The sequence below is a fragment of the Pseudomonas sp. TNT3 genome, from assembly GCF_010095445.2.
GTDB lineage: Bacteria > Pseudomonadota > Gammaproteobacteria > Pseudomonadales > Pseudomonadaceae > Aquipseudomonas.
Map to the genome: position 1 here is coordinate 57672 of NZ_WFGV02000012.1, position 57671 is coordinate 115342.

General features: G+C 58.8%; 50 protein-coding genes and 2 pseudogenes (2 of these 52 cut by a window edge). 27 read left to right on the plus strand and 25 right to left on the minus strand.

Going from position 1 to position 57671, the window contains the following annotated elements; translation table 11 throughout:
• The 11 genes from algK to GBC55_RS10125 all read left to right on the plus strand — a co-directional run.
• Positions 1 to 223, plus strand: the final stretch of a protein-coding gene (gene algK, locus GBC55_RS10075) for an alginate biosynthesis TPR repeat lipoprotein AlgK (RefSeq protein WP_162437321.1). 1280 nt of this gene lie to the left of the window's left edge; only the last 223 of its 1503 coding nucleotides appear in the window; its start codon lies off the left edge, out of view; the stop codon is at positions 221 to 223.
• Complete coding sequence (locus GBC55_RS10080) at positions 220 to 1707, plus strand: alginate export family protein (protein WP_162437320.1); 1488 nt, start codon at positions 220 to 222, stop codon at positions 1705 to 1707. The genes algK and GBC55_RS10080 overlap by 4 nt, the downstream gene beginning before the upstream one ends.
• A gap of 26 nt (positions 1708 to 1733) precedes the next feature.
• Positions 1734 to 3308, plus strand: coding sequence for a mannuronan 5-epimerase AlgG (algG, locus tag GBC55_RS10085; RefSeq protein ID WP_162437319.1), 1575 nt, complete (start codon positions 1734 to 1736; stop codon positions 3306 to 3308).
• Between the two features lie 10 nt (positions 3309 to 3318).
• Complete coding sequence (locus GBC55_RS10090; RefSeq protein WP_162437318.1) at positions 3319 to 4767, plus strand: alginate O-acetyltransferase; 1449 nt, start codon at positions 3319 to 3321, stop codon at positions 4765 to 4767.
• Between the two features lie 8 nt (positions 4768 to 4775).
• Entirely contained in the window at positions 4776 to 5897 is a 1122-nt protein-coding gene (locus GBC55_RS10095; protein ID WP_162437317.1) for a mannuronate-specific alginate lyase, read from the plus strand.
• Positions 5898 to 6104: 207 nt separating this feature from the next.
• Positions 6105 to 7670 (plus strand): MBOAT family protein, encoded by a 1566-nt coding sequence (locus GBC55_RS10100; RefSeq protein WP_162437316.1) that lies wholly within the window; start codon positions 6105 to 6107, stop codon positions 7668 to 7670.
• A gap of 11 nt (positions 7671 to 7681) precedes the next feature.
• The gene (locus GBC55_RS10105) at positions 7682 to 8857 is read left to right on the plus strand and encodes an alginate O-acetyltransferase (RefSeq protein WP_162437315.1); all 1176 of its coding nucleotides are present in this window, start codon (positions 7682 to 7684) and stop codon (positions 8855 to 8857) included.
• A 14-nt stretch (positions 8858 to 8871) separates the two neighbouring features.
• On the plus strand, positions 8872 to 9528 hold the full coding sequence (locus tag GBC55_RS10110; RefSeq protein WP_162437314.1) for an alginate O-acetyltransferase AlgF: 657 nt from the start codon (positions 8872 to 8874) through the stop codon (positions 9526 to 9528).
• Between the two features lie 224 nt (positions 9529 to 9752).
• Positions 9753 to 11204, plus strand: a complete 1452-nt coding sequence (locus GBC55_RS10115) for a mannose-1-phosphate guanylyltransferase/mannose-6-phosphate isomerase (protein ID WP_162437313.1) — start codon at positions 9753 to 9755, stop codon at positions 11202 to 11204.
• A gap of 244 nt (positions 11205 to 11448) precedes the next feature.
• A complete protein-coding gene (locus GBC55_RS10120) occupies positions 11449 to 11913 on the plus strand; it encodes a multidrug transporter (RefSeq protein WP_162437312.1) in 465 nt (154 codons plus the stop codon).
• Positions 11914 to 11948: 35 nt separating this feature from the next.
• A complete protein-coding gene (locus GBC55_RS10125; protein ID WP_162437311.1) occupies positions 11949 to 12773 on the plus strand; it encodes an SDR family oxidoreductase in 825 nt (274 codons plus the stop codon).
• 146 nt (positions 12774 to 12919) lie between these two features.
• On the opposite strand, the gene GBC55_RS10130 is transcribed toward GBC55_RS10125, so the two are convergent.
• On the minus strand, positions 12920 to 13801 hold the full coding sequence (locus tag GBC55_RS10130; protein WP_162437310.1) for a LysR family transcriptional regulator: 882 nt from the start codon (positions 13799 to 13801) through the stop codon (positions 12920 to 12922).
• Positions 13802 to 13911: 110 nt separating this feature from the next.
• Here GBC55_RS10130 and GBC55_RS10135 point away from each other — a divergent pair, with 110 nt between their 5' ends.
• Together GBC55_RS10135 and GBC55_RS10140 are read left to right on the plus strand one after the other, a co-directional pair.
• Positions 13912 to 15291, plus strand: a complete 1380-nt coding sequence (locus tag GBC55_RS10135; protein WP_162437309.1) for an MFS transporter — start codon at positions 13912 to 13914, stop codon at positions 15289 to 15291.
• Positions 15288 to 15692, plus strand: a complete 405-nt coding sequence (locus GBC55_RS10140) for a DUF4440 domain-containing protein (RefSeq protein WP_162437308.1) — start codon at positions 15288 to 15290, stop codon at positions 15690 to 15692. The genes GBC55_RS10135 and GBC55_RS10140 overlap by 4 nt, the downstream gene beginning before the upstream one ends.
• A gap of 76 nt (positions 15693 to 15768) precedes the next feature.
• Here the strand turns inward: GBC55_RS10140 and GBC55_RS10145 are convergent, their stop codons facing one another.
• From GBC55_RS10145 to GBC55_RS10160, 4 genes are all read right to left on the minus strand, one after another.
• Positions 15769 to 16626 carry an HlyD family secretion protein gene (locus GBC55_RS10145; RefSeq protein WP_162437307.1) on the minus strand — a complete coding sequence of 286 codons (858 nt, stop codon included), beginning with the start codon at positions 16624 to 16626 and terminating at the stop codon, positions 15769 to 15771.
• A 23-nt stretch (positions 16627 to 16649) separates the two neighbouring features.
• A complete protein-coding gene (locus GBC55_RS10150; protein ID WP_162437306.1) occupies positions 16650 to 16850 on the minus strand; it encodes a DUF1656 domain-containing protein in 201 nt (66 codons plus the stop codon).
• A complete protein-coding gene (locus GBC55_RS10155) occupies positions 16840 to 19032 on the minus strand; it encodes an FUSC family protein (RefSeq protein WP_162437305.1) in 2193 nt (730 codons plus the stop codon). Before GBC55_RS10155 ends, GBC55_RS10150 begins: the two co-directional genes overlap by 11 nt.
• A gap of 328 nt (positions 19033 to 19360) precedes the next feature.
• Positions 19361 to 20872: an efflux transporter outer membrane subunit gene (locus GBC55_RS10160; protein WP_162437304.1), complete on the minus strand. Its 1512-nt coding sequence runs from the start codon at positions 20870 to 20872 to the stop codon at positions 19361 to 19363.
• Positions 20873 to 21090: 218 nt separating this feature from the next.
• On the opposite strand from GBC55_RS10160, the gene GBC55_RS10165 reads away from it, so the two are divergent.
• The 3 genes from GBC55_RS10165 (at position 21091) to GBC55_RS10175 (ending at position 23853) form a co-directional block, all read left to right on the plus strand.
• Positions 21091 to 22059 (plus strand): LysR family transcriptional regulator, encoded by a 969-nt coding sequence (locus GBC55_RS10165; RefSeq protein ID WP_162437303.1) that lies wholly within the window; start codon positions 21091 to 21093, stop codon positions 22057 to 22059.
• A 137-nt stretch (positions 22060 to 22196) separates the two neighbouring features.
• Positions 22197 to 23171, plus strand: coding sequence for a D-glycerate dehydrogenase (locus GBC55_RS10170; RefSeq protein ID WP_162437302.1), 975 nt, complete (start codon positions 22197 to 22199; stop codon positions 23169 to 23171).
• Positions 23172 to 23343: 172 nt separating this feature from the next.
• Positions 23344 to 23853: a DUF2165 family protein gene (locus tag GBC55_RS10175; RefSeq protein WP_162437301.1), complete on the plus strand. Its 510-nt coding sequence runs from the start codon at positions 23344 to 23346 to the stop codon at positions 23851 to 23853.
• An 11-nt stretch (positions 23854 to 23864) separates the two neighbouring features.
• On the opposite strand, the gene GBC55_RS10180 is transcribed toward GBC55_RS10175, so the two are convergent.
• Complete coding sequence (locus GBC55_RS10180) at positions 23865 to 24767, minus strand: DMT family transporter (protein WP_162437300.1); 903 nt, start codon at positions 24765 to 24767, stop codon at positions 23865 to 23867.
• A gap of 138 nt (positions 24768 to 24905) precedes the next feature.
• On the opposite strand from GBC55_RS10180, the gene GBC55_RS10185 reads away from it, so the two are divergent.
• Positions 24906 to 25781, plus strand: a complete 876-nt coding sequence (locus GBC55_RS10185) for an AraC family transcriptional regulator (RefSeq protein WP_162437299.1) — start codon at positions 24906 to 24908, stop codon at positions 25779 to 25781.
• Between the two features lie 196 nt (positions 25782 to 25977).
• Here the strand turns inward: GBC55_RS10185 and GBC55_RS10190 are convergent, their stop codons facing one another.
• On the minus strand, positions 25978 to 28407 hold the full coding sequence (locus GBC55_RS10190) for a TonB-dependent receptor (protein WP_162437298.1): 2430 nt from the start codon (positions 28405 to 28407) through the stop codon (positions 25978 to 25980).
• On the opposite strand from GBC55_RS10190, the gene GBC55_RS10195 reads away from it, so the two are divergent.
• A complete protein-coding gene (locus GBC55_RS10195; RefSeq protein ID WP_162437272.1) occupies positions 28316 to 28600 on the plus strand; it encodes a hypothetical protein in 285 nt (94 codons plus the stop codon). The two genes, GBC55_RS10190 and GBC55_RS10195, sit on opposite strands and share 92 nt — an antisense overlap.
• Before the next feature lie 7 nt (positions 28601 to 28607).
• Here the strand turns inward: GBC55_RS10195 and GBC55_RS10200 are convergent, their stop codons facing one another.
• From GBC55_RS10200 to GBC55_RS10230, 7 genes are all read right to left on the minus strand, one after another.
• Positions 28608 to 29597 (minus strand): FecR family protein, encoded by a 990-nt coding sequence (locus GBC55_RS10200; RefSeq protein ID WP_162437297.1) that lies wholly within the window; start codon positions 29595 to 29597, stop codon positions 28608 to 28610.
• Positions 29594 to 30157 (minus strand): RNA polymerase sigma factor, encoded by a 564-nt coding sequence (locus tag GBC55_RS10205; protein WP_162437296.1) that lies wholly within the window; start codon positions 30155 to 30157, stop codon positions 29594 to 29596. Before GBC55_RS10205 ends, GBC55_RS10200 begins: the two co-directional genes overlap by 4 nt.
• Before the next feature lie 4 nt (positions 30158 to 30161).
• Positions 30162 to 30488, minus strand: a complete 327-nt coding sequence (locus GBC55_RS10210; RefSeq protein ID WP_162437295.1) for a DUF3325 domain-containing protein — start codon at positions 30486 to 30488, stop codon at positions 30162 to 30164.
• On the minus strand, positions 30489 to 32069 hold the full coding sequence (locus GBC55_RS10215; RefSeq protein WP_162437294.1) for a PepSY-associated TM helix domain-containing protein: 1581 nt from the start codon (positions 32067 to 32069) through the stop codon (positions 30489 to 30491).
• Complete coding sequence (locus GBC55_RS10220; protein WP_162437293.1) at positions 32066 to 32371, minus strand: DUF3649 domain-containing protein; 306 nt, start codon at positions 32369 to 32371, stop codon at positions 32066 to 32068. The genes GBC55_RS10215 and GBC55_RS10220 overlap by 4 nt, the downstream gene beginning before the upstream one ends.
• Before the next feature lie 266 nt (positions 32372 to 32637).
• Positions 32638 to 33045, minus strand: a complete 408-nt coding sequence (locus GBC55_RS10225) for an HPF/RaiA family ribosome-associated protein (protein WP_149657528.1) — start codon at positions 33043 to 33045, stop codon at positions 32638 to 32640.
• A gap of 213 nt (positions 33046 to 33258) precedes the next feature.
• Positions 33259 to 34206, minus strand: coding sequence for a LysR substrate-binding domain-containing protein (locus GBC55_RS10230; protein WP_162437292.1), 948 nt, complete (start codon positions 34204 to 34206; stop codon positions 33259 to 33261).
• Positions 34207 to 34341: 135 nt separating this feature from the next.
• Here GBC55_RS10230 and GBC55_RS10235 point away from each other — a divergent pair, with 135 nt between their 5' ends.
• The 3 genes from GBC55_RS10235 (at position 34342) to GBC55_RS10245 (ending at position 37747) form a co-directional block, all read left to right on the plus strand.
• Positions 34342 to 35718, plus strand: a complete 1377-nt coding sequence (locus GBC55_RS10235) for an L-serine ammonia-lyase (RefSeq protein ID WP_162437291.1) — start codon at positions 34342 to 34344, stop codon at positions 35716 to 35718.
• A gap of 63 nt (positions 35719 to 35781) precedes the next feature.
• Positions 35782 to 37083, plus strand: a complete 1302-nt coding sequence (locus tag GBC55_RS10240) for a serine/threonine transporter (protein WP_162437290.1) — start codon at positions 35782 to 35784, stop codon at positions 37081 to 37083.
• 346 nt (positions 37084 to 37429) lie between these two features.
• Positions 37430 to 37747, plus strand: a complete 318-nt coding sequence (locus GBC55_RS10245; protein ID WP_162437289.1) for a DUF3509 domain-containing protein — start codon at positions 37430 to 37432, stop codon at positions 37745 to 37747.
• Here GBC55_RS10245 and GBC55_RS10250 read toward each other — a convergent pair.
• Positions 37744 to 38244 (minus strand): phosphate-starvation-inducible PsiE family protein, encoded by a 501-nt coding sequence (locus GBC55_RS10250; protein WP_162437288.1) that lies wholly within the window; start codon positions 38242 to 38244, stop codon positions 37744 to 37746. The two genes, GBC55_RS10245 and GBC55_RS10250, sit on opposite strands and share 4 nt — an antisense overlap.
• Positions 38245 to 38551: 307 nt before the next feature.
• Between GBC55_RS10250 and GBC55_RS10255 the strand changes: the two are divergent.
• Positions 38552 to 38791 (plus strand): annotated as a pseudogene (locus GBC55_RS10255) (YebG family protein); the annotation flags it as partial.
• Between the two features lie 176 nt (positions 38792 to 38967).
• Here the strand turns inward: GBC55_RS10255 and GBC55_RS10260 are convergent.
• Positions 38968 to 39987, minus strand: a complete 1020-nt coding sequence (locus GBC55_RS10260) for a Glu/Leu/Phe/Val dehydrogenase (protein WP_162437286.1) — start codon at positions 39985 to 39987, stop codon at positions 38968 to 38970.
• 174 nt (positions 39988 to 40161) lie between these two features.
• Here GBC55_RS10260 and GBC55_RS10265 point away from each other — a divergent pair, with 174 nt between their 5' ends.
• Positions 40162 to 40965: a transglutaminase family protein gene (locus GBC55_RS10265; RefSeq protein WP_162437285.1), complete on the plus strand. Its 804-nt coding sequence runs from the start codon at positions 40162 to 40164 to the stop codon at positions 40963 to 40965.
• A 142-nt stretch (positions 40966 to 41107) separates the two neighbouring features.
• Here GBC55_RS10265 and maiA read toward each other — a convergent pair whose 3' ends face one another.
• From maiA to hmgA, 3 genes are read right to left on the minus strand one after another with little or no spacing between them, the layout of a single operon-like run.
• Positions 41108 to 41743 carry a maleylacetoacetate isomerase gene (gene maiA / locus GBC55_RS10270; RefSeq protein WP_162437284.1) on the minus strand — a complete coding sequence of 212 codons (636 nt, stop codon included), beginning with the start codon at positions 41741 to 41743 and terminating at the stop codon, positions 41108 to 41110.
• Positions 41744 to 41755: 12 nt separating this feature from the next.
• The gene (gene fahA, locus GBC55_RS10275) at positions 41756 to 43060 is read right to left on the minus strand and encodes a fumarylacetoacetase (RefSeq protein WP_162437283.1); all 1305 of its coding nucleotides are present in this window, start codon (positions 43058 to 43060) and stop codon (positions 41756 to 41758) included.
• A gap of 3 nt (positions 43061 to 43063) precedes the next feature.
• Entirely contained in the window at positions 43064 to 44368 is a 1305-nt protein-coding gene (gene hmgA / locus GBC55_RS10280) for a homogentisate 1,2-dioxygenase (RefSeq protein ID WP_162437282.1), read from the minus strand.
• A 167-nt stretch (positions 44369 to 44535) separates the two neighbouring features.
• Between hmgA and GBC55_RS10285 the strand changes: the two genes are divergently transcribed.
• Entirely contained in the window at positions 44536 to 45327 is a 792-nt protein-coding gene (locus GBC55_RS10285; protein ID WP_162437281.1) for an IclR family transcriptional regulator, read from the plus strand.
• Between the two features lie 12 nt (positions 45328 to 45339).
• On the opposite strand, the gene GBC55_RS10290 is transcribed toward GBC55_RS10285, so the two are convergent.
• The 5 genes from GBC55_RS10290 to GBC55_RS10310 form a co-directional block, all read right to left on the minus strand.
• Positions 45340 to 45963: a hypothetical protein gene (locus GBC55_RS10290; RefSeq protein ID WP_247266888.1), complete on the minus strand. Its 624-nt coding sequence runs from the start codon at positions 45961 to 45963 to the stop codon at positions 45340 to 45342.
• A complete protein-coding gene (locus tag GBC55_RS10295; protein WP_247266889.1) occupies positions 45963 to 47783 on the minus strand; it encodes a DUF6543 domain-containing protein in 1821 nt (606 codons plus the stop codon). Before GBC55_RS10295 ends, GBC55_RS10290 begins: the two co-directional genes overlap by 1 nt.
• A gap of 196 nt (positions 47784 to 47979) precedes the next feature.
• Positions 47980 to 50532, minus strand: a complete 2553-nt coding sequence (locus tag GBC55_RS10300) for a LuxR C-terminal-related transcriptional regulator (RefSeq protein WP_162437280.1) — start codon at positions 50530 to 50532, stop codon at positions 47980 to 47982.
• Positions 50533 to 50673: 141 nt separating this feature from the next.
• Complete coding sequence (locus tag GBC55_RS10305) at positions 50674 to 52041, minus strand: DUF1329 domain-containing protein (protein ID WP_162437279.1); 1368 nt, start codon at positions 52039 to 52041, stop codon at positions 50674 to 50676.
• A 22-nt stretch (positions 52042 to 52063) separates the two neighbouring features.
• On the minus strand, positions 52064 to 53857 hold the full coding sequence (locus tag GBC55_RS10310) for a DUF1302 domain-containing protein (protein WP_162437278.1): 1794 nt from the start codon (positions 53855 to 53857) through the stop codon (positions 52064 to 52066).
• Between the two features lie 890 nt (positions 53858 to 54747).
• Here GBC55_RS10310 and GBC55_RS10315 point away from each other — a divergent pair.
• Both GBC55_RS10315 and GBC55_RS10320 read left to right on the plus strand, forming a co-directional pair.
• A complete protein-coding gene (locus GBC55_RS10315) occupies positions 54748 to 56706 on the plus strand; it encodes an S-type pyocin domain-containing protein (RefSeq protein WP_162437277.1) in 1959 nt (652 codons plus the stop codon).
• Between the two features lies 1 nt (position 56707).
• Complete coding sequence (locus tag GBC55_RS10320) at positions 56708 to 56965, plus strand: bacteriocin immunity protein (RefSeq protein ID WP_162437276.1); 258 nt, start codon at positions 56708 to 56710, stop codon at positions 56963 to 56965.
• A gap of 47 nt (positions 56966 to 57012) precedes the next feature.
• Here the strand turns inward: GBC55_RS10320 and GBC55_RS10325 are convergent.
• A pseudogene (locus GBC55_RS10325) lies at positions 57013 to 57165 on the minus strand (serine/threonine protein kinase); the annotation flags it as partial.
• A gap of 235 nt (positions 57166 to 57400) precedes the next feature.
• On the opposite strand from GBC55_RS10325, the gene GBC55_RS10330 reads away from it, so the two are divergent.
• Positions 57401 to 57671, plus strand: partial view of an S-type pyocin domain-containing protein gene (locus GBC55_RS10330; RefSeq protein WP_247266890.1) — the beginning only. The gene runs 1766 nt beyond the window's last position; only the first 271 of its 2037 coding nucleotides appear in the window; its start codon is at positions 57401 to 57403; its stop codon lies off the right edge, out of view.

The window sequence follows — 57671 nt, forward strand, 5'->3', positions numbered from 1 at the left end:
GCCCAACCCGCTCAACGCGTATGTCTTCAGCCAGCTAGCCAAGGCTCAAGACACCCCGCAAGCCACCGAGCTTGCGCAAACACTCGAAGCCCAACTGCCGCCTGCCCAGCTCGCCGAGGCCCAACGCCTGTTGAAACAAGAACAGGCCGTTCGTGGTGCCTTGAGTCAAAACACGCTGGATCTGCATGCCCTGCAAGAAGAAGACGGCGAGGAATCCCTATGAAGTTGAATCCATTCGTTAAGGCCGGTATTGGCCTGACATTCGCTTTGATGTGGTCGTGCCCGACCCTCGCGGCCCTGACTGAAAGCCAGAACTACGGCCTTGATGTAAAGGTCACCGCCCAATCCGAAGACGATACCGACCTGGGCACGCAAAAAGGCGGCGACGTCAACGGTGTCGGCCTCGACCTGCGCCCTTGGGTGTATGGCGAAAGCGGCGCGTGGAGCGCTTATGCGATGGGTCAGGCGGTGACGTCGACCGACATCATCGAGACCGACACGCTGCAGCAGTCCGACAGCGACGGCACCCAGACCACCGACAACGGTGATCGCAAGACCAAGAAAAACTACCTGGCGATGCGTGAGTTCTGGGTCGGCTACAGCGGCCTTACGCCCTACCCTGGCGAGATGCTCAAGCTCGGCCGCCAGCGCCTGCGCAACGACGACGGCCAATGGCGCGACACCAACATCGAAGCCTTGAACTGGACGTTCGACACCACCCTGTTGCGTGCCAACGCCGGTGTCGCCGAACGCTTCAGCGAATACCGCACTGACCTCAAGGAGCTGGCGCCAAAAGACAAGGATCGCCTGCATGCCTACGCCGATGCGGCGTACCAGTGGACCCCGGGCAACTGGGTCGGCATTCGCGGTCATCACACCCACGATGACGGCAAGCTCGACTACGCAGAACCGGGTGTGGCACCTGATTCCCTGGACAAGAAACAGAACGGCGACCTCAGCTGGATCGGCCTCACCGCTGACAGCGATGCCTATAACTGGCGCAACACCAACACCGTCAACTACTGGGGCAGCGTCACCGGCATGAGCGGCGACCGCGACAAGGTCAACCCGCTGAACGCTGACGGCACCGCGCCTGCGCAAGCCAAGACCAGTGGTAACGTCGATGGCTGGGCCACCGACCTGGGTGTGCGTCTGCGCCTCGATCCGCAATGGCAAGTCGGTGCGGCGTATGCCCGTGCCAGTGCCGATTACGAACAGAATGGCCTGGAAAGCAACCGTTCGAACTACACCGGTACCCGCTCGCGCGTTCACCGTTTCGGCGAGGCTTTCCGCGGCGAAATGAACAACATGCAGAGCGCTTCCCTGTTCGGTTCGTGGATGCTCAACGACGAATACGACGCCAGTGTGATCTACCACAAATTCTGGCGCGTCGACGGCAACAAGCCGGTCGGCAGCAACGGCATCAACGCCGTACAGAACGACACCGACGACGTGACCGGCGCCATCCTCTCCAGCACGTCCCTGCCGCTGGAAGACGGCAACAAGGACCTCGGCCAGGAAATGGACGTGGTGGTCACCAAGTACTTCAAGCAAGGCTTGCTGCCTGCTTCGCTGAGCCAGTCGATCGATGAGCCTTCTGCCCTGGTGCGTTTGCGTGGCGGTGTCTTCAAGCCAGGCGATGCCTACGGCAAAGGCGTTGACTCGTACATGCACCGCGCATTCATCGACGTCATCTGGCGCTTCTGATGCGAACCGCGAAGGGAGTGCCCGACATGAATAATCCGAAGCGAGGTTCGATCACCTTGCTGGCCGGCGCGATGCTGCTGGCAAGCTCGGCTGCCTTCGCCAACGTGGAGCCGGCGACCAAGCCTGTGACCCTCGGCAAAGAGCTGCAACAGGCCAAGACCTACACCGTCACCAGCGCGCCGACCGCTCCGCTGGAGCTTGCAAAGCCAACACTGCCTGATACCTCCGGCTACACCGCCGAAGCCATCGCCGCGAAAGTCGTGCGCACCAAGGCCGGCAAGATCAGTGTGCGCCGGATGATGCAGGAAAACGCCCTGAAGGACTTCATCGGCGGCGACAACAAGATGGCCGAGTGGGTGGTGCGTCAGCACGGGATCCCACAGGCAATCTTTATCGACGACGGCTACATGAACCTCAAGGACCTGGCGAAGAAAGTGCCCAAGCAGTACTTCAGCGAAACCTCGCCGGGGGTTTACCTGGCGAAGTTGCCGATCGTGGTCGGGAACAAAGGCATCCTGGAAATCGACAAGCAGACCCAGGAATTGCGCCTGTCCCAAGAGGCCGGTTCGTTCCTGGTCAACGACGGCCAGTTGTTTGTGCGCGATACCAAGATCACCGGCTGGCGCGAGAAGGACAACGGTCCGGCGACGTTCAAGTCGCCAAAGGAATTCCGTCCGTTCCTGCTGTCCTGGGGCGGCACCGAGACCTACATCGCCAACAGCAAGATCGCCAGTTTCGGCTACGCCAACAGTAAGTCGTACGGCGTGAGTATTTCTCAATACACGCCAAACATGGCCAAGGTGCTCAAGCGTCCTGAACCGACCGGCTGGATCGTCGGCTCCGAATTCTCGGACATGTGGTACGGCTTCTACTGCTACGAAACCACCGGCTTCGTGGTCAAGGGCAACACCTACAAAGACAACATCGTCTACGGCATCGACCCGCACGACCGTTCACACGGCCTGATCATTGCGGACAACACGGTGTACGGCACGAAGAAGAAGCACGGGATCATTATTTCCCGTGAGGTCAACGACAGCTTCATCTTCAACAACCGCAGCTTCGACAACAAATTGTCGGGCCTGGTGATCGACCGTAACAGCGTCAACAACCTGATCGCCTACAACGAAATCTACAAGAACCACACCGACGGCATCACCCTCTACGAGAGTGCCGACAACCTGATCTACGGCAACAAGGTCATCAGCAACCGTCGTCACGGCATCCGTATTCGTAACAGCGTGAACATTCGCCTTTACGAAAACCTGTCACTGGCCAACGGCCTGACCGGCGTCTACGGCCACATCAAGGACCTGACCGACACCGACCGGGACATCAAGCTCGACCCGTTCGACGCCCAGGTGTCGCTGATTATCGTCGGCGGTGAACTGGCCGGTAACGGCAGCGGACCGCTGTCCATCGACTCGCCGCTGAGCGTCGAGTTGTATCGCGTGTCCATGCTCGCCCCGACCAAATCCAGCGGCATCAGCTTCAACGGCATTCTCGGTGAGCGCCAGGATGAAATTCTCGACCTGCTGGTACGCCAGCAGAAAGCCGTGCTGATCGACCCTGTCGAACGCCAGACCGAAATGCAGGACTGAGGATAATTTTATGCACCCACACTTGATCAAATTACTCAGCCTGTCAGGCCTGACTCTCGGGATTCTCGCGGCCAGCAATGGCGTCCGTGCCGATGAAGTTAAAGCGCCGACATTCACCGCTGATCCGTGCTGCAACCTGTGCCCGGAAGCGCACGACGCGAAGAACTACACCACGCGTTATCAGCAGAACTTCACCACGCTGGTGCAGGCCCAGGGCGACTGGCTGTTCCGTACGCAAGAAGACTTGCGCACCGAATTCGACACCACGCCGGCCGGCTACAAACGCATGAAAGAACTGCACGATGCGTTCAAGAGCAAAGGCGTGGAACTGGTGGTGGTTTACCAGCCGACCCGTGGTCTGGTGAACCGCAACAAGCTCAATCCGGAAGAAAAAGCCAAGTTCGATTTCGACAAGGCGCTGAAGAACTACAAGACCATGCTCGGGCGTTTCGCGCAGATGGGTTACGTGGTGCCGGACCTGTCGCCGCTGACCAACGAATCGCTGCCAGACACCCTGCCCGCCCACGATTTCTACTTCCGCGGCGACCAGCACTGGACGCCATATGGCGCCCAGCGTACGGCGAAAATCGTGGCTGAAAAGGTCAAGCAGATTCCGGCCTACGCCGACATTCCGAAACGCGAATTCGAGACCCACAGGTCGGGTCGCATGGGCAAGACCGGAACATTACACAATATGGCCGGTCAACTCTGCGGCACCAGTTACGCAATCCAGTACATGGATCAATTCACCACAGAACCCAAAGGCGAAGCCGCCGATGGCGATCTGTTCAGTGACTCCGGCAATCCGGAAATCACCCTGGTCGGTACCAGTCACAGTGGCAAGAACTACAACTTCGCCGGTTTCCTCCAAGAGGCCATCGGCGCCGACATCCTCAACGTGGCGTTCCCCGGCGGTGGCCTGGAAGGTTCGATGCTGCAGTACCTGGGCAGCGAAGAATTCCAGACCAAGCCACCGAAGATTCTGATCTGGGAATTCTCGCCGCTCTACCGCCTCGACCAGGAAACCATCTACCGCCAGATGATGGCGCTGCTGGACAACGGTTGCGAAGGAAAGGATGCACAGATGACCGGCAGCACCACGTTGAAACCGGGCAAGAACGAATTGATGGTCAACAGCAAGAACCTGAACCTGCAAAACAGCAGTCACCAGGTAGACATCCGCTTCGCCGATCCATCGGTGAAAACCCTGCAAGCCACCCTCTGGTACATGAACGGTCGCCACGAGGACATCAAAATCGACAAACCGGAAACTTCCGACACCGACGGGCGTTTTGCCTTCGAGTTGCGCACGGACGAAGACTGGGCCTCGCAGAATCTGCTGGCCGTCGAAGTCCAGGGCCCTGAAGCAGGTGCCGCGCCACAGAAGGTCGAAGCGAAAATCTGCAAACGCAACGTATTCCCGAGTGCTGAGCAACGTACCGCTCAGGTCGGGCAATGAGGTCTGCCATGCGAAACCGAACGTTGAAAAATTTACTCGCGCCATCGCTGCTGACGCTGGCGATGTTCGCCGGCGCCACCCAGGCTGCCGCGCCGTTGCGCCCGCCACAGGGCTACTTCGCGCCGATTGAAAAAGTCAAAACCGGCGACAGCAGCAAAGGCTGTGATGCGATGCCGACGCCGTACACCGGTTCGCTGCAATTTCGCAGCAAGTACGAAGGTTCCGACAAGGCCCGTTCGACCCTGAACGTGCAGTCGGAAAAAGCCTTTCGCGACACCACCGCCGACATCACCAAGATGGAACGCGGCACCAGCAAGCGCGTCATGCAGTACATGCGTGACGGTCGCCCGGAACAACTGGAATGCACGCTCAACTGGCTGACGGCCTGGGCCAAGTCGGATGCGTTGATGTCCAAGGACTTCAACCACACCGGCAAGTCCATGCGCAAATGGGCACTGGGCAGCATGGCCTCTTCGTACATCCGCCTGAAGTTCTCCGACTCGCATCCGTTGGCCAACCATCAGCAAGAGTCGCAGTTGATCGAAGCCTGGTTCAGCAAAATGGCGGATCAGGTGGTCAGCGATTGGGACAACCTGCCGCTGGAAAAAACCAACAACCACTCGTACTGGGCCGCCTGGTCGGTGATGGCAACGTCCGTCGCCACCAACCGCCGTGACCTGTTCGACTGGGCCGTCAAGGAATACAAGGTTGGCGTCAATCAGGTCGACGCCGACGGCTACCTGCCGAACGAACTCAAGCGTCAGCAGCGCGCCCTCGCCTACCACAACTACGCCCTGCCACCGCTGGCAATGATCGCCAGTTTTGCCCAGATCAACGGTGTGGATCTGCGTCAGGAAAACAACGGCGCGTTGAAACGCCTGGGTGATCGGGTGCTCGCCGGGGTTAACGACCCGGACGAATTCGAAGAGAAGAACGGCAAGGAACAGGACATGACCGACCTCAAGGTCGACTCGAAATTTGCCTGGCTGGAACCGTTCTGCACGCTCTACACCTGCTCGCCGGATGTGCTTGAGAAAAAGCACGAGATGCAGCCGTTCAAGACCTTCCGCCTCGGGGGTGACCTGACCAAGGTCTACGACCCGGCCAATGAAAAAGGCAAGGGTTCTTAGACTCAACACAGCCACCCTGTAGGAGCTGCCGAAGGCTGCGATCTTTTGATCTTGCTTTTAAAGATCAGGATCAAAAGATCGCAGCCTTCGGCAGCTCCTACAGGGTCAGTGTCAGGTTTCAGTTTTGTGTGTTGCCCTCCGGTTTTCTGTGGGGGGTTTGGGGGGGCCGTTGGCCCTTGACTGTTGGTTAAACATGGAGAGATCGGGATGGTATTTTCATCCAACGTGTTCCTGTTTCTGTTCTTGCCGATCTTTCTCGGCATGTATTACCTGAGCGGAATACGCTATCGCAACCTGCTGCTTCTGATCGCCAGTTATGTGTTCTATGCCTGGTGGCGCGTGGACTTTCTGGCTTTGTTCGCGGCGGTTACGCTGTGGAATTACTGGATCGGCCTCAAAGTCGGCGCCGCAGGCGTGCGGACCAAACCGGCCCAGCGCTGGCTGCTGCTTGGCGTGGCGGTCGACCTGTGCATTCTCGGCTACTTCAAGTACGCCAACTTCGGCGTCGACAGCATCAACGCAATGATGACGTCGGTCGGCCTGTCGCCGTTCATCCTGACGCACGTGCTGTTGCCGATCGGTATCTCGTTCTACATCTTCGAGTCCATCAGCTACATCATCGACGTCTACCGTGGTGATACCCCGGCGACCCGCAACCTGATCGACTTTGCGGCGTTCGTGGCGATTTTCCCGCACCTGATCGCTGGCCCGGTATTGCGTTTTCGCGACCTGGCCGATCAGTTCAATAACCGCACACACACCCTCGACAAGTTCTCCGAGGGCTGCACGCGGTTCATGCAGGGATTCATCAAGAAGGTCTTCATCGCCGACACCCTCGCCGTCGTCGCCGATCACTGCTTCGCCTTGCAGAACCCGACCACGGGTGATGCCTGGCTCGGCGCCCTCGCCTACACCGCGCAACTGTATTTCGACTTCTCCGGCTACAGCGACATGGCCATCGGCCTGGGCTTGATGATGGGTTTCCGCTTCATGGAAAACTTCAAGCAGCCGTACATCAGCCAGTCGATTACCGAGTTCTGGCGCCGCTGGCACATCAGCCTGTCCACCTGGCTGCGCGACTACCTGTACATCACCCTGGGCGGTAATCGCAAAGGCACGTTGATGACCTATCGCAACCTGTTCCTGACCATGCTCCTCGGTGGTCTGTGGCACGGCGCGAACATCACTTACATCGTGTGGGGTGCATGGCACGGCATGTGGCTGGCGATCGAAAAAGCGCTCGGCCTGAACACTTCGCCGCGCAGCATCAATCCGGTCCGTTGGGCGCTGACGTTCCTGCTGGTGGTCATGGGCTGGGTGATCTTCCGTTCGGAAAACCTGCACGTCGCCGGCCGCATGTATGGCGCGATGTTCAGCTTCGGCGAATGGTCGCTGTCGGAACTCAACCAGGCCAGCCTCACCGGCCTGCAAGTCGCGACGCTGATTGTGGCGTACGCAACCCTGGCGTTCTTCGGCATCCGCGATTTCTACAGCAACCTGCCGCCTGAGAAGACTAAGCCGGTGGTGAACGTCGAAGCCGACGGCCCTGCCACGGCAACACCGGGAATGATCAAAGCCGTACCGGGCGATAACCCGGCCAGCATCCACGAACCGGGCTACACCGTTGGCGTTGAAGCCACCGTGCAACCGGCTTACTGGACCGCTGACTGGTCGCGCTACGTGATGCGCACGCTGGTACTGCTGCTGTTCATCGCCTCGATTTTCAAACTCTCGGCGCAAAGCTTCTCGCCGTTCCTTTACTTCCAGTTCTGAGGGATCTGACCATGACCCGCTCATTACGCATCTTCTACATCGCCCTGTTCATGGTGACGCTGGTTGTCCTGGGCCTGTGGTCCACGCGCAGCTTCATGGGCTTCAGCACCAATGCCGAAACCACGGTGCTCAACGGTCGCTGGACCAAGGCCGTCGAGACGCACTACGACGACGAATTCCCGATCAAGCGCCTGGGTACCAACCTGTGGGCTGCTCTGGATTTCAAACTGTTCAACGAAGGTCGTCCGGGCGTCGTGCTCGGTCGCGATCAGTGGCTCTACAGCGATGAAGAGTTCAACCCGATCGTCAACGAAGAGCTGAACCTGCAAGGCAACTACGCGCTGGTTGAAGGCGTACGCCAGACCCTGAAAGAGAAAGGCGTGAAACTGGTGATGGCGATCGTGCCGGCCAAGGCGCGCTTGTACCCGGAGCACTTGGGTGAAGTAAAACCTTCGAGCATCCACGGCAACCTGTACCAGGACTTCCACGCTCGTGTGGCGGCAGACAAGATCCTCGCCCCTGACCTGCTGGGCCCGTTCAATAAGGCCAAGCTGAACGGTGAGCAAGTGTTCCTGCGCACCGACACCCACTGGACCCCGGAAGGTGCGCAGGTCGCCGCCGAAACCCTGGCTAAAACCATTCAGGCCAAGTTCCCGCTCAGCGGCGAGCCGCAGCAGTTCGTCACCAAGCCTGCGGAGAAAGTTACCCACAAGGGCGACCTTCGTCTGTTCCTGCCGCTGGACCCGCTGTTCGAAAACCTGATGCCAGCACCAGAGCCGCTGCAGAAGCGCAACACCGTGGCCGTCTCTGATCAGCCTGCCGGTGATGACGCTCTGTTCGCCAACACCGAAGTGCCGGTGGCCTTGATCGGCACCAGCTACAGCGCCAACCCCAACTGGAATTTTGTGGGTGCGCTCAAACAAGCGCTGAACAGCGACGTGGTCAATTACGCCGAAGACGGCCATGGCCCGATTCTGCCGATGCTCAGCTACCTGAAAAGCGATGCTTTCAAGAACAGCCCGCCACAGGTGCTGATCTGGGAGTTTCCTGAACGTTATCTGCCTGTGAACAACGAAATCGGTGACGCCGACCCGCAGTGGGTCGCAGAGCTTAAACAAGCCGGCGCCCGCCAACAAAACGTAGCCGCAAACACTAAATCCGAGACGCCCGACCGGGCGCAAAACTGAAAGAGAGGTACACCATGACTTTCACTACTACTCCTCGCCGTCTCGCTAAGACCTTTGCTCTGGCAGCCACCTTCAGCGTTCTGTCCATGAACGCCTTCGCTGGCGGTGACTCGGCGCTCTACGGCCCGACCGCACCGAAAGGATCGAGCTTTGTACGTATCTACAACGCCGGTAACGCTGAAGTCAGCGCCACCGTCGGCACCACCAACCTGAGCGATGTCGCGCCGCTGTCCAGCAGTGACTTCAGCTTCATGCCGGGCGGTGACTACAGCGCCAAGGTCGGCAGCCAGTCCCTGCCGGTGAAACTGGCCGGTGATCACTATTACACCCTGGTCAACAACGCCAGCGGCGCGCCGCAATTGATCGAAGAGCCGCCGTTCAAGAACAAGCAGAAAGCCCTGGTTCGCGTGCAGAACCTGAGCGACAAGGCCCTGACCCTGAAGACTGCCGATGGCAAGACTGAAGTGGTCCCGTCCGTGGCCGCCAAAGGTCGTGGCGAACGTGAAATCAACCCGGTGAAAGTCAGCCTGGCCTTGTACGACGGCGCCACCAAAGTCGGCGACGTGAAGCCGGTTGCCCTGGAACGCGGTGAAGCTGCGGTGCTGTACGTCACCGGCAACGGCAGCAGCCTGTCGCCAGTCTGGGTAAAACGCCCGGTGTCGACGCGCTAAAGAATTTTCCTGACTGACCCATGCCCCCTGTAGGAGCGAGCTTGCTCGCGAAAGGCTCAAGGACAACGCGTACATCCAGGATGCACGCGTTTTCGTTGACCTCCATCGCGAGCAAGCTCGCTCCTACAAGGGACTGAGGTGTCAGTTGGGACACGAAACAAAAACAAGAGTGAAACGACACAGCGTTCGTAGCTCTAACCAAACGATTTTCAAGGAGTAACAACATGATTCCGGTGATCTTGTCAGGTGGTAGCGGCTCACGTCTTTGGCCGCTTTCGCGTAAGCAATTCCCTAAACAGTTCCTCGCCCTGACCGGCGAACACACACTGTTCCAGCAAACTCTGGAGCGTCTGGTGTTCGAAGGCATGGACACTCCGATCGTGGTCTGCAACAAGGAACACCGCTTCATCGTCAACGAGCAGTTGAGCGCGCGTAACCTCGACACCCAACGCATCCTGATGGAACCGTTCGGCCGCAACACAGCGCCAGCGGTTGCCCTGACGGCGATGATGCTGGTCAATGAAGGTCGCGATGAATTGATGCTGGTGCTGCCGGCGGATCACGTGCTCGAAGATCAGAAAGCCCTGCAACGCGCGTTGGCCCTGGCCACCGTTGCGGCTGAAAACGGCGAAATGGTGCTGTTCGGCGTCCCCGCCACCAAACCGGAAACCGGTTACGGCTACATCAAGTCGACCAATGATTCGTTGCTGCCGGAAGGCATCAGCCGCGTCTCGCAATTCGTCGAAAAACCGGACGTGAAACGCGCCACCGAGTTCGTCCAGTCCGGCGGTTACTTCTGGAACAGCGGCATGTTCCTGTTCCGCGCCAGTCGCTTCCTCGAAGAGCTGAAAAAACACGATCCGGACATCTACGACACCTGCGTCCTGACCCTGGAACGCAGCGAACAGGATGCCGACACCGTCGACATCGATTCCGCGACCTTCGCCTGCTGCCCTGACAACTCCATCGACTACTCGGTGATGGAAAAAACCCAGCGCGCCTGCGTCGTGCCGCTGACCGCTGGCTGGAGTGATGTCGGCTGCTGGTCGTCGCTGTGGGAAGTGAATGAAAAAGACGCCAACGGCAACGTCACCAAAGGCGACGTGGTCATCCAGGACAGCAAGAACTGCATGATCCACGGCAACGGCAAACTGGTGTCGGTGATCGGCCTGGAAAACATCGTGGTGGTCGAAACCAAGGACGCCATGATGATCGCGCACAAGGACAAGGTCCAAGGCGTGAAACAGATGGTCAACACCCTCAACGAACAGGGCCGCAGCGAAACCCAGACCCACTGTGAAGTCTATCGTCCGTGGGGCTCCTACGACTCGGTGGACATGGGCGGCCGCTTCCAGGTCAAGCGCATTTCGGTCAAGCCGGGGGCGTGCCTGTCGTTGCAGATGCATCACCACCGCGCCGAACACTGGATCGTGGTCAGCGGCACCGCTGAAGTGACCTGCGATGAGAACGTGTTCCTGCTCACTGAAAACCAGTCGACCTACATCCCGATCGCCTCGGTCCACCGCTTGCGCAACCCGGGCAAGATCTCGCTGGAAATCATCGAAGTGCAATCGGGCAGCTACCTGGGCGAAGACGATATCGAGCGATTTGAAGATATCTACGGTCGTTCCAACCCGATCGAGCGCGGCGTGTCGGTGAAAACCATCGCGCAGTAATTGATCGAAAAAAAAAGAAGCCCCCGTCCAGCCCGTTGCGTCCCCTATCCGCAGCGGGTTGGGCGGGGGCTTTTTTTGTCTGTTAACCAAGATCAAAAGATCGCAGCGTGCCGCAGCTCCTACAGGGGTTATGCATTTCCATGTAGGAGCTGCGGCACGCTGCGATCTTTTGACCTTCCTTTTCAATCGCCAACCTCACCTGCGCTTAGGTAGGATGTCCTTCTCTCCCCCCGAGGTTTGCGTGATGTTCATCGGCGTCCTGCTGGTCATTACCTGGTTGATCCTTTTGTTGCGCTACCCCGCCAAAGCCTTGCCTGTCTCTGTGGCCGCCGCCATCGGATTGGGGTTGGTAGCGGCGTGGGTGATCTGGCTGGACAACCGCGAGGTCAAGCAGTTGGCGCGGCTTGAGCTGCGCATTGCCTATGCGCCCGAACAGTGCCCGGCGGATCGCCCGTTGCAGCTGAAAATGAACAACGGCAACGATGTACCGTTGACGGAATTACGCTGGAAAGTCGCCGCGTACGCACCGGGAGACACGGTCAATCTGGCCGATAATCAATACGCCGCGCCCCGCTACCGTGGCCCCGGCGAACTGCAGGCCGGTGCCAGCTGGGAAGACTGTTTGCCCATGCCGCCATTGCGTCCGGGTTATCGCCCGCAAACCCTCGAGTTTCGCGCCGAGCGATTGCAAGGTAGTTTCTCCGACTGATCGTCCCATTCCTCCCGTTGCACAAGGACCGCGCCATGCCCGTTGCATTGATTACCGGATGTTCCAGCGGCATTGGCCGCGCCCTCGCCGATACGTTTAAAGCGGCCGGTTACGAAGTTTGGGCCAGCGCCCGCAAGGCGGAAGATGTTGCCCTCCTGTCCGCTGCCGGGTTCACCGCCGTGCAACTGGACGTTAATGACGGCGCGGCGCTTGAGTTGCTCAGCGCACGGATCAATCAGGAGCGTGGCGGGCTTGATGTGCTGATCAACAACGCCGGTTATGGCGCCATGGGGCCGCTGCTCGATGGCGGTGTTGCGGCGATGCAGCGTCAGTTCGAAACCAATGTATTTGCCATCGTCGGTGTCACCCGGGCGCTGTTTCCGGTGCTGCGTCGCGCCAAAGGATTAGTGGTGAACATTGGCAGCGTGTCCGGGGTACTGGTCACGCCATTTGCCGGTGCGTACTGCGCGTCCAAGGCCGCGGTGCATGCACTGAGCGATGCCTTGCGCATGGAGTTGGCGCCATTCGGTATTCGTGTGATGGAGGTCCAGCCGGGGGCCATCGAATCCAGCTTCGCCAAAAATGCCGGTCACGAAGCCGAACAGTTGATCACCGAGCAGTCGCCATGGTGGCCGTTGCGTGAAGGCATTCGGGCGCGGGCCAAGGCGTCCCAGGACAAGCCGACGCCGGCCAGTGAGTTTGCTGCCGGTTTGCTGAAGGCTGTGCAGCAGAGCAAACCGCCACGGTTGATTCGCCTGGGCAATGGGTCTCGGGCTTTGCCGCTGTTGGCGGGGTTGTTGCCAAAAGGATTGCTGGAGGCGGGGTTGATGAAGCGGTTCGGGTTGAAGGGGCAGCTTTGAGACCGAGGTGACGCTATCGCTAGCAAGCTAGCTCCCACAGGGGATTTGCGCCGTACACAGTGGATGTGTTCACCCTCGATCCTGTGGGAGCGTGGCTTGGTCTGGGCGGCATTCCGACGGTTGGGCCAGAACAGTCACCGCAACAATCAGCCCCACGCTTTCATGAAATCAATAAACGCCCGCACCTTCAGCGGCAAGTGCCGGGTGTCCGGGTACAGCGCATACACCCCTTGCCGGGCAAACGAATGATCCGCCAGCAAGCGCACCAACCGCCCCGCCTGAAGGTCCTCTTGCACCAGCCAGTCAGGCAGCACTGCCACGCCTTGCCCGGCCAAGGCAAACGCCCGCAGCGTGACCGAGTTGTCCGCGACGATCGCCGTTGTCCACGGCCCCGGAGGGTACAGATGCTCCACGCCCTCGGGGTCTGTCACCGTCAATTCCGGCACTCGCCCATGCCCCAGCGTCGGCCATTGCTCCAGTGCCGCCAACGTTGATGCCGGGGCAAAACGCTCGATCAGGGCAGGCGCCGCCACTGCGAAAATATCGAAGGTCGATAACTGCACCGCGCGCAGGTTGGAGTCCAGCATGCGACCCAACCTGATCGCCAGATCAAAGCGTTCGGAGATCAGATCGGCATGGGTCGAGGACGTCGACAGGTGAACGTGCAGCTGTGGCTGCTGCTCACGAAAGACCGTCAACGCCGGCACTACCTGCGCCAACGCAAACTCCACGGTGGTAGTGATGCGCAACGTACCCCGCAGTTGCAGGTGCTCGCTGCGGGCTTCCTCGACGGCCATTCGGGCCTCGTCCAGGGTTCGCACGCAGCGCTGGTAAAAACGTTCGCCGGCATCGGTCAGCGCCAGTTTCCGTGTGCTGCGGGTCAGCAACGTGACACCGAGTTCGGCTTCCAGGCGTTTGAGATTGAAGCTCACCACCGCGCGCGTCTGCCCCAGCAGATCGGCCGCCGCCGTCAGCGACCCCGCCTCTACTACGGCCTTGAAGGTGTCAAAACGGTCCAGGCTGACCATGTCAGAGAATGCTCACTGTCAAAATAATTTTGACAAACTAGCAGCCAAACCAGCGTTTCCATAGTGCTTCGCGCGCCCTACCCTGCACGCATCAACACAGGGAAGTCGTCATGTCCTATCGCTCGAAAGTCGCGCTGGTGTATCTGCTGGGATTTGCCCTCGATCTGCTGAACATGTTTGTCGCCAACATCGCCTACCCCGACATCGCACAACACCTGCACGCCTCGGTGACCCAACTGGCCTGGATCAGCAATGCCTACATGCTGGGGCTGACGCTGATCATCCCGATGAGCGTGTGGCTGGCGGCAAGGGTTGGCGAGCGGCGCTTGATACTCGCATCACTGCTGCTGTTCGGTCTCGCTTCGCTGTTGGTTGCTGGGGCTGACTCGATTGAAGCGCTGATCGGTTGGCGACTGGTGCAAGGACTCGGCGGCGGGTTGTTGATTCCTGTCGGCCAGGCGTTGGCGTTTCGTCATTGTCCAGCGCACCTGCGCAGCCGCTTGACCCTGTGGGTGCTGTCCGTTGCGTTGCTGGTCCCGGCGCTGTCGCCCATGGTCGGCGGATGGATTGTCCAGGCCCTGTCCTGGCGTTGGGTGTTTTACCTGAACCTGCCGTTGACGTTGCTGGCGTTGGTGCTGGCGGCGCTGTGGTTGAAGGCCGACGGCCCCACGAGCGATCGCCCGACGCTGGACAGCCGTGGCCTGCTGCTCGCCGCCTCCAGCCTCAGTTTGCTGCTGATTGCCTTGAGCCTGTTGAGTGAAGCTGGCACACGTCAATTCGGTTTGATCGGCCTGCTGTTGAGCGCCGTCACATTCGGGCTGTACCTGCGCGATGGTTGGCGCAAGCCCGCCGCGCTGCTCGATCTGCAATTGCTGCACAGCCCTTCGTTGCGCCTGGCGATGTGCGTGTATTTGCTGGTCCCCGGTGTGTTCATTGGCACCAGCCTGATCGCTGTGCTGTACCTGCATCAACTGGGGTTCGGTACTGCGCAAATCGGTGGGTTGATGTTGCCCTGGGCACTGGGTTCGGCAGTTGCGATTGTCGCCGGCAAACAGGGCTTCAATCGCTGGGGACCCAAGCCCTTGCTGGTGTTCGGCATGCTGCTACAGAGCGCGGGCATTGGTTTGTTGATGCTGATCGAACAACCTCACGGATGGTTACCGGTCACCGCATACGCCTTGATGGGACTGGGTGGCAGCTTGTGCAGCAGCAGCGCGCAAACCCTGGCCTTTATCGATATCCGTGCTGATCGCATGAACCACGCCAGCGCGTTGTGGAACATCAACCGCCAGCTGAGTTTCTGCCTTGGCGCAGCGGTATTGAGTTCGTTGCTGGGTGCCCTTGATCCTCAATTACCTGATGCCTTCAGACACTGTTTTCTGGTCGCGGCAGTCCTGACGTTACTGCCGATCTTTGCAGTCCTGCGTTTTGATGCGACGCACGTGAGGGCCCTTGTCCGACCCGCTCCCCTACAGGAAAAAACCACATGAATGATTACCAAGACTACTTTGATGAAGTGATTGAAGCCCACCGACTGATCGAACAATGGTTTGCACTTCCTCAGGGCAACGACGCCCTGGATAACTTGCTGACCCGTTTTTCACCCCGGTTTTCGATGATCACACCGTTGGGCCGGGTATTGGATTTCGAGGCGCTGACGGCGCTGTTCAAGATGGCTGGCGGGATGAAGAACGGGTTCAGGATCGAGCTCAGTGAGTTGCGCGGGATTGATCAGCATGAGCGCGGCGCGACGGTGAGTTATCGCGAGCGGCAAGTGGATGCGACGGGGCTGGAGACAGATCGGCGGTCGACGGTGGTGTTTGCAAGACAGGTTGATGGCCGGGTGGTGTGGCGGCATTTGCATGAGACGTTTACAGGCCTGATTGTGTAGACGACTGAGATCCAATGTGGGAGCTGGCTTGCCGGCTCCCACAATGTTCCGGTTCCTACCGAAAGAATGCAGTGATTCAGAGCCCGTTGTTGACCACCACCGTACAAGTAATCCCCGCCGCCAGCAGCACCCCGTCCGGCACTTCATCAATGTGAATCCGTACCGGCACCCGCTGGGCCAGGCGCACCCAGTTGAACGTCGGGTTTACATCGGCGATCAGTTCGCGGCTTTCCGGGTTGTCACGGTCGTAGATACCGCGAGAAATACTCTCCACGTGGCCCTTCATGACTTCGCCGCTCATCAGTTGCATGTCGGCCTTGTCGCCTACCCGTACGTGGGGCAGTTTGGTTTCTTCGAAGAAGCCGTACACCCAGAACGAGTTCATATCCACCACGGCCATTTTTGCCTCGCCGATGCGTGCGTAGTCGCCGCGATGCACGTTGAGGTTGGTCACGTAACCGTCCACTGCTGCGCGCACTTCGGTGCGCTTGAGGTTCAGCTGGGCGGCTTCGAGTTGTGCCTGGGCGTGTTGGTAATCAGCCAGGGCCGAGTCGGCGATGTTGCTGGCGTCGTCACGGTTTTCCCGGGAGATCACCAGGTTGTCCATGTCGGCGCGGCGGTGGGCGTTGACCTTGCGCATCTCCCAGGTCGACTTGCGTGACGCCACCAGTGCCTGCGCCTGTTTGACCGCGATGCGGTAGTGCTCAGGGTCGATCTGCATGAGCAAATCGCCCTTCTTCACCAACTGGTTGTCGCGCACCGGCACGTTTACCACTTCCCCGGTGACGTCAGCCGCAACGTTGATGATGTCGGCGCGCACCCGGCCATCACGGGTCCACGGCGTGTCCATGTAATGTACCCAAAGGGTCCGGCCGATCCATATCGCCAGCGCCAGTACCAACAAGGTGGCGAGCAGGCTGAAAAGCTTTTTCATCAGGGCCTTCTTCAGTGTAAGAGTCAGTGGTAAATGGTCAGCGACAAAGCGCCGAACAGACAGGTAAACAGGCTCAGGCGCAGCAGCGCCGGGTGCCAGAAAAAACGGTACAGGTCGAACCCGGACAGGAACCGGTCCAGCGCCCAGGCCAGTGCCGCTGCGATGAAGAACATCAGCGTCATGGTCGGCATGTACACGCCGTGGAAGGCGATTTCACGAGGCATGTTCAAGTCCTTGAGGGGTACTTTTCGCGTAGGCGGCGAGTGGCGATTGCGGGTCGAGCAGCGAGGTGCGGATGAAGTGCAGGTAGCTCTTCACCCGGCGTAAAGCCGAGGTGTCGAAGTGCGGGGCGAAGGGTTCGTCGGTGGCCTGCACACGGCTGATTGCATGATCGACGGCGATCAGTCCACGCTCCAGATTACTGGCGCTGGGTTGCAGGAACAGGCGCATCAACGAACGGCCCATGACGCGGATCGCCTGACGCCACGGCTGGGCTTCGGCGTAGGCCGGATGCACCGGCAGAATCGCCTGCTCCTTGCGCAACTCGATGATCGCGTGACCGACTTCGAGCACCACGAACATCCAGCGCAGCAAGTCACGCTGCACCTGTGGCTGACCCGCTGCGAGGCCATAGGCCTGGTGCAGCAGGTCGCGGGTACTGCTTTCAAAAGCGGAGGCCAGGCCCTTGAGCTTGCCGCTGATGGCGTACACCACTTGCCCGCGTAAATCCTGCTCCAGCCGACGCCATAGCCAGCGACTGTTAGGCGGCAGAATGATCGCCCCGGCGGCGGCGCACACCAGCATGCCCAGCACCATGGCGATGTAGTCGTTGATGAACGCGTAAGGGTTGTAGACCGTGAGGTTGTCCGGCACTGATCCGGTACTGAAAAAGATCAGCAAGCCAAGGCCGACACCGGCGTATTGGGGCCGTGACGTCAGGAACGAGCCGAGCACGATCACCGGCGCCAGCATCACGCACAGCAATGGAAAACCATCGATCCACGGGAAGATGAAAAACATCTCGACGAAGCCGATCAACGCCCCGAGAAAAGTCCCGCAGGCCATCTGAAAGGCCATGCGTTTCGGATTGGGTGTCGCGGCTGAAAGCCCGACGGTTGCCGCAGCAATCAGGGTCATGGTGGCGCCGCTCGGCCACGCCGTCGCTACCCAGTAACTGCCGAGCACTACCAGAATGAACGCCGCTCGAATCCCCGAGGCGGCCGACGCCATCCAGTTGGTTTGCGGGGTGAACGGCTCATCCCACTGCTCTCGAGCATGACTGTGATCCGCCAGGGAGGCGTGAGTCTGTGCATAACCGTGCAGGTCGTCGACGAAGCGGTAGAGCAGTTCGTAGGCCGTGTGGAAATCCAGTTGCTCGGCGTCGCTCGGATCGCTCTCCTGAAACGCTGCTCGCAGGCTGCGGACACGCGCTGGCAGCGCTTCTTTGTACGCGCTCAGGGCCGCGACCAAACGGACAGCGTCAGGGCTGGTCAACGCGCGACCGCTGAAACCGTCGAGCACTTCGGCGAGGTCCTGCAAGCCCGGTTTGATGGCGGCCACCACATGATCCGCGTCACTGTTGCGCAAGCGTTCGAGCAACTGGTGCAAGGCATTGAAACGTGTGGTGATGCCCATGAACTCGCTGTTCAAACGACTCAGGCGACCGTTGCGCCGACGCATGTGCGGGTCTTCGAACACGGTGACGCTGCGCAGCCCTTCCAGCCCCACCGCCTCGGCAATGAACCGCACGTTGCTGGCTTCAAAGGCGTCCCGTTGGCTGCGACCGCGCAAGCCGTCGGTGACGAACAAGGCGAACACACCGAAGCGCTGGTACAACGCATTGCGCATCGCGGCGCTGGCGGTTTGCGGCAGGATCGCGGCGCTGACTACGGTGGCGCAAAGAATCCCCAACGAGATTTCCAGCACCCGCCAGACCGCCGCCATGAACGCGCCATCCGGATGAGCCAAGGCAGGCAAACCGACCATCGCCGCGGTGTAGCCGGCCAACACAAAACCATAGGCGCGGAAGTTGCGGTAACGCGCTGCACCTGCCGAACAGATGCCCACCCAGATCGCCAGCGAGCCAAGGAACAGTTCGGTGTTCTGCGCGAACAGGGCAATGAGCGCGACCATGACCGCCGAGCCAGTGAGTGTGCCGAGGAAACGATAGAAGCTTTTGGCGAACACCTGTCCGCTTTGCGGCTGCATGACGATGAACACGGTGATCATCGCCGTGCGCGGCTGCGGCAGCTCCAGGCGCATGGCCAGCCACAAGGTCAGGAAAGCGGCGAACAGCACTTTGAATATGTACACCCAGGTCACGCCGTCGCTGCGTGCCCAGTCAAAGAAACCCCGGCGCCATTCAAGGGAATACAGCCAGCGCAGTGGTGCGGGCAAGGGAGTCATGAGTGTCCTGAAAAGAACTGAGACGAACGAGTTTTTGTGGCGAGCGAGCTTGCTCGCGCTGGGCTGCGTAGCGGCCCCAAATTCTTGGCAGCCAGAAAAATGGTGGTGAGTGCTGCGCACTCAGGCGCGAGCAAGCTCGCTCGCCACAAAGGCGGGTGAGCCTGAAAAAGCTGCGACAAATGAAGTCCTGTGGCGAGCGAGCTTGCTCGCGCTGGGCTGCGTAGCGGCCCCAAATTCTTGGCAGCCAGAAAAATGGTGGTGAGTGCTGCGCACTCAGGCGCGAGCAAGCTCGCTCGCCACAAAGATGGGTGAGCCTGAGACATCGTGTTCAATTCGAGAGGCTCTGCAGCAAGGCCGGGGTTTTCGGGACGGCGGTCTGGCTGTCTTTCGGCACATCGTTACCCGCCCCCAGCCCGCCGCCGAGCGCCGTCACCAGCTCGGCATGAGCGCCGAGGCGCGCGGCCTGGACCTGTTGCTGGACTTGTTGCTGTTTGAACAGCAGCGTCTGGGCATTGAGCACGTTGAGGTAATCCGTGAGCCCACGCTGATAGGCGATCATTGCGATGTCGTAGGTCTTCTGCGCGGTCGCCACCGACTCGGCGGCGAAGGTTTGCTGCTTTTCCATGGACTCGCGACGGATCAACTGGTCGGAGATATTTTTCAGCGCGTTGATCAGGGTCTGGTTGTAGTGCGCGACGGCAATGTCATAACCGGCTGACGCTTCGCCCAGTTCGGCGCGTAAACGCCCGCCATCGAAAATCGGCAGCGAGATCGCCGGACCGACGCTGTAGTTGAGTTTTTTGCCGGTCAAAAACTCCAGCGCCCCACCGCCGGTCGCCATGTAGCCGAGGCTGCCGACGAGATCGACGTTGGGATAGAAACCAGCGTGAGCGACGTCGATTCCCCGCGCCTGCGCCGCGACCTGCCAGCGACTGGCGACCACGTCCGGGCGTTGACCCAGCAACTGCGCCGGTAACGACGACGGTAGTTTCAGTGCCGCTGCGAGCGACATCGTGGGTCGCTGCAACTGGGTTCCCTGGCCCGGTCCGAAGCCCGCCAGTGCGCAGAGCTGATTGCGGCTGAGGGCGATTTCTTCGTCCAGCGCATCGATCTGGCGATGGGTTTCGGGCAGCGGGGTTTCGGCCTGGCTGACTTCGAAATGCGTACCGATGCCACCCGCCAGGCGTTTTTGCGCGAGGTCGAGAATCTGTTGTTGCTGCGTCAGCGTCGCGGTGACGATGTCCCGTTGTGCGTAATGCAACGAGAGTTCGATGTAGGCGCGCACGATGTTGTTCTGCAGTTCCAGCTGGGCAAGGCGCGCTTCGGCGGCGCTCATGTGCGCCATGTCGACGGCGCGTTCAGTGGCATTGCTTTCACGGCCCCAAAGATCGAGTGCATAGCTGAAGCCCAGCGAGGCGTTGTTGTCCCAGGTCGTGGTGTTCGCCAGCTCGCCCGGCCCGTAGAACTGATCGGTGGGCCAGTTGTGACGTTTGAGGGTGGAGTCTGCGTTGATGTGCAAGGACTCGGCGGACTCGGCAACGCCGGCCATGGCTTTCGCCTGACGTACACGGGCGGCAGCGATGGCCATGGTGGGGCTGCCTTGCAGGGCGAGGTCGATCCAGCGGTTCAGCTGCGGGTCGCCGTAAGCCTGCCACCATTGCGTGGCGGGCCAGTGAGCGTCCTGTGCGGCGCTTTGGATGGCTTCGTCGGTGGCCAGTGAATTGGCCTCCAGTGCCTTGCCCAGGGGGGCAATTCCGCCGGTTCCGATGCAGCCGCTGATTGTCAGGGATAGAGCCAAAACACTGAGCGTCTGAAGCGCTCTGCTGATGCGACGCGGCACTGCTGCAAATTCCTGAGCTGAGGGGGATTCCCTTGGAGGAGCTGTCGAGTGAAACGAGGCTCCTACAGAGGTGGGCGCAATTCTAGGGGGCGCCCGGAGTGGCGATAAGCTGGGATTCTTGTGAATCTTTGTTACCGTTAACGCGATAATCCCTTCGTCGGGGGTCTCAGACCCTGAAACTTCGTGTCACAATTTGCCATCGAACCCGAGAGCACCCCATGGACACTTTGCAAAACATGCGCGCCTTCAGCTACGTGGCCGAGGCTGGCAGCTTCACCGCCGCCGCCGTGCAGCTCGATACCACGACAGCCAACGTCTCGCGCGCGGTCTCCAATCTGGAAGCCCACCTGCAAACCCGACTGCTCAATCGAACCACGCGGCGCATCGCCCTGACCGAAGCCGGCAAGCGCTATCTGTTGCGTTGCGAACAGATCCTGGCGTACGTCGAAGAGGCGGAAGCCGAGGCCAGCGATGCTCACGCACGCCCCGCCGGGCAGCTCAAGGTGCACACCATGACCGGCATCGGTCAGCACTTTGTGATCGACGCGATCGCCCGCTACCGCAAGACCCACCCCGACGTGACGTTCGACCTGACCATGGCCAACCGCGTGCCGGACTTGCTCGACGAAGGCTATGACGTGTCCATCGTGCTCGCCAGCGAACTGCCGGACTCGGGTTTCGTCTCGCAACGCCTGGGCATTACCTACAGCATCGTCTGCGCGTCGCCGGCGTACGTAAAAGCCAACGGCTGCGCGCACAAACCCAGCGATCTGCTGAACCACGCTTGCCTGCGCCTGGTCAGCCCGGTCATCCCGCTGGAAAAATGGACCTTCGACGGCCCTGAAGGGCAGGAAATGGTCACCATCAATAGCTCACCGTTTCTGGTGAACTCGGCGGACGCCATGAAAACCGCGATCACCAGCGGCATGGGCGTTGGCGTGTTGCCGGTGTATGCGGCCATTGAAGGTTTGCGCAATGGCACGCTGGTGCGGGTGATGCCGAACTACCGCTCGCAGGAATTGAACCTGTACGCGATTTATCCTTCGCGCCAATACCTCGACGCGAAAATCAAGACATGGGTCGAGTACCTGCGCGGCTCGTTGCCGGAAATACTGGCAGCGCATCAGGCGGAACTGACGGCGTATGAATTGAGCGGAAGCCTGGCGGGAGCTCGGTTGGCGAATTGAGCCGTCATGCCACCCGGCTACTGTAGGAGCGGCCGCAGGCTGCTCCTACAGGGTTTATCTGCGTCGACGGTCTCGCACAAAACCCGGGAAGAATGTTAGCGTGCTTGGCATTCTCCAAGCACGACGAGCCTCCTCTCATGAAAAAGACCGTACTCGCTTTCAGCCGCATCACGCCCGACATGATCGAAAGCCTGAAACAGGATTTCGAGGTGATCGTGCCGAATCCGAAAAACGGCGACATCAATGCCCAGTTCAATGAAGCCCTCCCTCACGCCCACGGCCTGATTGGCGTCGGTCGCAAGCTGGGACGGGCGCAACTGGAAAATGCGGCGAGACTGGAAGTGGTCTCCAGCGTCTCGGTGGGTTACGACAACTACGACGTTGCCTACTTCAATGAGCGCGGCATCATGCTCACCAACACCCCGGACGTCCTGACTGAAAGCACCGCAGACCTGGCGTTCGCCTTGATCATGAGCAGCGCGCGGCGGGTGGCCGAGCTGGATGCCTGGACCAAGGCCGGTCAATGGCAAGCCAGCGTCGGTGCCCCTCTGTTTGGCAGCGATGTACACGGCAAGACCCTGGGCATCGTCGGCATGGGCAACATCGGTGCAGCCATTGCCCGCCGTGGCCGGCTGGGGTTCAACATGCCGATCATCTACAGCGGCAACAGTCGCAAGACCGCACTGGAGCAAGAACTCGGCGCCCAGTTTCGCAGTCTTGACCAGTTGCTGGCTGAAGCCGATTTTGTGTGCCTGGTGGTGCCGCTCAGCGAAAAGACCAAGCACCTGATCAGCCATCGCGAGCTGGCATTGATGAAGTCGAGCGCGATTCTGGTGAACATTGCCCGCGGCCCCGTAGTGGACGAACCGGCACTCATCGAAGCGCTGCAAAACAACCGCATCCGTGGCGCAGGGCTGGACGTCTATGAGAAAGAGCCCCTCGCTGAATCGCCGCTTTTCCAGCTGAAAAATGCTGTCACGCTGCCGCACATCGGCTCAGCCACTCACGAAACCCGTGATGCAATGGCCAACCGCGCTATTACCAATCTACGCAGCGCTCTGCTGGGCGAGCGACCACAGGATCTGGTCAATCCGCAGGTCTGGAAAGGCTGATAAAGGCAACGGCACGTGCTCAAGCGCGTGCCGACTTCACCAACGACTTTCATAACAAATGATCAAGTAACAGCGACATAACCTGCAACTCAGTCGCCGGCAACTTACACGCCATCCGCTATAAACTCCGACAACGCTAAAAGCACAATACGTACATTCGGAGATTACTTGCATGAGCAACTTCACCACCCTTTGCACGATCAGGCGGAGCAAAGTACTGATTGTTTTAATGGCCGCACTCTTTGGATTGGTCACCTTGACCAACAACTTCACCGATTACACGGCCTACTCCGACTACATCGGGCGCATCATCAGCATGAGCGACACCGTCGGCAACGAATCACGCCGCTATCGCGCGGTCACTTCAACACTGTTCCATCATCGGTTTTACTGGGCGGTCATTACGCTCGAGATTATGTTTACGCTCAGCTTCCTGGTGGGCACTTATCAGCTATACCGAAATATCAATGCCCCGCGTCATGAATTTCATGACGCAAAGAAGTTTGCCATCGTCGGTTTTACCACCGCTATTTTTGTCTATTTCACGTTCTACGTTATTGTCCTCAATGAATGGTTCGACATGGACAGTTCGATACAAGGCAACGGCTTTCACTGGGCGCGAAACAACATTGAATTCATGTTTCTCGGCCTTATTTATCTCGTGCTGGTTAAAGATAATTAAACAGCGTGCGCTTATGCCAACTTTCCCTCTACCGGTTTTACGCTCACGCCAGGTTTGCGAAACACCAGTACGTTTCCCAGCATGACCATCACCAATCCCGCCAGCGCTGGAGCGGTCCACTGATAGCCTTCGGCAAATGCCGAGACATTCAGCGCCACGACCGGGAACAACACCGTGCAATAAGCCGCGCGTTCAGGCCCCATCCGCCCAACCAGCGTCAGGTAGGCCGTAAAGCCAATCACCGAGCCCGGGATGACCAGGTACAGCAAAGAGCCGATGTAACGCGTGCTCCACTCCATGTCGAACGGAGTGCCCTTGACCAGGCACCAGACCGACAGCATCGCCGCGCCGTAGGCCATGCCCCAGGCGTTGGTTGTCAGGGGTTTGAGGCCCGCCTTCTGCTGCAGGCTCGACAGCATGTTGCCCGCCGAAAAACACAGCGTGCCGATCAACGCCAACCCCAGGCCAAGCAAGGTTTCGGGGCTGGCGGTATGACCGGCGAGCTCAGGCCAGAACAACAGGCCTAATCCCAGCAGACCCAAGGCACCCCCCATCAGCACATTGCGAGCAATTTTCTGACCGAAGAACACCCGCGCATTCAGGGCATTCCACAAGGTGGCGGTGGAGAAGACCACAGCGACCAAACCGCTGGGAATCCATTGGCTGGCGGTGAGGAAACACATGAAGTTGACGCAGAACAGGCACAGCCCTTGCGCCACGCAGATCAGATGTCCGCGACGGTTCATCACTTGCAGGCGACGGCTGAGCAACAGAATCGCGAACAACACCAACGCGGCGAGACCGAAGCGATAGACGATCGACACCGGGATCGCGACCACGCCCAGCTGCCATTTGAGGGCAATCCAGGTGGTGCCCCAGATCAGCACGGTCAGCAGATACAACGAAAGGTTCATGGCGCAAGCTCCTCGATAGAGCATCAGTGTCCTGCGTCGGCGCTGGTCGCACTTGCAAAAACTTGCGCATTTGTCGAGCGACGGGCTGGCGAGGCACGCTCTACGGAGTAGGATGCAAGGCGTTAGAGAGAAGTGATCATGCCCGCATTGGAATCGTTGCAAGTTTTTCAAGCCCTCAACCGCTCGCACCATGCTCGCCTCGAGCACAGCGCCGAGCTCGGTGACGGCATGGCTGCAGCTTTGTGGAGCAACCATCACGACGCCCAGGACTACGAGGCGCCCAGCCATCACACGCTGTCCTGCTACATCGCTGGCGGCACCGGGACGTTTCGCCGCGACCGGCCCGGTGTCATGGGGGCTCCGGACAAGTTGTGTATTCTGCCAGCGGATCAACCTTCCGCCTGGGTGATCAACGGCGACATTCGCCTGGCCCATGTGTATTTCAGCCCCGAACAATTCGCGCTGGGTTGCGTCACGCTGCTGGACCGCGAACCTCGTGAACTGCTGCTGCGCGAGCACACCTTTCTTGATGATCCCATTCAGGCCCGGCGATTTCGGCAACTGATCTCGCTCAATTGGGACGAACCAGGTGAACGCCTGCTGACCAGCAGTCTGGCGCACGAAATGCTCAGCCATGTGCTGCTGAGTCAGGTCGGCAAGCGCGAAGGATTGCGACTCAAGGGCGGGCTGGCGGCGCATCAGCGTCGGCAGCTGATTGAGTTCATCGACAGCCAGTTGGCCGAGGCCATCAGCCTTGGGCAATTGGCGGGGTTGTGCGCGTTGTCGGAGTATCACTTTGCGCGGATGTTTCGCGAGAGCTTTGGTTTGCCGCCACATCAGTATGTGCTGGCGCGACGACTGAGCCGGGCGCAGGAATTATTGCGCACGACGTCACAGCCATTGGGAGAGATTGCACTGGCGTGCGGGTTCTCCAGTGCCAGTCATTTCACCAATCGATTCCGTCAGTCCTTGGGTGGAACGCCTGGGGAGTATCGGCAGGCGTTTTTGCGGTAATCCTGAGATCCATGGTGTTCGCCCGGCCGCCATCGCGAGCAAGCTCGGCTCCCACTGGGTCTGTGTGGGACGCGGATCTGGTGTTCACTGCCAATCAAATGTGGGAGTGAGCCGGCTCGCGATGAGGCCCTGTCAGGCAACATCAATGCTGGATGTACGACCGTCATCGAGAGCAGGCTCGCCCCCACAATGGATGTTAGAACTCCAGCGTGCTGGACAATGTCACCTGCCGTGAATCCCCCATCGACACGAAGAACCGGCTTGCCGCTGAGGTGTAGTAGGTGCGATCGAACAGGTTCTTCACGTTGAGCTGAAATTTGACCTTCTGACCTTCGACCCGGGTGTCGTAAGTGGCGAAGGCATCGGCCACGGTGTAGCTCGGCAAGTCGAAATCATTCACCGCGTTACCTGCCCGCTCCCCGACGTACCGTGCCCCCGCACCCACCCGCAATTGATCCCCACCGACAATCGTGCCGAAGTCATACACAGCCGACAGCGAGCCGCTGTTTTTCGCCACGTTTTGCAGTTTTTTACCTTTGTAGGTCGGGTCCTCGGTGACTTCGGCATCGGTGTACGCATAACTGCCGATCATGCTCCAGCGATCGCTGAGCTGACCGCTCAGGTCCAGTTCCAGACCACGGGAGCGCACTTCGCCGGCGGCGCTGTAAATCGTCACGGGGCCTTCGGAATTGGCCACCAGCACGTTGCGCTTCTTGATGTCGAACAACGCGATGTTGCCGGTGACACGCCCTGGCATATCCAGCTTGGCGCCCACTTCCCACGACTTGGCCTCTTCCGGCGCAATACTGCCGTCGAGCACGGTGCTGCTGCCACTCAGCGGGGCGATGGTGGAGTTGGGTTTGAAGGATTCGGTGTAGCTGCCATAGAAGGACAACGCATCGGTGTAGCGATACACCAGGCCGGCCCGCGGCACCCACTTCTGCCCGTTGCTGTCGGTGTTGGCCTGGAACGGCACGCCTTTGCCAGCGTACTGGTCGTACGCCTGAAAGCGCGCGCCGCCGACCAGAATCCATTTATCGGTGAGGTGGATCGAGTCCTGCAGGAACACCGAATCGCTGCGCAGCAGATCGGTCTGCGCACTGTCCGCGGGGCTGACGGTGGTGCCTTCGACTTCGCGACCATAGACCGGGTTGGTGTAGCTGAAATTACTCAGGCTTTTCTGGCGGATCAGGTCGGCGCGGTAGATTTTGCGGTATTCATCATCGATACCGAACACCAGGTCATGCTGCATGCCGGCCACGTTGACATTGCCTTCGAGACTGGCGGTGGTGAAGCGGTCAGTACTGATCGCGTTCTGCGTGCCGTCCATGCTGCGGGTCAGCGTGCCTTTGGTCGTGTCGATAGCGGTGACGCGCACCTGGCTGGCGTCGTAGGTTTCACGGTTCCAGCTGTAGCCAAAATGAGCATTCCAGTTGTCGTCGAGCGCGTGATCAGCTTCGAAGTGATAGAGGTCCGAGCGACCTTCCATGTTGTTGAACGGCTCATCAAGGCGACGGTCACGGGGGATGTCCAGCGGATGATTGTCCCGCGGGTCGATGACCGTGCCACGGTCGAACGGGGTGAGAAATTCGCGGTGCTCATAGGCGAACGACAGGGTGGTGCTTTCACCGAACCAGGCCAACGATGGCGCGACCAGCGTCTCGCGATGAACACCATAGTTGCGCCAGTAATCTTCGTCTTCGTGGTCCAGCACCATGCGGTACGCCAGCCCGGAATCTCCCAGCGCACCCGTGCTGTCGAAGCTGCCACCGCTGCCGTTCTTGCCATCGCCATAGGTCGAGCCGCGCAGGGTCAGCGCGTTGTACTGCTCAAGTTCGGGCTTCTTGCTGACCATGTTGACCACCCCGCCCGGGTCCTGGATGCCATAGAGCAACGACGCCGGCCCTTTCAGCACTTCGACCCGATCCACCGTTGCATTCAACCCCCTTCCCTGCACCACCGGCATGCCATCGCGCATGATCGAGCCATTGCGATTGTCACCAAAGCCCCGGGTCATCACCGAGTCCTGGGTGCTGCCCAAAGTGTTGCCCTGAGTGATGCCGCTGACGTTGGCCAGTGCGTCATCCAGATTACGCGGCGCCTGATCGCGAATGACCTGGGCCGGGATCACGTTGACGGTCTGGGGGATTTCCTGAAGCAAGGCGGAGGACCGCATGACCGAACTGGTCGGCGGGGGTTGATAGCTCTGGGATTGATCCATCACCGAGGTGATGGTGGTCGCGCCCAGGTTCAACGCGCCATCGGTGGGCACGGGTTCAAGGGCCAGGGTGTGAGCGTCGGTTCGACGGAAGGTGAAACCCGATTGGCTGAGCAAACGCTGCATCGCCTGTTCGGCACTCATCTGCCCGTTCACGGCGGGCGCGGTGATGCCGTACGGCGCTTCATCGGTGTAGACCACGCTGATGCCAGTGATCCGGCTGAAGTCGCTCAGGGCCTGAGGCAGCGGTTTGGCGGTCATTGCGAAACTGAATTGCGTACGCTGCTGCGCTGTCCCGGTATCGGCGGCCATTGCAATGCTCGATGGCAAGAGCGCCAGCGCCGTGAAACTCAGTGCAGAAGCACCCAACCATTGTTTGACCGACACCGATTTTGCCCTGGACTTCATTGCTCATGACCTGTGTAGAACTGTTTCGGATGCGAATGACTCGCAGTTTCAGTCACTACACGGATGGCGATCGGTTTTACCTCATCAGAATGTTGAAAATATTTTTGGAAGATCAAAAGATCGCAGCCTGCGGCAGCTCTACAGTTTGAAAACGCGCCCCCTGCAGGAGCTGCCGCAAGCTGCGATCCTTTGACTTTTTTTCACTGCAAAATAATCAATCGTCCCATTACCGCATGCTGCTCAAACCCCAACACCCCCTGCAATGAACTCAGCACGGCCATCGGGTCTTTGCTGGGGAAACTGCCGCTGACCCGGCGCGCCGCGAGCTGATCGTTGAGCAGTACGATCCGGCCCGGGTAATAACGTCCCAGGTCCTCCACCACGTCGGCCAGCGACGCCTTGTAGTAATTGAGCCAACCCTGACGCCAGGCCAGTTGCGCTTCGCTGTCGACCGCATGGGATTTTTCCGCAGCGCCTTCGCCATACGCCACCTGCTGGCCGGCGGTAAGGATCTGTTGTTCGGCGTTCTTCTGCGCGGTCACCCCTACCCTTCCGGACAACACCGTCACTTGGGCGCCGCGAGGTTGCAGGCGCACTTCAAACTGCGTGCCCAAGACGCGTACCTCGCCCTTTTCGGCGTCGACCACAAACGGCTCACCGGTGTGCGTCACACTGAAAAATCCGGCGCCGCGACGCAGTTGGACATGCCGTTCGCCACGACTGAAATCCACCGCAATGGCGCTGTCGGCGTCCAGGGTGACCTGGGATTGATCGGCCAGCGTCACGGTGCGAATTTCCCCCGGTGCCGAGACATAGTCCGCCCCCAGATCGTCCATCCAGCGCGATGGCTGCCATCCCGCACCGATGCCGATCATCAGCACCAGGCACGCGGCCATCGCCAACGCCCCGGACCAACGCCGAACGCGGGTCTGGCGTGAACGGTTCATGGCGTTCAGATAACCCTGCAACGCCAACGCGTCCTCATCGGCCAGGGTGCGCGCCGGCGCTTCGCTCATCTCCCAGACCACTTGTGCCTGGGCGTACGCCTCAGCATGGGCCGGGTCGGCTTGCAGCCAATGACTGAAGGTGACTTGATCACCACTGCTAGGCTGGTCATGCAACAGGCTCAGCCAGGCAAATGCCGCCTGTTCCTGTGCGGGCGTCGGAGTGACGCGTTCTTTGAGATTCACGGTGCTTTCCCTGGCGTGCGCGGTTCGGGTTCCCGCAGGCTGGCCTTGCAGGCTTCGAGGGCGCGCATCATATGTTTTTCTACGGCGCTTTGGGACAACCCCATTGCCTTGGCGATCTCGGCGTATTTGCGGCCGTGGATACGGTTGAGCAAAAAGATCTGCCGGGTACGCTCAGGCAACGCCCGCAACGCGGCCTCGACATGACGCAGATCATTGCCGGCTTCCAGCGCCGCTTGCGGTTCACTGCCGCGACTTTCCGGTTGCTCCGGCAGCCATCCTTCGTTTACCCGCACTCGCGCGCCTTCACTGCGCAAATGGTCGATGGCAATGTTGCCGGCACACCGCAGTAAATAGGTGCTGAGCTCCTCGACCTGCACCAGCGGTCGGCGCCAGAAGCGCAAGAACAGGTCCTGCACCAGGTCCGCAGCGGTCGCTCGACAACCCACACGACGACTCACCAACGCTTCCATCTGTGATCGCTGAGAAAGGAACACCTGCAGGAAATGCGCACGTCCCCCACGGGCGTCGTCTTCACTGGATTCGGGAGGGGGGCTGATCATCAAATCACTGCTGCGCAAGGGCCGCGACGGGGCTGGCAAGCAGACTCAGCCCGGCCAGCGACAACGCCAGACGCGGGCGATAAGGCAGCAACAGCACCAGCACCAAGGCACTAAGCATCAACACTGCAGACCACTCGACCAGCCCGAGCGACCAACCCGTCTTCGAGACGGCGGCCCACAACGACAGGGCAAGCAATATCCAACCGGCGATCTTCATCCCGTGCCGACGACGGGCCGACGGCTTATGACCGAGCAGTTCAGTGTGATGCCGATCCATGGATAAACACAGCGCAGTAAAACCGCCGTAACAGAGCATCAGGGCCAGTAGCATTCAGTTCGCCTCGCGCGCAAGGGTGATCGGTTTGGCCCGCTGTTCGGTCGCGACTGGCACCTGTCCCGAGCGCTGCATTTTCCATGCAGCCCACGCCAGAAACAGGCCACTGACCAGACACGCCAGATCGAAGCCGGCCATCATCCAGTCACCTTGCGGCAGCGTCGCACCCAAGTGGTACGGCGTGGTCAATGCGTTGAGCAGCGGCACGGCACAGAACAGCAACGCAGCCACTGCCAACTGTTCGATCCAGGCAGTGCGACCCCGGCGGACCATCGCATGAATCACGCTCAGGCCCCAGACGATGAAGAAGCTGTTCACTTCCCAATCCGACCGGTTCGTCATCTCGACCGGTAGCAAGCGGTTGGCCCAAAAGAACGCCGCCACGGCGACCGTCAAGCCTGACATGCTGGCGATATTCAGCACTTCGACCAATCGCAGCTCAAACGGCATCACGGCGCTTTTCGCATGTTTGAGCTGGCGTTTGCCGAGCCAGATCACCAGCCCGGTGCCGATCAGGGCCGTGCTCGCCAGACCAAAAATGAAGTACAGCCAGCGCACCACGGGGCTGGCAAAACGCCCCATGTGCAAGCCATAGAAACTGCCGGCGATGGCCATCGCGACCGGCTGCTGCGGGGTGGAGCTGAGCAGTTGCCCGGTAACGCCGTTGAACGTCACGGCACTGCTCACGTCATGAACCACCCGGTCCGCACCGTCACGCACCAGCACCACCGAGGCATTTGCGTCTCCCGGATTGTTCACCGTCAACCGCTGCACGCGACCGCCCGACCACTGCTCCCGAGCCCGCTCCAGTAGCGGTGCCATCGGTGCCAGCTGACCCGGTTTCCCGGCGAGCTCAGGCACGCTGGAAGCGGGGAAGACGTCATCGAAAAATGCCCGGACATCGCCCTCGTATGACGCAAGAATGCTCGCTGGCATGACCATCGACATGAAAATCACCAGGCTGCTGTAGGTGATCATCAAGTGGAACGGCAACACCAGAACACCCACCGCGTTGTGCCCGTCCAGCCACGAACGCTGCCCCTTGCGCGGGCGGAAGGTAAAGAAGTCCTTGAAGATTTTCTTGTGCGTGATGATCCCGGTGATCAGGCCGATGAACATCACCATGGCCGCAATCGTGGATAACCAGCGGCCCCAGGGGTAGGGCATTTGCAGCTGGAAATGAAAGCGATAAAAGAACTCGCCCCCCCTGGTTTCCCGGCCCTGCACTTCGGTGCCGGTTTGCGGGTCGAGGCGTTTTTCGGTGAATTGACCGCGCTCGCCTCGCTTGGCTGGGGACTGTTGCCAGCGCACCGACAGGCCTGGCTCTCGGGCACTCGGCAAATCGATCAGCCAGCGCGAGGCACCTGGGGCGTGCTGCTGCAGGTAGTCCTGCGCCAGGGCCAGACTGGCCTCGGAAGACACCGATCGCGCGGGAATCTCCGGCTGCATCCAGTGACTGATCTCATCCTTGAAATACGCGAGGGTGCCGGTCAGGAAAATCGCAAACAGCAACCAGCCAAAGATCAAACCGGTCCACGTATGGAGCCAGGCCATGGCCTGACGAAATCCGTCCTTCATGATTGCCCCAACCAGTACGCCACGCCGGATATTGCCGCCAGCACCCCACTCGGCACGATCACCCCCAACCACGCCTGCCACGCACTGCGGCAGGCGAAGCACCACAACACGGCGCACAGGTACGCCAGAAAAGAAGTCATCATGCCGGTCACTACCGCTTCGGCGCGGGGCATGGGCAGCCACATTGTCAGGCTGACACTGGCCAACGCCGCGACGACATACCCGCCCAACACGGCGGCAAGCACCCGCGAAGTGACGGCAAGTCGGTAGGAAACGGGAAGCGAGCGGGTTTTGACTTTCATGTTTCGGCCTTGAAACAGGTGGAGCTGCGTGAACGTCACGAAGCCAAGCAGGCCGCAATATTAATGATAAATATTCTCATACGCAAAAGAGTCCGGCGAGAACTGACTGCCGGGAACCGCGTAACGCACTTTTGTAGCAGCCGGAGGCAGGCTACGCCAGCTGCTACATGGAGGGTCTTGGGGCATGGATCGTGGAATGCACAAACAAAAACGGGCCTGCATAAGCAGGCCCGTTGTCATTGGAACAATAAAAATCAAATAAAGCTTCAGCCGTTTTGCGCAGCCTGTTCGTTCTCGAGAAACTCGTCTTCCAGCAATGCGTCCGCAGCAACCCTTTCGAACGGCACGATAGCGGCACGTGGTTTGCCCCGCAGTTTGCCGAACAGATGCTCCAGCGCATGTTCGAGTTTTTCGGCCGCACCGTCGATCGCTTGCTCCAGGGTGTCGGCTTTGTGGGTTACGGAAATCGGTTGATGGCCTTTTGGCCGCGCCTCCAGCTGGCAGCGCATATCGTGGGGACCGGGCTTGTCGCCGTTCTCGTCCCGCAGGTGAACCTCGACCCGGGTCAGGTCCTCTTCATAACGTTCGAGCGTGCTCTCAATGGTAGTACGTACCCACTCCTCCAGTCGGATGCTGCTTTGAATATGGTTATCACTGTTGACTTGGATTTGCATAGTTCATCCCTTATTTCAGCTAGCTCGCGAGAGGCCGTTCGGCTAGCCCTTGGGCGTCATCACCGTGACCTCTTACTTACACAATCGGTCTGCACGCAGAACAATTCAACCCCTAAAAAAAGATAATTTTTCATTCGCAAAAAAAGCCGGACAGGGAGCAAAAGCGCTGTTAAGGTCGGGAGTTGGGTCGCCCCTCTCTTTTGTCATAATTGGTCACATCTGCCGCTCCCCCAGCGGGTGCAGACTACGAAAGATCCCCGCCTCTTCCACCAGCCAGTCATGCACCGCCCGCACGCCCGGGTGGCTCAGCGCTCCCGGCGCATAGAGCAGCACGTAGCGTTTATGGTTGGGCACCGCCAGGCCAAACGGCACGATCAACGTGCCCCGCTCCAGTTCATCATTGAGCAACGTCCGACGCGCAATCGCCACCCCCATGCCCGCAATGGCGGCTTCGATCGTCAGGTGATTGCGATTGAACGTGTGCCCGCGCCGCACGTCCGCGCCCTCGAAGCCGATGGCATTGAGATAGAACTCCCATTCCGCGTACTCATAACTGCCGCGCCAGGCGGTGATGTCGTGCAATAGCGGAAAGTGCAGCAAGTCTGCAGGCCCATGCAGCGGCGGGCGACCACGCAGCAGGCCTGGAGAGCAGACCGGAAAGATCTGCTCGTCCAGCAAGGTTGTGGATAACAGTCCGGGATAACTCCCGTCATTCAGGTCGATGGCCAGATCGAAGTCGCCTTCGTGCAGCGGCACGCTGCTGTCTTCTGCTACCAGCCGCAGCTGAATGTCCGGAAAGCGCTGCTGCAGTCGCGGCAAGCGCGGCGTCAGCCATTTGCTCAAAAAAGACGGAATTGAACGCACGCGCAGAATTCCGCTGATCATTCCGGCGTCCAGTCGTCGCAATTCCGCATCGATACTGCCGTACGCCTCGTTGACGGTAATGGCCAACCGCTGGCCTTGCGCGCTCAATTCCACGCCACGGGCGCGTCGGTGAAACAGGCGAAAACCCAGACGCTCTTCCAGTTGCCGAATCTGCTGACTGACTGCACCCGGCGTGATGTGCAGCTCTTCGGCGCAACGGGTGAACGACAGGTGCCGGGCAGCACAGGAAAATACGTGCAGCCAGACGTAGGTCTGGGCATGCAATTGACGACTCATCGTTTAGTTCCGCTAAAGGCTCGAGTAGGAAATTTCGTTGGTCACGTAGGACCGAGGTGGGCAGTATCGCCTACATTGCGCTTGTCCTACAAAAATGGCAGCGATTCCTCTTCCATTGCTTGTATAGGCTTTAGCATGGCTATCAGTGTTTTCGATCTTTTCAAAGTCGGTATCGGTCCGTCCAGCTCCCACACCGTCGGCCCCATGCGCGCCGCCGCCACCTTCGCTCAAGCACTGCTCGATCAAGGAATACTGGCAGCCGTCCGTCGGGTAGAGATTCGACTCTACGGTTCTCTGTCTGCCACCGGCGTTGGCCATGCCACCGACCGCGCCTGCGTCATGGGGCTGATGGGGGAATGGCCGGACAGCATTGATCCGACCTCCATCGAAGACCGAATCAACGCGCTGCGTCAGACCGGCGAGCTGAATCTGGCAGGCCAGGCGACCATTGCCTTCAACTGGCAGACCGATCTCCTGCTGCTCGAAGAGAGCCTGCCCTACCACCCCAACGCCATGTCCCTGACAGCCTTTGGCGAAACCGGCGAATTGTCCGAGCAGACGTACTACTCGATTGGCGGCGGTTTCATCATTGAAGCGGCTGAAGCCGAGTCAGGTATCGCGCCCTCCAGCGACGTGGTGCTGCCCTACGATTTCTCCAGCGCTGCCGAGCTGCTCAAGCTGTGCAACCAGCACGGCCTGCGTGTTTCCGAGCTGATGATGGCCAACGAACTGGCCTGGCGCAGCGAGGCCGAAATCCGTCAGGGCCTGTTGCACATCTGGTCGGTGATGCGTGAATGCGTCGAGCAAGGCATGCGTCACGAAGGCATCCTGCCGGGCGGTCTGAATGTTCCGCGTCGGGCAGCGAAACTGCACCGCAGCCTGCTGGAAATCGGCAAGCCGAATGTCATCACCTCCACCCTGTCGGCCATGGAGTGGGTCAATCTGTTCGCCCTTGCCGTCAACGAAGAGAACGCGGCCGGCGGTCGAATGGTGACAGCGCCCACCAACGGGGCGGCGGGGATCATTCCTGCGGTGCTGCACTACTACATGAAATTCAATCCGGACGCGTCCGACGATGACGTGGTCGCGTTCTTTCTGGGCGCTGCGGCGGTAGGCATTCTCTGCAAGAAAAATGCTTCGATTTCCGGCGCCGAAGTCGGCTGTCAGGGCGAAGTGGGATCTGCCTGCGCCATGGCGGCTGCCGGGCTGGCTGACGTACTGGGCGCAACGCCGGAACAACTGGAAAACGCCGCTGAAATCGGCCTGGAACACAACCTCGGCCTGACCTGCGACCCGGTCGGCGGGCTGGTTCAGGTGCCGTGCATCGAGCGCAACGCAATTGCCGCCGTGAAGGCGATCAATGCCACGCAAATGGCCCTGCGTGGCGACGGCAAACACTTCATTTCCCTCGACCGGGTGATCCGCACGATGCGCGATACCGGCGCCGACATGCATGACAAATACAAAGAGACTTCACGGGGCGGCCTGGCTGTTAGCTGGGTGGAGTGCTGAGGAGCATTCCCTGACCGCCTGCACCACGTGAGCCCGAGCAAGAACAATAACGAGGCCATAACGATGACCGATGTGCGTACACCTGCTGCCGAAAATCCCGCTGTAGACGTAAAACATGAGACCGCGACAGTCAGCAAAGGCTGGAGCAAACACGACACCACCTGGATGCTGGGCCTCTACGGCACGGCCATTGGCGCCGGCACGTTGTTCCTGCCGATCAACGCCGGTGTAGGTGGCTTCTGGCCGCTGTTGATTCTGGCGGTGCTGGCGTTCCCGATGACCTTTTTCGCCCATCGCGGGCTGACCCGTTTCGTGTTGTCCGGCCGCTCGGGAGACATCACCGAAGTGGTTGAAGAACACTTTGGCGTCGGTGCCGGCAAACTGATCACCTTGCTGTACTTTTTCGCAATCTTCCCGATTCTGCTGGTGTACAGCGTAGCGCTGACCAACACCCTGAGCAGTTTCATGGAACATCAACTGCACATCGCCCCGCCGCCCCGGGCCATTCTGTCGCTGGTGTTGATCCTCGGTCTGATGGCCATCGTTCGTTGTGGCCAGGGCGTCATCGTCAAGTGCATGAGCGTGCTGGTTTACCCGTTTGTGGCGGCGCTGCTGTTGCTGGGCATCAGCCTGATCCCGAACTGGAATGGCGCATTCTTCGCCACCGCCAGTGAAGGCATGCCGATGCCGTTGTTCTTCAAGACCTTGTGGCTGGCCATTCCGGTGATGGTGTTCTCGTTCAACCATTCGCCGATCATTTCCGCGTTTGCGGTTGATCAGAAGCAGCGTTACGGCGAGCAAGCCGAAGCCAAGAGCAGCGGCATCCTGGCCATCGCCCACGCCATGATGGTCGTGACGGTGATGTTCTTCTGCTTCAGCTGCGTGCTGGCCCTTGCCCCGGCTGACCTGGCCGCTGCGAAGGCGCAGAACATTTCAATCCTGTCGTACCTCGCCAATCACTTCCAGACGCCGGTCATCGCGTACGCAGCGCCCCTGATTGCGCTGGTGGCGATCACCAAATCCTTCCTCGGTCACTACATCGGTGCCAGCGAAGGCTTCCAGGGCTTGATCGTGAAAAGCCTGCGGGGTCGTGGAAAAGTGATGTCGGCGAGCTGGCTGAATCGTGCGACCGCACTGTTCATGATCCTCAGCTGTTGGGCAGTGGCGACGTTCAACCCGAGCATCCTCGGGATGATCGAAACCCTCGGCGGACCGATCATTGCGTGCCTGTTGTTCCTTATGCCGATGTACGCCATCCGCCGCGTGCCGGCCTTGCGCCAGTACTCGGGTCAGGCCTCGAACGTGTTTGTGGTGTTGATCGGTTTGATTGCACTGTCAGCGATCATTTACTCGTTTCTGCCCTGAATCGGGCAGATAAGGCACGTTCCCTGTAGCAGCTGGCGCAGCCTGCGTTCGGCGGCGCAGCCGTCGTAAATCCTGCATTCGCGGTTTGACTTGAACACCGCGTTGCCTGGTTTCACGACGGCTGCGCCGCCGAACGCAGGCTTCGCCAGCTGCTACAGGTCGGGTTACCGCCCGCTAACTGATTAGTCAGCTAGCCCGCCGCATTGAGATTATTGTCCGACAATCTTTCCGGCATGCCCCTTGCTACATCCCTGTAGGAAACAGGGAATGCCAATGGTCCGGTATTGCGAACCAACATGATCATGGCCGGTCAACAACTGCACGTTCAATCAGGCGGTGACGCATCATGGACAACCCTTTTCAGCTCATTACCGATGCCTTTGCACCGGATTATCAGATCAACCTGAGCATTCAGGGTCTGGACGGCAGCATCATGCTGACCTTGTCCAACAGTGGTCGTGTGGTGGCCAAACGGATGATCAGCGCCGAGCAGCGTAATGATCCCAAACGCCTGAAGCGTCTGGTGCAGAGCATCCAGTTTGGCATCGCCATCGAGCAAGGCCACAGTGCAATGGCGATTCTTGAAGCGATGACAGACGGCGACAATCGCAACCTGCCGCCGCCCCTCATCAAAGGTCAGCCCCGCCCCGCCATGGGGATTTAAAGCTCGCCCTTCTCTACTTCAGGATGCTCGCTGGAACCCGCACCCACCTTGCGTTGCGGGTGCTCGATCTTCACCGAAGGAAACTGCGACGAGGCGTAACGCACCACCAGAATCGCGAAGGCCAGCAGCAGAATGCCGCCGCACAGGTAGATGATTCCGACGTCCGGCGGATTGTGGTGCGAGACGTTGGAGATCAGCAGCCGCGTCAGTGCAGTGATCGCTACGTAGATCAGGAAGCGCACGGGCATGTGGTTGGTCTTGAAATAAATCCCGACCATCGCCCCCAGTTCCAGGTAGATGAACAGCAGCAAGATGTCATCAATCTTGATGTGCCCCTCTTCGATCATCCCCAGAAATTCCATCACCGCGGCATACGCGGTCACCGCACCGATGGCGAACAGCGCCAGGTAGTGGAACGTCTCAACGAAGAGATTGCCGAGGGATTCGGCCAGTTGATGCACGTTCTGCCGCAGCTTCTCGACCCAATTGATTTTCACGATGTTTCTTCCTTAGGTCGGTTCGACCGGATGATGCGGGTTGGACGTGACGGTTGTTCTGCATGCAGAAAAAAGGCCAGAGGCTGTTGGGTGAGATGGCGATGGGCTGCTATTGGACACTTTTGGGGTGGATTCGCGGTCCTCATCGCGAGCAAGCTCGGCTCCCACAGGTTTACGCAGACCACCTGAATTCGGTCTACATTGAAAAGCCACTACCCAAAGCGCAGGGATTCGCTTATCCTTTTCGCTGTATATAAATACAGTGGTCGAATAAGACAACTTAATGTGAAGGCATGTGAGGTGGTGAATGGCCGTCGAAGTGGTATACCGCAGCAGCCGAGATCTGGAGCGCTTGTTCATGGATAAAGCCGAAGCTGACCGTCATGACAAAATGCTCGAACTGGCCGAGTTGCTGGCCGAAGTGTTGCAAAAAGCTGTTCCGTCCCTGACCGAACAGCAAGTGGAAGAAGCCGGGATCTACATGGCGAAGAACCGCGATGTGTTCGCCAAAGCGTTCAAGAGCCAGCCGGATGCCCTTTCCGAGCTGTTGAGCGCGCCTGTTGAAGTCGTTGCACCGGTTGAAGTTGCCGACGTCGCCGAACCGGCTGAAACCGTTACGCCGACCAAGCCTGCCAAAGCGGCCAAGACGCCGAAGTAAGCAGCGCCAGAATTGAATGGGCCCTGAGTCAGAGATGACTCAGGGCCTTTTTCATTTTGATCTCTCTATCGGTACAACACTCTCTCCGCCAATTCATTCGCCACCCGCGCTGGCGACCGTTTTTCCGCCTGGGCGTGAGCGAATACCTCGGTCAGTCGTGAACTGATCTTCGACAAGTGCGCCGTGATAGTGGTCAGCTCTTCGCCACGATGTTTGAGTGACACGTAGATAAGCCCACCGGCATTGATCACATAATCCGGCGCATACAAAATGCCGCGCCGCTCCAGTTGATCCGCCACGTCCAGATGCGTCAGCTGATTGTTCGCCGAACCGGCCACCGCCGAGCAACGCAATTGCGCAACGCTGTGGCGATTGAGGACGCCACCCAGGCCACACGGCGCCAGGATGTCGCAAGGTGTGCTGAGTAGTGCATCGTTCGCGATCGGATGAGCACCGAGCTGCTCCATCGCCAATTGCACTTTGCCGTGGTCGATGTCGCTGACCAGCAACTCGGCGCCAGCGGCGTGCAGTTGTTCTGCCAGCGCATAGCCAACGTTGCCCAGACCCTGGATCGCCACTCGCAGGCCTTCAAGATTGTCGCTACCCAGCCGGGCCATCGCGGTGCTGCGAATGCCGGTGAACACGCCCATGGCGGCATGCGGCGCCGGGTCGCCGGCTGAGGTGGTGCTGGTGACGTGCTGGGTTTGTTGAGCGATGCAGTCCATGTCCGCGACCGAGGTGCCGCTGTCGATGGCCGTGATGTATCGACCGTCGAGCTGGTTGATGCAGCGGCCGAATGCTTCAAACAGCGCCGCGCGACTTTCCACGTGCACGGGGCGGACAATGACCGCGACACCACCACCCTGAGCAAGCCCCGCCAGCGCGGCTTTGTAGCTCATACCCTGGGCCAGGCGCACCGCGTCCTCGACAGCGGATTCGTCGTCAGGATAGGTAAGGTAACGACAGCCGCCCAACGCTGGCCCGAGGCGACTGTTATGAATAGCAATTACCGCCTTCAACCCGGTCATCGGGTCAACGCTCAGATGCAGCGATTCAAGGCGATTGCTTTGCATGAGAGCGAACATCGTAGGGGCTCCCGAATCACGACTTGTAGTCGCCAGTATAGGCTCGCGCCCGAAATTTGCTGGAGCGCGCCGGAATAAGCGGCGCCGCCATTCAGGCTTTCGGACATAACCTGGCGAGGTACTGGACGAATGATGGAGACGGGGCTAAAACGAGGCATTCCCTCGGAGATTTTGATGACGCCTCGCCAACGCTTTTTCGAATGCCTGCAACGATCACCGCCCGCGCTGTTCGAAGCGGCGCTGTGGATCGCCGCCGAGCACGACAAAGCAGTAAATCCCGGCTTGGTGCTGGAAGACTTCAAAGACCTGCAACAGCGGGTCAGTCATGGCCTGCCGATGTTACCAGTGAGCGAGTTGGCCCAGCCGTTGTTGCGCCGTATGAATGACCTGGGATTTGCACAGGACGATTTCTCGCCCCTGCGCCCGCAAGCAGCATTGGTCGACAAAGTGTTGGAACGCCGGCGCGGGCAACCGCTGGCCCTTGGTTTGATTGCACTGGAACTGGCCAGATGCCTGGAGATTCCCATGGTCGGGGTCAACTTCCCCGGGCATTTTCTGCTGCGCGTACCGGGCGCCGATCATCTCCTGGACCCCTGTGGTGGCCGCCGTCTGTATCCCAACGACTGCCGCGAGCTGCTGCAACGCCAGTACGGTCCGAACATGAAACTCAGCGCCGAGCACCTCGTCACCGCCGCGCCCGTCCAGATGCTGCAACGCCTGTCACGCAATCTGCGTCAGTTGCACCTTTCCCACGATGACTACATTGGTGCCCTGATCGATGCCGAACGAGTGCTGGAACTGGGAAATGCCAGCGCCGCCGATTACCTGGCCAGGGCCAGTCTCTATCAACGCTTGGACTGCCCCAACGCCGAGCGCTTCGATCTGGAGCATGCGCTGATGCTCAGCGACGATCCTATTCAACGGATTCGCCTGACTGAGCGGCTCGGGCACCTGCCTCCGAACTCCATCGTCCACTGATTCATCAATCCCATGTTCTCCAGTGGGAGCAAAGCTTGCTCGCGATAAAGGCACCGCGGTCTACAGACTGACCACGTTATCGTTCATCGCGGGCAAGTCGAACCGTCGTACCGCCGGCTCCCAAAGAATCAGGTTTAACGGTTCAGGGCGTATCCGGCTGATTCGCCGGATGAGTCTTGATGAAAGCCGGGTGAGTGGCCGCCAGTGCCGCCACCCGGCGAATTCGTGGATACGCGTCAAGTGAAATGTTGAACCGCTCGGCCGCATACAGCTGAGGAATCAGATAACAGTCCGCCAGACCCGGCTCGGCGCCGAAGCAGTAACCTTCCAGGCCGATCAGCTGCTCCACCGTCGACAGGCCCTGGCTGATCCAGTGTCCGATCCACTCCACCACCTGCGGTTCGTCGTGGCCCAACTGCCGAAGCTTGTTGAGCACGCTGACGTTGTGCAGCGGATGCACATCACAGCCGATCACTGCCGCGACGCCGCGCTCGCGGGCACGAGCGACGAGATCCCTGGACAGCAACGGCACCTGTGGATAACGCTCCTCCAGGTACTCGATGATGGCGGGCGACTGGATCAGCAACTCACCGTCGTCCGTGCGCAAGGCCGGCACCCGGCCCTGGGGATTGATGCCCAGGTACGGCGACTGGCGATGCTCGCCTCCTTGCGGGGCGATCAGGTTGATCGGCAGCGCCTGAAAGTCCAGGCCCTTGAGTGCCAAAGCGATCCGTACGCGGTAAGACGATGTCGAACGGTAGTAGGTATAGAGTTCCATGACCCGACCCTCTTAGCGCGCCGGCAGCACTTTGCCGCGGCACTCGCCGAAACCGATGGAAGCGAAACCGTCACGGCTGCAACGAGCGCGCAAGATGATTTCGTCACCGTCTTCGAGGAATTTACGCACCTCGCCTGACGCCAGTTCGATTGGTTTTTTGCCGCCTTCGGTGATTTCCAGCAAGCTGCCGAACTGACCACTCTCCGGGCCTGACAAAGTGCCCGAACCGAACAGGTCACCGGCCTGCAACTGGCAGCCGTTGACGCTGTGATGCGCGACCATCTGCGCCACGGTCCAGTACATGTGTTGGGTGTTGCTCAGGGTCAGACGGTGGGCGGGCAGGTTCTGCTCACGCATCGTTTCGGTGAGCAGCAGTACTTCCAGTTCGATATCGAAGCCACCAGCCGCTTGATCGCGCGCGTCTGACAGATACGGCAGTGGTTGTGGGTCGCCTTCAGGACGCGCTGGTTGCGCACGACGGAACGGTTCGAGGGCTTCAGCCGTCACCACCCAGGGCGAGATGCTGGTGATGAAACTCTTCGACAGGAACGGGCCCAGCGGCTGGTATTCCCAGGCCTGGATATCCCGCGCGGACCAGTCGTTGAGCAGGCAGAAACCGGCAATGTGATCGGCGGCGTCACCGATGGCGATCGAGTCGCCCATCTCATTGCCCTGGCCGATCCAGATACCCAGTTCCAGTTCGTAATCCAGGCGCGCGCACGGGCCGAATGTCGGCTCGGTCTGACCGGCCGGCAGCGTCTGGCCTTTCGGGCGACGGACATCAGTGCCTGATGGGCGGATGGTCGAAGCACGACCGTGGTAACCGATCGGCACGTACTTGTAGTTCGGCAGCAAGGGATTGTCCGGGCGGAACAACTTACCGACGTTCTGTGCGTGCTCGATGCCGACATAGAAATCGGTGTAATCATTGATTTTCGCCGGCAAGTGCATCGTGCAGTTTGCCGCCACTGGCAGCAGTTTTTCGCCTTGGGCTTCGATCTTGCCATGCAGGGTGCTGCCCTCTTTCAGCAGCTCCAGCAGACGTTCACGCAAGGCCACGCGTGCTTCTCGGCCCAGCTCGAAAAATGCATTCAGTTGACCGCCACGGGTGGCTTCTACCGCCGCTTTTGCGGCACCTTCAAACAGCCCGGCATCGAGTGCCGCTTCCAGGTCGAAGATATGGTCGCCGATGGCGACACCACTGCGAGGTGCGCCGCCGTTCACGCTGAAGACGCCCAATGGCAGGTTTTGCAGCGGGAAATCAACATGGCCGTTGGCAGAGGCAACCCAGCTACGAGTGATGGAAGTCTGAGTCATGGGTTATCTCCGGGTCGGGTCGAAAGTGGCGGGCAGCGAGGCCCAGCAAGCGTCGTAATGGGGTTGCAGCTGCGGACAGTCCAGCGCGAAACGGCTCGGGCGCAGCACCTGGCTGGTTTCAAACATGAAGGCCATGGTGTTGTCGATTTTCGCCGGGGCCAACTCAGCGTTGATCGCCTTGGTGCAGGTTTCGCCGTCAGGCCCATGGGCACTCATGCAGCTGTGCAGGGACGCACCGCCGGGGACGAAACCTTCCGCCTTGGCGTCGTATTCGCCTTTGATCAGGCCCATGAATTCATTCATCAGATTGCGGTGGAACCAAGGTGGACGGAACGTCTTCTCGGCCACCATCCAGCGTGGCGGGAAAATCACGAAGTCGAGATTGGCCAGACCGTGGACACTGGTGGGCGAGGTCAGGACAGTGAAAATCGATGGATCAGGATGATCGAAGCTGACCGTGCCGATGGTGTTGAAACTGCGCAGGTCATATTTGTACGGGACATTGTTGCCGTGCCAAGCCACCACGTTCAGCGGCGAATGATCAAGCTCACAACCCCACAGCTCGCCGAGAAATTTCTGCACCAGCGTGGTCGGTTGCTTGAGGTTTTCGTAATGCGCGACCGGGGTCAGGAAATCCCGTGCGTTGGCCAAGCCGTTGCTGCCGATCGGGCCGAGGTCTGGCAGACGCAGCGGTGCGCCATGGTTTTCGGCGAGGTAGCCGCGCGCTTGCGGGTCGAGCAGTTCGACACGAAATTTCAGGCCACGGGGCAACACGGCAATTTCCAGCGGTTCGAGCTCCAGCACGCCAAGCTCGGTGGCAATGCGCAGTCGACCCTGTTCCGGCACCAGCAGCATTTCGCCGTCGGCATTGAAAAACACCCGCTCCATGGAGCGGTTGGCCCGGTAGCTATAGATGCTGATGCCGGACGGTTTTTCCGCGCTCGAATTGGCGGCCATGCTTACCATGCCGTCGATGAAATCAGTCGGTTCAGCCGGGATGTCCAGCGGGTTCCAACGCAGACGATTGGGGGTCACTTCACCCAATGGGCCACCCGCCAGTTGCCGCTCCAGCTTGATGAACGCCGGATGGTTCGCCGACGGCTGAATGCGGTACATCCACGTCCGGCGCGCTTCGGCGCGGGCCATGGTGAATGCCGTGCCGGAGAATAATTCGGTATAGAGACCGTAGGGGGCTTTTTGCGGGGAGTTCTGTCCGACGGGCAACGCGCCTGGCAATGCCTCGCTGCTGAACTCATTGCCGAAGCCGGACTGATAAGCCAGCGCGGGCGCCGTTGAATCGAGGTTCATGGAGCCTCCTGAACAGGGAGTAGGCCGTGGCCTGTCGCTCTATCGAAGAGGTATCGGCACGCCCGGGTTATTTTTATCGTAATTCGATTACGCATAACGTAATTTGATTGGTATTGACCGTCAAGCTATAAAGACGCCCATTCGTCCCTGGATCACACCGCCTCCCCATGACTAGCGAAAGCAACGGCAAACAGAAAGTCCGCTCGGCCGAGGTCGGAACCGACATCCTCAAAGCGCTGGCCGAGTTGTCACCCTCGACATCACTGTCGCGCCTGGCCGAACACGTGCAGATGCCGGCGAGCAAGGTTCACCGTTACTTGCAGGCGCTGATTGCCAGCGGATTTGCCGAGCAGAATGCTGCCACTAACCATTACGGCCTTGGCCGTGAAGCCTTGCGTGTGGGGCTGGCGGCACTCAACAGTATGGACGTGCTGAAAGTCGCCGCTTTGCCCCTGGCCGAATTGCGCGACGAGCTGAACGAAACCTGTTTTCTGGCGGTGTGGGGCAATCAGGGCGCAACTGTGGTGCACATCGAACCGGCGGTACGCGCGGTGACGGTGGTTACGCAACTGGGTTCGGTGTTGCCGCTGCTCAGTTCCTCCACAGGGCTGGTGTTTGGCGCCTACCTTCCCAAGCGCGAAACCCTGGATCTGCGTGAACAGGAACTGCAGGGCGCGAATGCCCATGCGCTGGCAGACGATCATGTTTACGCGACCTTGTGCGAACAGATCCGCGAGCGTGGTCTGCATCATGTACATGGCTTGCTGATGCCGGGTGTCGACGCCTTGTCGTCACCGGTATTCAATGCGGTTGGACAGGTGGTGGCGGTGTTGACCATCGTAGGTCCGGCATCGTTGTTTCATGCCGATGAAAACGGTCCCGCCGCACAGCGCTTATTGACGGCGACGCAGGCCGTGAGCTGGCGGATGGGTTATGAACCACCCGCCAGCGCTGGTTAAATCATTGTAGAGTCACGCCAGAAGGGTCTTGTCATTTGAATCGGGCTCGGCGAGCGCCTGCTTCATCAGTTCCGTGGCGACGGCGAGATCCATCGTTTTTCCTGTGCAAGCTGAAATGGCACCCATGCAGGTATTAACATTGCCCAACTGTCTGGCAATCGCCTTCTGCAACAGGGAGAAGCCCAAGTGGCCGATGCGCATAGTGGTCAGTTCCAACATGCAATCAAGGTAACTTGAAAACAACTGTTCATAATTGCTTTCCTGGTAAGCCTCCACCCCGTCAATGACCGCTTTTGTCATTACTACAGCGCTCAGTCCTAGACCGATAGGCGCGAACGGAATGCTAACGATGGCGACTGCCGCAACGGCGGTGTCGTATACGATTTTTCCGACAATCTCCATGAGACTGGTGGTTTTCGCGTCAACGCCGTTGATGATCTGATTGATTTTATCCGCGTAACACCGTGAGAAATCGCTGACACGACTATCGATTTGCAACGACGGCAATACTACTGCGCTGCCCCGCTGCACACTATTGATGTACTCATTGACGACTTTCTGCCGGGTGTACTTGGCTCGGTCGGTGTAATAACTTCCAAGCCCGCCGGTCTTCACCGAATCGCAAAACTCGCCCATTAGCCTGAACAATCTGCCATCTGGCGATGCAGGGTATACAAGAAGTCCTGCCGGGTTTCAGCACTCATGAAGCGGAACACATAAACACCTTCGATCCGGCAGCCTTTCAAATGAAAGGCGTAAACAGCTTGGCGCCAGGTAATCTCAGGATCTTCATGAGTTACGGCAGGCTCCGGTTCGCGCAACTGATTAATGAGCAACTCAATCTGCTTGTATTGACTGCGATCCAGAGAACCACTGAACAGTTCCGCCAACGCCGCACGATGCATTTCATGTAATTGCACATTCACGTGCACATCGCGTTTCAATGTATAACCCGGGGCGTCTTTGTTCAGGTAACTGGACCGTAACATTACAATGTACTGCTCACCCGGTCGCAATGTCCTCGACCAGCCCGGCAGGTATTTAAGCAGCAAGCTGGAAACAGGTGGATGACCGGGTAACAACCGAATCGCCGGGTAGAGACCAGGGCTATGTTCAGGGCCGTTTTCTTCAGTGATGTGACGTTCGGTGATGATGAGCTGAGACAAGGTCATCTCTTGCGAAGGAGCCAGCGCCACCATGATCAGGTCAGGGTCCACCGTTACCGTCTCGCCATTTTGTGCCAGCACCTCTTCAGCGCGTTTTTTGATCAGATCATAGGCAAATTGCTCGTAGCTGATCAGCGCTGCAGCGCCGTTGGCAAGGTGGGTCAAACCTTTCAGTTCGGTATTTATCCGGGAGAAGTATTGCCGTTGACCGACGGTTGCCGAACGATATCCCGCAGGGACAACAGCGTTTAACTCCCCTCGCAGCCAACCGACATTCTGCATAACGGCCTCGCGCAATACACCTTCTCCACTGTTCGACCAGGTGCTGTGCTTGATGCCAAGCCACTGATTTGGCAGCTCCAGTACACGTCGCATGTAGGCGTCGGCGCTGTCACGCTCACGGGCTTGAGACTGTCCGCTCAGGTAGCTGCGCCCTTCGGGTTGAGTGATCCAGTCAAATAGATGGGCGTTCAGCTGTCTGAAGCTCGCAAACTCAAACCACCCCCTGCCACCCGGCGCCTCTGGCGCGTAAAGAGCGCAAAAGCCTTCTTCACCTTTGGGACCGCAATAGACAATCATGCCCCGGACCGCGGTTTTCAGAGATCCAAGCGTCAGGTCCCCCATGAAATACTCGCTGTCATCCTGCCCGGCACTTGTCACAGTCCTCAGCGCCTCATCACTGATATGCCCCTGTAACTTCGCACTAAAGACACTCAGGCGAATGCGGCTTTCCAGCATGTGTTGCCAGGCCTGGAGTACAACCTCGTCGGTATATTTCATCTCGAATTTTTCAGCGTAAAGCGCGCGCATGCTCGCATCGCCCATCGCGTCCAGAATACCGTCGACGCTCAAGCTGGACGGAATCAGTTCCCCCTCCAGACTGATTTCCAGTGGAACGGTGGGGGCGTCATTCATATCGTTGAGCATGAATTCGGGAAGCGTCAGTCGATTGGACTGCACGACCTTCTGTTTCCCAACGAAAAAGGTATGGCCGACGTTGACGAAGATTTCATCCGGGTCGACGACTTCACCGGTCATGAGCCTGACGATCTCTTGCGCGTAGAATCTTGAGAACGCTTTAAGGGATTTGGTTTCTCCAAGCAGTTGATCCAGCGCTGCCTCTCCTGCCGCCAGCGTCTGTTCAGCTTCAAAGTAATACTGGCGATCATCTTCCCCGGCACGCTGTAGCCAATCCGGCAACTCATGAAACTGGGTGGCGAAGGTTGGCCTCGACAGTTGAGCAATCGCTTGCCCTTCACCGCCGGCCTTGTTTAATCCATTAGTGTCCATGCATTTTCCTTTTGCATACGTCGCAACGAAAACCGTTACTACAGTTATAAGTTAATGCCGTTGCCAAGCAGTCATCCGATACTTAGGGTGAGCAGACAGTCAACTTCACGGCGCATGACTTATAAGCGGACACTCCGGTAGAGCTCAACTCAAAACTTGTGTGCGTTCGCGAGCAGGCAAAGTGCCTGCTTACACTTCAAACAACAATTCCTAAAACTTTCGCTCTGGCCACCGCTTGGGTTCTACGCTCCACGCCTAACTTCCCATTGATTCGTCGCGCATGGGTTTTCACCGTGTGCAGTGAAATGAAAAGCAAGTCGGCAATTTGTTGGTTTGAGTTGCCTTGAGCGACTAAGGTGAGCACCTCTATTTCACGATGACTCAAGCAGGTCCGGGGTGAGGCCATCGTGTCCTGAACGTTGCCCGACTCCGAAATATCGATGGCCTCAGGCAGCCGTGGCTGGCGCAGTTTCAAATCGCGCAAAGCTTGTTGAAAGTTACAACGCTCGACGATTGCTAATCCGTCCTGCATCGCTTGCCGGGCGACTTGCGCGTTGCCAGTCAGCCACGCAACCTCAGCCAGTGCCAGCAGCAGTTGCGCTTGCAGCCCGACCATCCCCCGTTGTCCAGCCCACTGCGACAACGTCTCAAGCTGCGCCAGCGGCGATTGCGCCACGCCCAGATAAACCTCTGCAAGGACCCGCAGGTATTCCAAACCGGGAATCAATTCCAGCGTCGCCGGAGGAGCCTGGCGTGCGTGGGGACCGTGATAGTGACGCAACACTCGGGTCAACGCTTCGTGAGCCAGCTCCGGCCGCCCCTGCTGCAGCCAGAAATGGCAGCTCAACTGCAGCAGGACCCCGCGGTAGACCGTGTCTGGAATCCGCCGTTGTTGCATCAGACGTTCCGCATCACGCAGGTGGACAAATGCCTGGGCGTAATCCTGTCGGTTGGCCGCCAGTTTGGCCAAGCCGAGAAAGCCATACAGCGCTCGCTTGTCCTGGCTTCGCAGGCAAATCTGCAGGCCTGCCTCGAAGTACATGGCCGCTTGTATTTCCTGGTCCTGACACAGACTCAAGCGCCCGCGATGCAGGGCAATCCGTCCCAGCAAGGGCTCGGCAAGCGGTTTTTGTGCACAGAGCAGATCGTGCACCGTGGCGAGCAGGTGATCGGCCCTGCCGAAAGCCCCACGCTGCTCAAGCAGCTGAGCATGATCGAGCTCCAGCAACGCCTCATACACCAATGAACCTTGCGCTCGAGCGAGGCATAACGCCTCTCGGTTAAGTGCCTGCGCAACATCGAGTTCACCCATCAGCAGGGCCTGTTGGGTTAACCCGGACAAGCACATGAGCCGGGCGGCCCAGAGCGCGGGATCCAGCTCTTCCAGCGCCTCCAGAAAATGCGTCCGGGAAGCATCCATGCGTCCCTGCAAATGCAGTAACCAACCTTGCTGTGCCTGCCAGCGCGCAATCAACTGCCGTTGCAGAAACTCCGATGGCTGAGGCGTGAAACGCGACAACTGCGTGATGCATTCACCTGCCTGTTCGAATCGTCCGGCAAACAACAGGGCAGCGGTGATCAAACCGATGAGTTGAGGCGAGCCGAACATTAATGTCTCGCCCTGTTGCTCGTGGAGTTGCAACAGAAGCGTCACCGTCTGAGCCTCGAACAAATGCGCGAAATTAAAATGCTGCAGCAGGCTCACCGCGACCTCGAGTTCTTCAGCCAGCAATGCCTGCTCAAACGCGGCTTTCCAATCACGTTCGCCCGCGAACCACTGACAGGCGCGACGATGCCAGGAACGCCCTTCGGGCCATGGCTCTTCGCGCATCAATCGCGTCAGTGGCGCGAATATCTGCAGCCAGTCTGTGGAGTCTTGCCAGGGCTCGATAAAACAACCCAACTCCTGCAGCGTTTGCAAAAGTTGAATGCCTTCGCCCGCGCCAAACAGATGCTCGCACAATCGGCTGTTGAATCGCGGCAGATGCGCCAGCACCGTCCAGGTTTCCTTCAGTTCGGGGGCCAGACTGCCGAACAGTTCGTGCTCCAGGTAATCATGCAGGGTGTCCGCTCGTCCCAGCGCGACATTACGAGTCCAATCGCATTTTTGCAGCAGGGCGATCCTGACACCGGCACACCAGCCGCCGCTTAGCTGAAATACCCTGCTGGCGGCTTTTACGGCTTTCTCCGGCTCCAGAAAATGCAGCAACTGTTCGACTTCAGACTGACTGAATGCGAGCGTGGCGGGCTCGCAATCGTACAGTTCATCATTGAGCAACAACCGGGGCCAGTTGATCTGCGGACGGCGGCGACCACTGACCCACCAGGTGACCATAGGGCTGCTGACGGCCAGTATTTGATCGAGACATTCGTCTAGTTCCGCAGAGCGAATGCGGCAATAGTCATCAAGAAACACCCAGACGGGCGTCTGCAACCGAGTCAGGGACGATAGAAAACCTGACTTATCCGGCGAGGCAAACCCCAACACTTCTGCCAGCCGCTGTCGAAAATCGGCCGCACTCAAAGCCTCTCCCGCCAACGCCAGCCAACAGACTTGAGTTCCTTCGGGCGCCCGTAAGAGGCACTCGACCAACAAGGCACTCTTGCCGCTACCGGCAGGCGCACAGCACAATTTCACCCGGGCCGTCGACGCCAGCAAAGGCTCGATCAACCGCGTGCGAGACAGGTGATGGGAGGCTAGTCGGGGCAAGTGTCCAGGACGGTCCAGACATGGCGTCATGGCAGTCATTGTGGTGCGCCTTTTTTATCGTTGTGGCGCCACCCTAGTCTTCTCGCGAGGCCTTGTTGAAGAAGTATTCAGCGCACTGATCAACCGCCATAAAAAAGGTGACCACGAGGTCACCTTTTTGTATAAGAGCCTGTAGGACGCTTACCTTACGCCTGTACTCCGTAGGGCTGCCGGGGTGTAGTCCCCTGCTTTTGCATCGATGTTGAATTCAAAGCTGCGCTTCTCCTCGTTCTTCATTCCCAGTGCGATGTAGCGACCGGCAATCAGGTCATACAAAGCCTCGACCGTGTACGCCGGAACCTGGTGATCGTAGTAGAACTGCGCATGCCCTTCGGCGACCCGCCACAGCTGGCCACGTCCGTCGTAGTGGTCAGCCAGCGCCACTTGCCAGCTGTCCTCATCGATGTACATGTGCCGTTTGGCGTACACATGCCGCTCGTTGGGCTTGACCGTGGCGACGACTTCCCAGACCCGGTGCAGCTCGTAGCGGGTCAGGTCCTGATTGATATGACCGGCCTTGATTACGTCGGTGTACTTGAGGTCAGGCGAATCGAGTTTGTAGCTGTTGTACGGGATGTACATTTCTTTCTTGCCGATCAGCTTCCAGTCATAACGGTCCGGAGCACCGGAAAACATGTCGAAGTTGTCGGTGGTCCGCAGGCCGTCGGACGACGTGCCCACACCGTCATAGGCCACTTGCGGCGCCCGTCGTACACGCCGCTGTCCGGCGTTGTAAATCCAGGCCTTGCGCGGTTCCTTCACCTGATCAAGGGTTTCGTGAACCAGCAACACGTTGCCCGCCAGTCGCGCGGGCGCGGTGACTTCCTGTTTGAAATAGCTGAGCACGTTTTCATCGCTGCCCGGCTTCAGGTCCCCCAGCAACGAAGGCACGGCGACCTCGTCCTTGAACCGGATAACCGTGAAGTCACCATTGGACTGCGGCGTTGCCTGGGTGATGGTGCGACGCAGGTTACCGCCGTGGTAACGGGTGACGTGGTTCCAGATGACCTCGACGCCGTTCTTGGGTATCGGAAAAGCGTAATAGCGATTGCCGGTGAAGTTGGCCAGTCCGTTACCGTCGTTGATCGGCGTCACATTGAGGGCGCTACGCTTGGCCGACTCGTTGATTTCCGCTGGCACGGCAACGGTGCGGTGCGTGGGGTAGACCGGGATTTTGTAAGTCTGCGGATAGCGCTTGAACATGGCGATCTGGCCGTCGGACAGCTTGTCCTTGTACTTGTCGACCGTCGCCGCAGTAATTGTGAATAGCGGTTTTTCGTTGGCGAACGGGTCGGCCAGGAAACCTTTGCTGTCCACGGCACCGGCATTTTTTGCCAGCCCCCCCGTCCACGCAGGGATGGAGCCGTCGGCATTCCCGGCTTTTTCGCCTCCCAGCGGCGTCAGGCTGGTGCCGAGCTTGTTCGCTTCTTCCGGCGACACCGCAGCCATCACGTTGGCAGCCAGCAGGCTCAGGGCCAGGACGCCGCATTGCAGAATCATCGTGCGCATAAAATTATCCTTGTCAGCCAGATCAGAAGTTCATGCCAAAGCTCAACGCCAGGAAGTCGCGATCTTCCAGCGTGTTGTAGTCACCACCGAAGAAATCGGTGTAACTGAGGCTCGCGGTATAGGTGTTGCGGTAGTCCGCATCGACGCCGACGCTGACGGCCTTCGCGCCTTCGTTGAACAGCCCGTTGGGGCCATAACCGGAGACGTCGTGGGACCACGACAGATTGGGTTTGAAGTTGATGCCGGCGATCACGTTGTTGTAATCGAGGATGGCGCGAGCGCGATAACCCCAGGATGTCGAGGTCACGAAACCATCGGTGTCCCCGCCGAAACCATACTGGCCATACACCGAGTCGCGGCCATAACGCAGCTTGGAGCGCGCCTCCAGTCCACCGACCCGAACCACGGCCGCCTCGCCCACCAGGGTAAGACGGTCTGCACCCGCCACCTGATCGATGAAGTGCGTCAGGGTGCTCTGGATCTGCGTCACTTCCTTGCGACGGTAGCCCTTGTTGTCGGCACCGGGTGCGGAAGCAATCGGAGAAGCGGCGCCACCCGCAATCGGGTTGAGCATGGCCAGGGTCAGGTCGGTGCTGTTGATTTGCACTGGCGCATTGGGGCGATAGCTGATTTCGCCGGTCCACGCCGTACCGGTCGGCAAGGTGGTGGAGAAACTCGCGCCGTATAAACGGATGTCTTCGGGGTATTCGAGGTAATACTGGCCGCGACCGAGCAACACGCTCTGGGCCAGCGCCGAGCCCGTGCCGGGGGCCAGACTGTTAGCGGTGGCGACGATCCCCGGAAGGCTGGCAAGCGTACCCAGGCCAGCCGTCGTGGTCCCCACGTTCGGGGAGCGACTGTGGTAATTCATGAAGTACAAGCCGTACTCGGTGTCGTCACCCAGCCAGCGCAACGCCGTACCCCACTGCCCGGAATCGCGGGCATCGCGATCACCGCCACGGGGCACCACCACGCCTTCCCTGGTGACTTCGAAGCCCTGACCAAAAGCTGCGGCGATCGGCTGCAGAGGCGCGATGGCCGGGCTCGCGACCGTATAGCCCTTGGTACAGCCGTCCGCGGCCACGTCACCGCCGAAGAACGTCCCGCAGTTGTCGAGAACGGTCTGATCCCACTCCAGCTGATAGAACCCTTCTACGGTCAACTTGTCCGTCAGCCCCTGGGATGCGAACAGCATGTTGACCGGAATCAGGCCTTCCTTGATCTCGGCCCCCGGGCGCCGGAACGCGGAGACGTCGACCGGATTGATACTGTTGATCGAGTTGCCGATGAAGGTGCTTTCGCCCCAGCTCACCACCTGCTTACCGGCACGCACCGTGCCCGGCAGATCGGCAAGCGAGTAGTTGTGATAAACGAAGGCATCGAGAATCTGAGCGCCCGAAGACTTGGAGCCCTCTTTGCGATTGTGATCGCTGATCGGCTTGAAGGGACGGTCCTCGTCTTTCAGCTCGAAGTCGTACCAGTATTTGCCTCGAACGAACATGCCGGTGTCGCCATACTTGAGTTCGAGGTCGTGTATCCCTTTGAAGATCTTCGAGAAGGTTTCGCCTTTCTTGAAGTTCAACCGCCCATCATCCCCGGTAGAAGCCTGGCCCGTCCCGCCGTTTACAGTGCCCACCAGTGACTTGTCGGCATCACGCATGCCCCAGCTCGCACCCACCGACAGTGAAGAATCGAACGTCCCTTCGATTTCCCCGATATTGAACGAAACAGCCTGCGCCTGGGCACAGCAGCCCAAGGCCACCGCAGCGGCCAGCGCCTGCGGCGTGAAGATGGCGCGCATTGTTGTTTTTGTCATGCGTCTTCCCCGGTGAGTGACAGAAGGCCACACCCTACTGCTGCAGACCGGGAGCGATAAGCGCACGAAGGAGGTATTCGCGGTGTAGCTCTAAAGGATGAATGGCGTTGTGGAATCAGGATTTGCGCGGGGTATGAATGGGCTGGATTGTGCGTTATCAATGAATCGCATGGCGCGTACAAACTCCGACCCGTAGCAGCTGCCGAAGGCTGCGTCCGACTGCGCAGCAGTCGCAATTCCGGCAGGCATTTTTTTCCTGATACAACGCGGTGATTGGTTTCGCGACTGCTGCGCAGCCGAACGCAGTCTTCGGCAGCTGTTACAGGATCGTGGGTGACTGGGGACTGTTGCTCAGACTGCAACACTGCATGTCCGGATTCGCTATTTTTCCTTTGCAGACAAGGCTTTAATATTGCCGGGCTCTCAGGGAAACAGCCTGGATGCCAGTAACGATGCGTGTGTTCAGTCCACGTCGTTATCTAGCCGATTTCAGATGAATCGAGTTGTCCGGTTCATCGCCCCGTGTACACAGACGTTGATTTGTAGCTCCTTGATCCAACGTCTTACTTTGGCCGCTGCGTTTGCAGCGGCCTTTTTTATGGGCGATGGTTTTGTAGCGCAGTGTCAAATGTCGCTTCGGACAAGAGTGCCGTCCTACATTCATATACTTCAAGAACGCAGGATTTATCTATCTGCGTTGCAGACAAATCTATACATATCCATATTCATGGAAAACACCTTCAAACCTTCAAGCAGAAACCTACACCCTTCTCAGACCCATGTTTTTTAGTTTCGCTGTAACTTTAGGTTGCACGCAGCAGTAATGATAATTCTTTCACTTGACGGATCATCCCTCCCCGAAAATGCGCGCACATTCAAAGGACATGAATATGCAAAAACCACCAGTGGTCATAGTAGAAAAAACATCAAGACCTGGATTTATCGAGTTTGAAACAGCCATAGAAACAGTCGGGCTTGCTCCCGACCATATGAATCGTGCTCGCCCAACACCAAACAACGGCGGAAAATACGGCGCTTCTGTTTCTACTTATCATAAAAACTTGTACACCATCCAAGATAATTCACAATTAATGGCTCAGGAATATGACGCCAAAACCATTGCACTGCCACAAACAATTGAAAACGAACTGGCCGCCGTCCGATTAGAAGGCTCAACCGAGCAACTTCCACCCGTACAAGCGATTCTTCGAGAGCTGGATGTTCGCAACACACTTACTCAACGCATAGCCGCTGAATTTCACGACCAAACAGCAATCGCCAATGAGTTTTTCGGAGGTAGCCCATTCAACAGGCACGTCAATGACTTCATGACAAAAGCTACAACCATAGAAAAGAGGCCCGGGCCTGATGGCATTGCCATGCAGGCATGGTATCGCTCGTACCGGGCGGCTCATAACGCCCAGTTGTTATCGCAAAGTCTGACTTTACTCAGCCAGCAGCAAGTCAATGTCCAGAATTTTCTAATGGCGGCCCAGGCAGAAGAGCAAGCAAGGGCAGCAGCCGAGCAGGAAGCGCAGCGAGTCGCTGCCGAACTGGCACGGATCAATGAAGAAGCAGAAGTCCGCGCTCGGGAGCAAGCCCGACTTGCAGCCTTGGAAGAAGCCCGGCAAGCGGCCGAAGAACAAGCACGCATTGCGGCAGAGGCAGCGGCGCAGCAATTCGCTGCAGAACGGGCGCACCTCGAAGCACTGGCAGAGTTGCAGCGACTTGAAGAACTGCGGCAAGCGGAAGAGAACGCTAGAAAAACGACGCTGGCCATGGCGGGTTCGACAGCGGCAGCAGGCCCCCTGTTCGCTGGCACAGCCGGAACGTTGGTGGTCAGTGAGGCAACATCGCTGGCAGTTAGATCCGCTCTTCAATCAGCACTAACCGCAACAGTCTCGGCTGCCGTCGGCTCAGCGGGGGCCGTGGCCAGCGGGTTTGCGGCACTGGTGTACCCATCGCCTCTGGGCAATAGCGACCTCTACTCATTAAGCGTTCCGCTTTCAGACCTCTCGCCGGCTACCGATCAGAACTTGAGCGCACATGCGCCAACAAGCGGCCAAGTCAAACTGACGGTTGGCATCGGCTCAAAAACTGACGGCAGCACCATCGAGTACTTCGTGGTCGCCATGAACGGCACGACGGCGCCTTATGACGTGCCGGTTCAACTCGCTACATACGATCCAACCCGGAAGGTCTACACGACTCAAAGTCCTGGCCTGCCATCCATAGGGATGACATGGACGCCGATTGTTCAGCCGGGTGACGCCTCAACGTCACTGCCCTCGACCGAGCCGGGCATTGTTGTCTATGAGGGCGCTACCGTAACTGCCCTCGAAGGACGCATCGATGCATTCCCTGAGCTGGATCTCGATAGTTTGGGAGGCTTCATCACCGTTTTCCCTGCAGACTCGGGGATACCCCCGATCTATACGATGTTCAGGGATCGGCGGGATGATGCGGGCACAGCAATTGGCGATGGAGAGGTAATTTCAGGCGTCTGGCTGGGAGCTGCCTCACAGAGCGAAGGTGCAGCAATTCCAAGGCAGGTTGCCGACGAACTTAGAGGAAAGGAGTTTTCAAATTTCAGAGCGTTTCGAGAGAGCCTTTGGAAGGCTGTCGCTCGCGATGCAGATTTAGCCAAACAATTTACAACGAACAACATTCAAGAAATGAAAAATGGACGTGCTCCATTTCCTCGTAAAATCGATAGACTAGGAGGCCAGGTAAAGTTCGAATTACATCATGTAAACCAAATTTCCAAAGGCGGCGAGGTCTACGGAATTGACAACATCCGCATTGTCACTCCCAAACGACACTCCGAAATACACAAAGGAGAGAAGTAAAATGAACACATTAAAATTTTCGGATTACGCCGAGAAAGATTTTCTTCTTCTTCTAAGAAAAATCTGCAACTCAGAGTACCCGACAGAAAGAGAACAAATAGAGGCGGTCCTTTTGTTTGAGGAACTGACCGAGCACCCCGACGGTTCTGATTTGATTTACTACGCAGATACCGATGAGGACGCTACCCCTGAGGCTATTGTAGAAAAAATCAAAACCTGGCGAGCAGCCAACAACAAACCAGGCTTCAAACCAGAGTAATTAAAATTAACAGGGGCAGGACACACATCCTGCCCCTGCTGCATCCATCACATCGAATACTTCTGCAAATTCCCCATCATCTCTTTCAACGCTTCAATATTGTCCTTCGGATGCGCCGCCCCTTCGAAATCGCAAATCTGCTGCCAATGCGCCGCCACGTCCTCGGGCGAGAACCCAAGCCGCGAATCAAACCCCGCGCCCTTTTCTGGCAACTCGTGCGAACTATAAGAAATATTTCTTACACGGAAAAATTTAACCTCCACTCAGAACTTATAGAAACCACCCGCGAACACTCAAGCAAAGTCCTACACACTTATAAGACTCGTTGCTTTTAGTTTACCTATAGCCTTTAACCGCCGGACCAACACTGGGAAGCGTAAGCACATTGTCAAAATGTGTGCACTTCAATAACGCAGATTTCAAAAGGATATGAATATGCGAAAACCAATCGGACCACCACCAAGACCTGGCTATCTAGAGATTGATACCTATATCGATATAAAAGGCGTTGCGCCTGATCACATCAACCTTCCACCTCGAGGATCAAGCCATCTTAAAAATGGGCCATTCGGCATCGGCATGGCAGAAAGCTTCATTCAAAATCGGGCGGCGATTGTAAATACAATCAACGCACTGGAGCAGGACTATCAAGTCAGAAGCAGTCAATTATCACAGACTATTGAAACAGATCTTGCCGTTGTTCGAT

Coding starts and splice junctions, on each gene's coding strand:
- GBC55_RS10180 (WP_162437300.1), bottom strand. CDS start 24,767: ATGAACCTTTCGTTGTATCTGCTGACCGTGCTGATCTGGGGCACCACC.
- GBC55_RS10100 (WP_162437316.1), top strand. CDS start 6,105: ATGGTATTTTCATCCAACGTGTTCCTGTTTCTGTTCTTGCCGATCTTT.
- GBC55_RS10310 (WP_162437278.1), bottom strand. CDS start 53,857: ATGACAAAAACAACAATGCGCGCCATCTTCACGCCGCAGGCGCTGGCC.
- GBC55_RS10145 (WP_162437307.1), bottom strand. CDS start 16,626: ATGAAAAAGCTTTTCAGCCTGCTCGCCACCTTGTTGGTACTGGCGCTG.
- algG (WP_162437319.1), top strand. CDS start 1,734: ATGAATAATCCGAAGCGAGGTTCGATCACCTTGCTGGCCGGCGCGATG.
- GBC55_RS10175 (WP_162437301.1), top strand. CDS start 23,344: ATGAGCAACTTCACCACCCTTTGCACGATCAGGCGGAGCAAAGTACTG.
- GBC55_RS10120 (WP_162437312.1), top strand. CDS start 11,449: ATGTTCATCGGCGTCCTGCTGGTCATTACCTGGTTGATCCTTTTGTTG.
- GBC55_RS10245 (WP_162437289.1), top strand. CDS start 37,430: ATGGACAACCCTTTTCAGCTCATTACCGATGCCTTTGCACCGGATTAT.
- GBC55_RS10210 (WP_162437295.1), bottom strand. CDS start 30,488: ATGCTACTGGCCCTGATGCTCTGTTACGGCGGTTTTACTGCGCTGTGT.
- GBC55_RS10135 (WP_162437309.1), top strand. CDS start 13,912: ATGTCCTATCGCTCGAAAGTCGCGCTGGTGTATCTGCTGGGATTTGCC.
- GBC55_RS10225 (WP_149657528.1), bottom strand. CDS start 33,045: ATGCAAATCCAAGTCAACAGTGATAACCATATTCAAAGCAGCATCCGA.
- GBC55_RS10080 (WP_162437320.1), top strand. CDS start 220: ATGAAGTTGAATCCATTCGTTAAGGCCGGTATTGGCCTGACATTCGCT.
- GBC55_RS10240 (WP_162437290.1), top strand. CDS start 35,782: ATGACCGATGTGCGTACACCTGCTGCCGAAAATCCCGCTGTAGACGTA.
- GBC55_RS10110 (WP_162437314.1), top strand. CDS start 8,872: ATGACTTTCACTACTACTCCTCGCCGTCTCGCTAAGACCTTTGCTCTG.
- GBC55_RS10155 (WP_162437305.1), bottom strand. CDS start 19,032: ATGACTCCCTTGCCCGCACCACTGCGCTGGCTGTATTCCCTTGAATGG.
- GBC55_RS10295 (WP_247266889.1), bottom strand. CDS start 47,783: ATGGACACTAATGGATTAAACAAGGCCGGCGGTGAAGGGCAAGCGATT.
- GBC55_RS10220 (WP_162437293.1), bottom strand. CDS start 32,371: ATGAAAGTCAAAACCCGCTCGCTTCCCGTTTCCTACCGACTTGCCGTC.
- GBC55_RS10090 (WP_162437318.1), top strand. CDS start 3,319: ATGCACCCACACTTGATCAAATTACTCAGCCTGTCAGGCCTGACTCTC.
- maiA (WP_162437284.1), bottom strand. CDS start 41,743: ATGGAACTCTATACCTACTACCGTTCGACATCGTCTTACCGCGTACGG.
- GBC55_RS10315 (WP_162437277.1), top strand. CDS start 54,748: ATGCAAAAACCACCAGTGGTCATAGTAGAAAAAACATCAAGACCTGGA.
- GBC55_RS10290 (WP_247266888.1), bottom strand. CDS start 45,963: ATGGGCGAGTTTTGCGATTCGGTGAAGACCGGCGGGCTTGGAAGTTAT.
- GBC55_RS10115 (WP_162437313.1), top strand. CDS start 9,753: ATGATTCCGGTGATCTTGTCAGGTGGTAGCGGCTCACGTCTTTGGCCG.
- GBC55_RS10140 (WP_162437308.1), top strand. CDS start 15,288: ATGAATGATTACCAAGACTACTTTGATGAAGTGATTGAAGCCCACCGA.
- GBC55_RS10150 (WP_162437306.1), bottom strand. CDS start 16,850: ATGCCTCGTGAAATCGCCTTCCACGGCGTGTACATGCCGACCATGACG.
- GBC55_RS10305 (WP_162437279.1), bottom strand. CDS start 52,041: ATGCGCACGATGATTCTGCAATGCGGCGTCCTGGCCCTGAGCCTGCTG.
- GBC55_RS10260 (WP_162437286.1), bottom strand. CDS start 39,987: ATGTTCGCTCTCATGCAAAGCAATCGCCTTGAATCGCTGCATCTGAGC.
- GBC55_RS10320 (WP_162437276.1), top strand. CDS start 56,708: ATGAACACATTAAAATTTTCGGATTACGCCGAGAAAGATTTTCTTCTT.
- fahA (WP_162437283.1), bottom strand. CDS start 43,060: ATGACTCAGACTTCCATCACTCGTAGCTGGGTTGCCTCTGCCAACGGC.
- GBC55_RS10205 (WP_162437296.1), bottom strand. CDS start 30,157: ATGATCAGCCCCCCTCCCGAATCCAGTGAAGACGACGCCCGTGGGGGA.
- GBC55_RS10230 (WP_162437292.1), bottom strand. CDS start 34,206: ATGAGTCGTCAATTGCATGCCCAGACCTACGTCTGGCTGCACGTATTT.
- GBC55_RS10130 (WP_162437310.1), bottom strand. CDS start 13,801: ATGGTCAGCCTGGACCGTTTTGACACCTTCAAGGCCGTAGTAGAGGCG.
- GBC55_RS10265 (WP_162437285.1), top strand. CDS start 40,162: ATGACGCCTCGCCAACGCTTTTTCGAATGCCTGCAACGATCACCGCCC.
- GBC55_RS10165 (WP_162437303.1), top strand. CDS start 21,091: ATGGACACTTTGCAAAACATGCGCGCCTTCAGCTACGTGGCCGAGGCT.
- GBC55_RS10170 (WP_162437302.1), top strand. CDS start 22,197: ATGAAAAAGACCGTACTCGCTTTCAGCCGCATCACGCCCGACATGATC.
- GBC55_RS10215 (WP_162437294.1), bottom strand. CDS start 32,069: ATGAAGGACGGATTTCGTCAGGCCATGGCCTGGCTCCATACGTGGACC.
- hmgA (WP_162437282.1), bottom strand. CDS start 44,368: ATGAACCTCGATTCAACGGCGCCCGCGCTGGCTTATCAGTCCGGCTTC.
- GBC55_RS10285 (WP_162437281.1), top strand. CDS start 44,536: ATGACTAGCGAAAGCAACGGCAAACAGAAAGTCCGCTCGGCCGAGGTC.
- GBC55_RS10125 (WP_162437311.1), top strand. CDS start 11,949: ATGCCCGTTGCATTGATTACCGGATGTTCCAGCGGCATTGGCCGCGCC.
- GBC55_RS10235 (WP_162437291.1), top strand. CDS start 34,342: ATGGCTATCAGTGTTTTCGATCTTTTCAAAGTCGGTATCGGTCCGTCC.
- GBC55_RS10300 (WP_162437280.1), bottom strand. CDS start 50,532: ATGACTGCCATGACGCCATGTCTGGACCGTCCTGGACACTTGCCCCGA.
- GBC55_RS10195 (WP_162437272.1), top strand. CDS start 28,316: ATGCTCGATGGCAAGAGCGCCAGCGCCGTGAAACTCAGTGCAGAAGCA.
- GBC55_RS10105 (WP_162437315.1), top strand. CDS start 7,682: ATGACCCGCTCATTACGCATCTTCTACATCGCCCTGTTCATGGTGACG.
- GBC55_RS10190 (WP_162437298.1), bottom strand. CDS start 28,407: ATGAAGTCCAGGGCAAAATCGGTGTCGGTCAAACAATGGTTGGGTGCT.
- GBC55_RS10095 (WP_162437317.1), top strand. CDS start 4,776: ATGCGAAACCGAACGTTGAAAAATTTACTCGCGCCATCGCTGCTGACG.
- GBC55_RS10185 (WP_162437299.1), top strand. CDS start 24,906: ATGCCCGCATTGGAATCGTTGCAAGTTTTTCAAGCCCTCAACCGCTCG.